This is a genomic window from Variovorax sp. P1_G12 (assembly GCF_056405555.1).
On the sequence record NZ_JBFUBW010000045.1, the window covers coordinates 1 to 47,051 of the forward strand.

Here is a 47,051-nt window from a genome sequence, read left to right on the forward strand (position 1 = left end):
CGACGGTGATCTTCTCGGGTACGCCATGCAGTCCGATGGCCTGTTCTAGGAAACGACGCGCGGCGGCGCGGTCTCTCTTGGCGCGCAGCAGAAAGTCAACTGTGTCACCGTCTCGATCCACGGCTCGGTACAGATACTTCCACTGGCCGGCGACCTTGATATAGGTTTCGTCCATTCGCCAACTCGTGCCCACAGGGCGTTTGCGCCGCCGGAACACCGACGCCAGTACGGGCAGGATCTTGATTGCCCAACGATGGACCGTGGCGTGATCGACAGATACGCCGCGCTCGGCCATCATCTCTTCAATGTGCCGCAGGCTCAGCGGATAGGCCACATACCACCGCACGCACACCAGCATCACCTCCAGCGGGTAATGCATCCGCTTGATCACCTTGCGCAGTGCCTCGATCACGATTTCGTCCAGTCAACAGTTCCGCATCAGCTTACCAACCTCGGCTTAGCGCGACAGAACCATCTGCGCCGACCAGGGCAGTGTTGGCCCAGATGAAGCGGCCTTGATGCAGCCGCGCGCGCTCAGGTAGATCCCAATGCTGTCATGCATGAGGACCTTCATGCGGTTGGCTCGCCGCTTGGCGAATACGAAGCGACTTCCCATTTCGGGCTACGGCATCGGAGTGCCAAGATTGGCGTTTCGGAAAGTCAATCTGCAACCACGTTGGAAGGAGAAGTCCCATGCGGAACATTACACGAGTCGACGTTGACTTGGCCAAGAATGTCATCCAAGTTCACGCCGGGTCGCAAGCTGCGCGAGCGCGGCTGCGACGCCCGCAGTATTTAGCTTGAGTAGAAGAACCAAATGAGACAAGTTACACAAAAGCGGCGTGTTCTCCGACATCGAATTGTTCTCGAAAATCCGACCGAACTCACGATTCAGAAGATCAAGATCTCACCCGCTGCGTTGCGAATCCGGGTTGCAGATTCATGAGCGCGCCGACGAATATCCGCGACGTTGTAGGCAAGGAGGCGGCCGTTTCGCTTCAAGATGCGGCCGTCGACCAACACGGTATCGACATTGGTGGCGCTGCCGCTTTGCACGATTGCGGTCTCGATATTGCCGATCGGCCACATGTTCAGGTCCTTGGTCCGCACCAGAATGATGTCGGCACGCTTGCCTTCGGTGATCGACCCGGTGACGTCGCCCAGGCCCATCGCCTTGGCGCCGTTGATCGTCGCCATCTCGATCACCTCCTGCACGCCGATGGCCTTCGCCTTTTCGCTCGGCGTCCCCGCCCATGGCACGCCAAGGTTCCAGGTGAAGCGCATCATCTCGAACATGTCCGGCGGCGCGATGGATGTGGCGTCGCTGGACAGCGAGAGCGTCAGGCCCGCCTCGCGCATCGCGAACAGTGAGGCGCGTGCATCGCCGGTGCCGCTGAGCCGAAGCTCTGAGTGCGTTGCAAAGGACAGCGGCGTCTTCGTCCGCGCCATCGCCGCCAGGTCGGCCGCGGTGGCGGGAATGTAGTGGGCGATCATGAAATCCGGCCCCAGGTAGCCGCGCCGTTCGTAATCGACGGCATCGACGTTGTTCGGCGCCTCCTGCGGCGCGTGGATCGCGACCGGCAGTCCGATGGCCTTGACGAACTTCATCTCCTCGTGGAAGACCGCGTCGGTGCTCTGCTGCGGGCCGCGCAGGTTCAACCCCAGATGCACCAGGCCCTCGAAGGGCGAACGTTCGCCGAACCACTCGCGCCGCACGCGCGCCAGGTCGTCGTAGCGGTTGACCTCGTCGACGGGCAGTTTGTCGATGTGGCCATAGGCGTAGCGGGCCCGCAGTAGCGCGTGCCGGTGCGCACGCAATTCGGCATCGGCATGGGCCGGGGAGCGCGTGTTGTGCGACCAGTTGTGCACAGTGGTGGTGCCGCCGTTCGCTAGTTCAGCGCAGCCCAGCAGCACGCTGTTGTAGAAGTCGTCGGGCGTATACAGGACCGAGGTCGCGCTCTTGGCGGGGTAGTACGAGAAGCCGCCATCGCGCGCGGTGAAGCTGCGGCCGATGGCGCTCCACATGTGATAGTGGGAATTGACGAAGCCCGGCATGACGATCATGTCGGTGGCATCGATGATCTCGGCACCGCCCGGTGCGCTCAGGCCTCGCCCGACCTTTTCGATCACGCCGTCGCGGACCCACACGTCGGCGCGCGGCAGCACGCCCTTCGCGCGGTCGACCGTGATGACCGCGCCGTTGCGGATCAGGTAGCTGCCGCGGCGAATGCCGGGCGATCCCGGCGCACGCGTCGTCCGGGCCGACACCGACGCCGAGCCGACGAGCGCCGGGGCACCGGTGGCGGCGACCATCAGAGCGCCGACAAAACGGGTGAAGTCTCTCTTGGTTGTTTTCATGTCTCGACCCAGTGATCCCAGTGGTTGAAATGGAAAGAAGAAACGGGTGCCCGGTCAATACGCCTTGAGAAGGAATGCCCCGGTCATCGCCAGCCCCGTCAACACGACGAAGCCGCGCACGACGTCGGGCTTCAGTCGCCGAGCAGCGGTTCCGCCGACATAGCCGCCGACCGTGGCGCCGAGGGCCATCCACAGGGCGTGCGTCCAGACGATCGCGCCGCTGGCCGCATAGATGGCCACGGCAATCAGCGTCAAGATCGCGGAGACAAAGTTCTTGATGCCGTTCATGCGCCCCATGTCCGTGTGCCCCAGTGCGCCGAGGACGGCGAGCAGCAGGATGCCGAGGCCACCGTTGAAATAGCCGCCATAGACGGCGACCGCGACGACGCCCAGGTCGGCAATCCACCGGCCCCGGGGTCTGGCGGCGGCGGGCTTGCGGCGCACCAGGCCGGGTCCGATGGCGAAGAGCAGCGTCGCGGCCAGCAGCAGCCACGGGACGATGCGGGCGAAGGCATGGTTCGAGGTCGACAGTAGCAGGGCCGCGCCGGCCGCGCCACCGAGCACCGACAGTACGCTCAGACGCTGGAGCGAGGGCGACATCGGGTCCGACAATTTCTTGCGCAGAGCCCAGGCGCCAGCCAGGTAACCCGGCAGCAGCGCGGCGGTCCCGGTGGCGTTGGCCGACACCAGCGGCACCCCGACCATCGCCAGTGCCGGCAGGGTCAGGAAGCTGCCACCGCCCGCCACGGCGTTGAGCGCGCCGGCCAGGGCCGCGGCGCCGCCGAGCAGCGCCCAGTCGAGCAGCATCACGGCTTGCGCGCCGGCAGTGACATGCGATCGGTGCGCAGCAGCGCCGCGAACAGCACCCCGACGGCCGCCAGCAGCGTGATCTGCACCAGCCCGGCCATGCTCCAGCCGAAGCGCGCGGCGATGCCGCCAATGATGAAGCCCGCGAACGCGCCCGCGCCGTACAGCGTGGTGACGAACACGCCCGTGGCGCGGTTGGTGAGCGAGGCCCGCACGGCCTTGATGTGGTAGGCGGCCAGGTTCACGTACAGCACGCCGCTCACCACAAAGCCCCAGGCGAAGGACAGCACCGACTGCACCAGCATGCCGGTCGGCCCCGAGAACAGCAGGAAGCCCAGCAGGCCTGTGCCCACGAAGCTCAGCGACAGCACGAGCTTGGGGTGGAAACGGTCGCCGAGCCAGCCGCCGAAGATGGACGCGAACACGCCGAAGCCGAAGATGCTCATGACGCGGCCGGTGTCCGCGGGCGTGTAGTGCAGATGCTCGCGCAGGAAGGTCGGGTACATGCCGAGGTAGCCGTAGATGCAGAGCCCGCCGATGACGCTCATCCCGGTCAACAGGACCGTGTTGCGGTTCCACAGGCTCGTGGCGCCGCGCTGGTCGTTGCGCGCATCAGCGGCCGACACGTTCTCGGTCATGCGCTTGCTCACGGTGAGCGCAATCACCGCCATGGCCGCAAAGCCCGTGACGCCGAACACCAAGAGCGGCAGGCGCCAGTCGCGCTCGGCGCCGATCAGGTGGCCGCCGAGCAGCGGCCCCACGATGGCCCCGATACCGAAGGAGAAGTTGATCGCCCCCACGGCGGTCGCCCGGAAGCGCGCGAAGTAGCTCGCGGCGATCGCGATCACCACCGTCAGCTGCATTGCCTCGCCGACGCCGGTGGCGGCCCGGTAGAGGATCATGTCGGCGAAGCCGTGCGAGTAGGCGGTCAGCAGCGTGCCGAGCGAGAAGATCGCGATGCCGATCTGCAGCACCGTCTTGCGCGACAGCCGCGCCAGCAGGTAGCCGGTCGGCACGCCGGCCACGGCCATGCCCAGCGTGAAGATGGTCGACAGCAGGCCGGTGTCGGCCAGGCCGAAGCCAAACTCCTTGCGCACGTCCGCGGCGATGAGCGGAAAGATCTGCCGGTCCATCGCGTTGAGCGCGTACGAGGCGAGCAGCACCAGGAACATGCCGATCTCCAGCGCGGTGATGGGCGCCTCGCGGCGCGCATCGCCGGCCGGGAAAATGACCGAGGTTGAGGAATGCACGTGTCGTCTCCTTCTCGTCGAGCGAGAAATCTATCTGTTTTTCGTTTTTCTGGAATCGCCGGCGGTGCGCCGGCGGGGATTCACGCCGGGGTGCGTGCGGCGCCGTACCAGTCGAGGATCTGCTCGCCGGTGAAGAAGGCCACGTCGTCGCGTGCCTGGATGTGCGCCAGCGCCTCGCGGAAGTAGCGCAGGCGGTGCGGCGCGCCCATGATGTACGGGTGCACCACCAGCGCCATCACGCGGGCCGAGTCCTTCGCGTCGGCATACAACTGCTCGAACTGGTCGATGGCGCGGTCGCGGTACTCGCTGGCCTTATGGTGCTGGATCAACATCATCGCCACGTCGTTGCACTCCTGCGTGTAGGGCACGTTCACGATCGATCCGCCGTTGCGCGTCTTGAGCTGCACCGGCTGGTCGTCGAGCACCCAGTCGCACACGTACTCGTAGCCCTGCTCGGCCAGGATGTCGGGCGTGTGCCAGGTCTCGGTGAGGCCCGGGCCGAGCCAGCCGCGCGGGCGCTTGCCGGTGTAGGCTCGGATGGCCTCGGTGGTCTTGGCGATGTCCTCGACCTCGTCCGGCACTTTCTGCATGTTGCGCTGTCCGAAGCCGTGGCCGATGAACTCCCACTGGCGTTCCTTCGCCGCCTTGGCGATGGGCTCGTAGGCCGCGATGGCCGAACCGTTGATGGCGAGCGTGGCGCCGATCCCGAGTTCGTCGATCACCTCCAGCATGCGCCAGAAGCCAACGCGGTTGCCGTATTCGTGCCAGGCCCAGTTCGGGATGTCGGGCATCGGCGAGCCGCCGGCCGGCGGCGTGAGCACGGTGCGGGGCATGGTCTCGTCGATGTTCCATTCCTCGACGTTGACGATGACCCAGACGGCCAGGCGCTTGCCGTCCGGCAGCTTGAGCGCGGGGCGTTCGGAGATGGCCGAGTACGAGATGCGTTCGAGTGGTTTCATGGTTTCTCCTGCTTTCGATGCGATGGCGGGCTCAGACGATTTCGACCTGCAAGGGGTCGAGTCCTTCGATGCGGCCGGTGAGTCGGTCGCCGCGCTGCACCGGGCCCACGCCCTCAGGGGTTCCGGTGAAGATCAGGTCGCCGGGCAGCAGACGATACTGCTTCGACAGCTCGCTGACGATCTCGTGCACGTTCCAGATCATCTTCTCGAGCACCGAATTCTGTTGCACGGTGCCGTTCACCGCGAGGCTCATCGCCCCCGAACGGATGTGGCCCACCTGCGCCACGGGATGGATGGGGCCGCAAGGCGCCGAATGGTCGAACGACTTGCCTTGTTCCCACGGCAGGCCGCGCTTGTTGCACTCGCGCTGGCGGTCGCGGCGGGTCATGTCGAGCCCGGCGGCATAGCCGAAGACGTGGTCCAGGGCCGCGTCGGGCGACACGTCCACCGCCTCGCTGCCGATGGCGACCACCAGCTCAAACTCGAACTGGAAGTCGTCGGTCAGCGTCGGGTAGGGTACGCGCCCGTCCGTGACCACGGCATCGGCCGGCTTCTGGAAGAAGAACGGCGGATCTCGCTCGTCGCCCTCCTTCATCTCCCGGATGTGGGCAAGGTAGTTGCGCCCCACGCAATAGACGCGCCGCACGGGAAAGGGCCGGTCGCTGCCGACGATGCCGATGGAGGTGGGTGTGACCTGCAGGGCTTCGGCGGCTTGCGCGGTGCCAGGGTTGGATGACATGAGGTTGTCTCTCTGGAGGGTTTGGAAAGGAGTGGCTAGAGTCTAGGAATGAGACCGCCCGGCCTCAACGCACAGGCTTGCGCAAAGATGTGCAATCCTTGCGGTCTTGTAATCGGCCCCTCCATGCAACCAGCGCCTTCCTCCACCCATCACACGCCCCGTGCCACCCCTGCGGCGCGTGCCGCCATCAGCAACTACACGATGTCGGCGCGGGCGCAGCGCGCCTACTTCGGCATCCACGACCAAAGCAATTGCCTGCCGAACCCAGTGCCGCATCGGCACGAGTACTTCCAGATCTACGTCAACACACGGGGCGAAACCACCCACTACATCGGCGGAGGCCAACGCCCCATCGGCCCCGGTACCGTGAGTTTCGTGCTGCCGTTCCTTGTTCACTACATACCGAACGCCGCCGACGGCGTGTTCCACGTGATCAACATCAGCAAGGACTACCTCCTGCCCTCGCTGGATCTCGACGTCTTTGAGCTGTCAGAAGTGCCGTTGTCGCGAGCGCCCGAACTGGCGCCGTTTCGCTTCCAGCATTGCCTAGACTTCCGATTCGACGCGGCTGAAACCCAGCACTTGCAGGATCTGTGCGAGGGCATGGCGCAGGAGGCACAGCGGCCGGCGGGCGAAGACACGGCCAGCCACTTGCTGATCCGCAGCCATCTGCTCCAGCTGATCGGCATGGTGTGGCGTCGCTACGGCGAGGAGTTCCGGCTCTGCGAAGCCCAGGGGGCGGTGCCGCAGTCGTACAAACAGGCCGTGCTGCGCTGCATCCGCTACATCACCCTGAATCTCGCGCAGGAACTGACCCTGGGCGATGCAGCACAGGCCAGCCATGTGTCGGCAACGCACCTGGCCCACCTCCTGAAGGGCGAAACCGGCAAGACTTTCCTGGAGCTCGTGACCGAACGGCGGATCGAACGGGCGAAGACGCTGTTGGTTTTTACCTCCGTCTCCGCGGCTGACATTGGAGAAAGCACCGGCTTCGGAGAACCGGCGCACTTTGCGCGTCGTTTTCGACAGATCGTGGGCTCGACACCTTCCGCATATCGACGGCAGTTTCAGCGGGCGGGGACCCGAACTTGGGATGAGTGAGCACGAGAGACGTGCAGTTGCTAGATTCGCCTGAGCTGTTCGTCCAGGCTGTCCGTCAGCATCGCCGGCAACCGGGATTTCGCGTCGCACATCGCAGTCTCCAGTTCGATGATGACGACTAGGTCACCACTCTGGCACTGCGCAGGTCGGGGCGGAAGGCACACCGTGAGGAAGGTGCCCATACCATCTGCAAAACGACTCAACGGTGTCCAGGGAACCTGGGGCGATTCAATGCTGACCTTTCGGCGGGCGTTTTTTCAACTCGCGCGAAGAGGAGTCAGTCGGTGCAACAGTTGTGGTTCCCAGATGTTCCGCACTTGCGATCAGTCCGCGTAGAAACACCAGAATCAGCCGTCCCGAGGGATCCGGACGAGTGGTCATCCTCTGCAGTGCCAGCCCATGCGATAGGGCCATGAAGGCAGCGGCCAGTTCGTTCGATGCGGCCGAAGGCCTGCGCCCGAGCTTGTTGAACAGCTGGTCGATCACGCCGCCGATCTCGGACCGGTGTTTGTCCCACACCTTCTGGTACTCCGCAGCGAACGTTTGACTACGGTTGGCATGCAACTGCAGTTCGATGGAAAGCATGCACCAATCGGCATCGTGATTGAGCGTGGAAGCCCAGGCTTCCAGTTCGGCAAGCACCTGCTCGGGCTCTTGTCGGTCGTTGCCCATGACCTTGGAAAGCTGCGTCGCTTCCGCTTCCATATGCCGTCGCAGTAACTCCAGCAGGACGTCTTCCTTGCTCGAGAAGTTCGAATAGAAGGCGCCTTGGGAGTAGCCCGCCTTGTCCGCGATGTCGCGGATTGACGCGCCCCCATACCCGTTCGACACAAACAAGTGCTGCGCGGTTTCGATCAGACGCTCGCGCGTCTGCGCCCGGCTTTGCTCGCGGGTCAGGCGCTGTCTTGCTGTCGTTGGGCTCATGCCCCAGAAGATATCACATGAACTTTGGATATCGACTGGCGGGGCGCGCTTCCGAGAGCACGGCTGAATGCGGCGGCGTTCAAATATCACTTGATATTTCAAAATGGTATGGGTACATTCAAAGCTCATCTGATCTTTGACATTCAATCGATATGGAAAAAACCAAGAGCCTAAGGTCCGCGTTTGTCACCGGCGCCACCGGCCTTCTCGGCAACAACCTTGTGCGCGAGCTTGTCGTGCGAGGCGTCTCTGTCAAGGCCCTCGCCCGCTCGAAGGCCAAGGGTCAGCAACAGTTTGCAGGGGTGAAAGGCGTCGAATTGGTGCCGGGGGACATGGCGGATGTACCCGCTTTCTCCAACGCACTGCAAGGATGCGACGTGGTGTTCCATACCGCCGCGTTCTTCCGGGACAACTTCAAGGGCGGCAGCCACTGGGAAGAGCTCAAGCGCATCAATGTGGACGGCACGCAGCAGCTCATCGAGCAGGCATACGGTGCCGGCATTCGGCGCTTCATCCAGACCTCATCCATCGCGGTGCTGAATGGCGAGCCGGGCATGCCCATCGACGAGACCTGTCTGCGTGACCTGGCGGATGCCGACGACGACTACTACCGCAGCAAGATACTGGCCGATCAAGTCGTGTCGGCCTTTCTTGCGACGCACCCGGACATGCACGCGAGCTTTGTCTTGCCAGGATGGATGTGGGGGCCCGCTGATATCGGCCCTACCTCGTCAGGACAATTTGTCAACGATGTGGTGCTTGGAAGATTGCCCGGGTTGCTGCCTGGCAGCTTTTCCGTTGTCGATGCCCGCGATGTGGCAAGGGCGCAAATTTCGGCCGCGGAGCACGGGCAGCGTGGCGAACGCTATCTGACCGCCGGCCGCCACATGACGATGCAGGAATTGGTGCCCTTGGTGGGGAAGATCGCGGGCATCAAGACGCCGACACGCAATTTGCCCTTTCCACTGTTGTATCTCTTGGCGGCGGTACAGGAACTCTACGCGCGGATCAGCGGTAAGCCTATCTTGCTCAGCTTGGCTACTGTGCGGCTGATGCGCAAGGAGGCGGGGCGCAGTCATTTCAATCACACGAAGAGCGAGCAAGAACTTCAACTGAAGTTTCGCCCGATTGAGCAAACCGTCGCCGATACGGTCGCCTGGTATCGCAGCAATGACTGGCTGCCAAGCGTGTCGAACCAATAGCGTCAAGTCGACGGCTTCGTCGCCCCTTGCAACGGGCGTGAGCCACCAAACCAGACATGTGCGGCGCACCCATTCGAGCACCTCTGCGCTTTGCGACCACCCAAATCGAGTCCTCAACGAGGGAAAGACCGTGACGAACAGATTGATCTTGAAACTCTTGATAGCCTTCGGGGCTGTCTTTTTTGTCGCGGCAGCGCCGCAGAAGTCGGCAGCGCAGGGCATCCCTTCGGTCAAGACCGCAGACAGCATGGCCGAGTTCTGCAGAAAAGGACAGGCGGAGTACCCAGGAGGCATCGCTCGCATGCATCCTTCGTTCAAATTCAACATCTGTTGGTGGCTCGAGGATGCCGGCATCGAAGCAAGCACGTTCGACGAAATCGTTGGAACGTTGCCAGAACACGCCGGGCCGTCGCAGGCGATCTGGCAAGCGACTTTCAGCAAGCCCGCTCAGGTGCATTTGGAACGAGCCCGCGTGGCCGAAGAGCGGGGCGACAACACTGCCGCATCGGCCGAATACAAGAAGGCCGCTTTCTATCTACGGATGAATCGGCTTCCCAAGCGTGTCCCCACCGCGGATCTGCAGGCGACCGAACGAGCCCATGCGATCCTGGGAAAGCCGCTGCAACGGATCACCTTCAAGACCGGAGAGAAAGAATTCATCGGCTACTTCCGAGCACCGTCGACACGACGCAGCAGCAACGAGAAGCTGCCGGTGCTGGTTATTCTCGGCGGTCTTGATAACTTGAAGACGGAGATGATCCGGCATAGCGACTACTTCATGGGGCGCGGGTTCGCAACCATCATTGTGGAAAATCCGGACACCGGGGAGAACCAGCTTGGATTCCGTCCGGAGTCCTCTGTGATGTTTGACGCTGTTGCCGACTACATCAAAACCCGCAGCGACCTGGACTCAAATCGAGTGGCCGTGTACGGCTGGAGCATGGGAGGCTATTTGGGAACGCTGGGGGGACTGAGGAACGACTTCTACAAGGCGATTGTCAATATAGGCGGCCCTAGCGATTCGAGCTTTGGGCAAGCGCATTGCAAGATGGCTCCTGCATGGATCGTCGCGCCCTACACCGTGTTTGCGAACATGAATCCGCAGACGACACCTCGTCAAGCGATGTGCGACTACTACGAAGCCTTCCAACTCTCACGTCAATTGAAGATGCCGACTGCAGTGCAGTTGCGTAAACCCATTCTCATGGTGAACGGCGCCCATGAAGATCTCGTCTCCAGAGAGGAACCTGCATCTCTTAAGGCTCTGGGCTTCAATGTGACGCAACTGGTATTTGGGGATGATGGCCACACGGCGGAGTCGAACATGCGAGAGCACTTCGAGTTCACCGCGAACTGGCTGATGCGGCGGCTGAAAATGGGAAGGTGATCTGACCGCTTCCACTCGCCTTCGCCCAGCATCTTCACGCCGGTGCTGTCGATAAGCAGATGCGGTCTCGCTACTGCGGCGCGCTGCGATGGCCACACTCAGCGTTTTCTGGCGCCGCGATAGGGTGCTGTAGTCGGGCACGCTTCAGTTCGGCCGGGCCAGCTTGACCATGCACTTGGCCAGGGCCGTGGCCTGGCGCAGGCCAAACATGCACTTCAAGGTCAGGCAGAACTGGATCGCAGTATCGTTAAATACAGCGAACCGACTTGCCCGACCACTGGGAGGCGTCCTCTGCGGACCGGCCAGCCACTATGTGGCGATCAGCTCGCTTGTCCTGCGAGCGGCACGTCAACCCCGTCAAGGGGTGACATCTGAAGCGAAAGATCGAACAACCTGGCTTTGCCGGCGTAGTAGCGATCAAGTCGCCACTCTTTCAGGATCTCGACGGCGAGGTCGAACATGTCGAAGTCGAGCTCATACAGGGATGCAAGCTCGAAGCTGCGGTCAGATTCGAGCGCAAGCACCAACTGTGAAAGTACCACTGCGGACTGTCCGTCCGGATTTCGTTCAATGAAGCGACGGGCGCGATAGATCGCATTCATCACTTCCTCCCAGTTTTGAGAGATCGCGATTGTGGCTCGATCCGCACCCCGGTGGGGAAAGACCACGACGCCCCCGCGCTGGCCGACTGTGAATGCTCCCGAAGCCGCATCGCTGATCCTTCTGCTCTTGGTTGCATGGGAGCTTCGTGCGGCGACGCGTTTCGATGCTGCGGTTGCCGCGCCATGTGTCGGAGTTTCCGGTTCCGCGCGAGGAGCGCATCCGGGTCCATCGATTGCTTGGCATCGTGCTTTGGCACGAGGAAATGAGCGTTGCACTTCCCGACACCGCCTGCGAGCACCTCGCGGAGATCGCGCCCCAAGACTTCGATCGTCAATTTCCGATCTGGTTGCGTCTCGCTGGCAGCCCGGGCTGAACTGGCGATCAGCGCGGTCTTCGGGTTCCATCGATCGACCAGGACGGCGCCCGCGAGCTGTCGACGCGCCCACGCGCACCAGATTTAACGCAACTTAACTTGAGTCGGCGCAGCCGGGCGGAGATGATGTGCCCTTCATGTCCACGCTCAACTGGGGTTTACTGCGCTTGGAGCTGGGTCACTTCCCAAAGAGACGGCTACATCATCAGCCGATTGACCGCGTGCCCATGGTCTCGTTCGAGCACTTCGCGCAGGTTGTTCGGGCCGCACAAATGACCCGCGCCGCACAAGACAAGAGTGCGCTCCGGCGATTTCGCCGCCCGAGCGATGATCGCAGCCCACTTCCGATTTCGTGTTTCGAACAGGGCTCGACGCATTGCTTCCGTCGTCCCGACCTTTGTGAGCGCCTCGAGCTTCGCGAGGTCGTGCACCCTCCACGCTCGGGCCTTGGCCTCAAAATCTCTCTGAGCCTCAAATCGCTGCTGGAGTGCGAACCGGATCGAAAAAATGAGGTCGTCCAGCGGAATGTCGTTGGCGGCGTGTACGAAATCCTCCGCTGTTTCAAGTTCCAGGACATCGCCTGACGACCCGAGCCAAGCTCTCACCGTTGGCTCAACGCCTTCGACGCGGGACAGCCCGATCGAGTTCACAACGAGGCATACCCCAAGTAGGCTGCAGCGATCGATGTCGCCAAGCGCGGCATGTGGCCAAACCCGATCGACTTCCTGGCGCAGGTCGGAGGAAAGATGCCCCGGCTTGAACCGAGCAGGCAACCTCACCAGCTCACCGGCCTTTTCCACCTTCGTCTCGATGTAGATCTTCTCCGCCCAATCGAATATGCGGCGGACGGGATCGATCCACCTTTGTTGGCCAGGCGGAAAGAAATGCAGCGTTCCAAGTATCCGCGTGCCAGTGCCCGCAATTTCGTACAGCATGCTGTCTCCAAAGTTCAGCGGCAGCCTATCACCGCTCACCGGTCCACATGCCTTCCGGTCGGATCAACGGGGCTTCTTGGGCGCCGGCTTCTTCGGCACCTTGGCGAGCTTATTGAGGGCCTGCTGCTGCCTGAAGTCGAGCAAGCCGGGAACGCGCGGGGCGCTGGTCTTCGGTACTTCTCTAAACATGGTTGGGGGCTTCAAAGAGCCTGAATGGTCTGCTTGTGGTCGCGCAACATCGTGTTCGTCTCCTTAACGAGTTGCCGCATCGTCTTCCACTGAGCGCCTGTGCCCACCCCGGCCGCGTTGCCCGACACGTTGCCGCCCGTGATAAAAAATAGGCATGCTGCGGTTTCGCCGCCAAGCCAAAGTTGTCCACAGCCAGCGGAATGCCCCAACCACAAACTCTTGCAAGCCTCTCCCCCAGACGATGGGCGACGACCATGAATGCTCGGCTCAGCATTCAATGACAGTGCGCCGCACGGAACTTCGGCCTATTGCACCGATGGCCGCGGGTCGAAGCGAGGTGCGTCAAGGAGACCCCCCATGGCAACAGACATTGATCCGAAGCACGCCCAGACCGGCCCCATCCATTTCTTCGGTGGCGTCCTCGTGGACGGGCCCGGCTACTCCATCCAGTTCGTAGGCGGCAAGATCGTCGTGAAGAAGGTCCCAGGCAACAACCCGATGGCGCGTCTGCTCGGGATCGCGGCAATGGCCGAGGGTCTGGATCCGAAGGTGGTTGAAGGCATTCACGCAGCAATCGCGCCCCACCTTCAGAGTGCCATGAAGGGCGCTTGACGCCCCCGGCTGTACGTGCGGAGCCGTTCAGTTCGGGGCGGTCCCCAACCTGGCTCAAATCATTTGAGTGAGGTTGGGCGACCAGCTCGGCCCTGTGTGCTGGCGCGCAGAGTGCTCGGCGCATACCAATCCTGCGATGCCCGTCCGCAAATACGCCCGACCGCCCACGGATCATGTCGTAAGGCAGCTCACCGACGACCTCTGGTACGCCAGGCATACGGTTGTGGAGTTGATGTCGGAGCCGGCTCAAGAAATCCTGCGGACCTACTACGACTGCGTCACCGTCGAAGAAACGCACATGTGGATGCAGCACATCGCCGATGATTTGATCGATCTGGCGGTGCCGCTGCCGAGGCGAAGCGCGCTCGAGCTTGGAGATCGGGCCATGTGCCCGCTGTGCGGAGCCGGTGCTCAAACGCTGTACGAGCGGGGCCAGCCCGTGATCGTCGACAACGTGCCCGGCGCGGGCGGCAACATCATGGCCGCCCGCCTGGCAGGCGCACCGGCTGACGGCTACACCGTCGGCATCGCCGCGGCCGGTTCGATGGCCATCACCTTCGAACTGAATCCCAAGGGCACCAACTACAAGCCCGGCAGCTTCCAGCCCGTCACCATGCTGGCCTCGCAGCCCAACGTGCTGATCGTCAACAACAGCGTGCCCGCCAGCAACCTGCAGGAATTCAAGGCCTACGTGAGCCGCACCCCATCGGCCAGCTACGGCATCGCCGGCGTCGGCATCTCCAACCACCTGATCGCCGAAGCCATGCTGCATCGCCTGGGCGTGAAGATGGAAGCCGTGCCCTACAAGGGCGCCTCGCCGGTGATCACCGACCTGCTGGGCGGCCACATCGTGATGACGATGGACAACATCACCACCGCCGCGCAGCTCGCCAACGAAGGCAAGGTCAAGGCGCTCGGCGTGACCAGCGCCCAGCGCGCCCCGCAACTGCCCAACGTGCCGACGCTTCAGGAGCAGGGCCTGGCCAACTTCGACATGCCGACCTGGCAGGGCTTCTTCGCGCCGGCGGGCCTGCCGGCACCGATCCTGCATGCCTACTACGAAGCGCTGCAGGAGGTTCTCAAGCAGCCGGGCACCGTCGAAAAGATGGCGCGCCTGGGTTCGCAACCCGTGGTCGGCATGGACTCGACGAAGTTCGCCAGCTTCCTCGAGGCCGATCGCCGCCAGTGGAGCGCCACGATCAAGGCGGCCAATATCAAGGCGGAATGATCGCGCGCGGCACCGTGGAGACGATGGCAGGGGGCAGCGCCCCGATCGCGCCGCGTTCCCGAGCCGCACGCAGTAGCACACCCTCTGCCGGCGCGAGCGCGCCGTAGTCGAAACTGTTGCCGCTGATAACGCCTTATTTGATTTGAAGCGCGCCTTGCGGCTTCTTGCGAAGTGAAGCCCTTGCAACTCACCGCATCCAATCGCTTCATCCGATGGTCACGCCCCCTGCCCTCCGTCCTGCGGCCCCTGCGCGGACGAACGCGACCTCGCCTGGCGCGGCGTCATGCCAAAGCACACTGGACTCAGCGGATCGCCGTGAGTTCGAGTTCCTCGTCGATGTAGAAGGCCGCCCCGCTGGCGCCACCGCGCGTGTTGGCAGTGAACCGCACCACGCGGGAAAGCTCCGGCGACCACCATGCGCTGGCGCGGTAGGCACCGGTTGCATGGCTGCCGCCGCTTGCGACCGTCTTGCGAATCACGTAGCCACGGTAGTCGATGCGCAGCAGGCGCTGCTCAGTGCCGGCGACGAACCGTGATTCCGCGCTCGCCACCTGGGCGTCCAACCGGAGTTCGATGGAGTTGGAACCTGCTGACTTGCCCATGTACTGCACGCGCCACTCGTCCCCTTCCCGCATCCGGCCGGGGCGAATCCAGCCGCCGGGCGGCATTGCCGCATCGAACTCGCCGGCGATCGGCGATGCGATTTCGATCACCTCGCCGTCACGCCTTTCCACCCAGGCGCCGTTGTTGTAGCTGAGCGAGTCCTCGGTGGCCGCATCCGCGCGGTAGACGATCTTGCGCGTGATGCCGGTCAGGCGATCGGTCAGGAGATACTCGATCTGCGACCAGCGCGCGGCGGAGATGGATGGACCGTGATCGCCAGGCGGCGCGATCGGCGAATCGGCCGGCCCCGGGCCTGGCCGGGTTGCGGTTTTTGGCGTCGGCGGGGCCGGGGCCTTGGGCGCGGCTTCGCTACCGACGCCTGGACGTGACTCTTGCGCAATCGAAGCCGGAGCTTTGCGCACGGCGGCCGGCGGCTCCAACGGAGCAATGCGCGCTTGCCATTCGAGGCGACCCGCGCGGCGGCTGAGTGCATCCACCCAGCGCGAAGGAACGGCGAAGTTCAGGTTCTGCGACTCCTTCAGGCCAGAAGTCGTGATGCCGATCAGACGGCCATGCGCATCGAAGAGCCCGCCGCCGCTGGAGCCGGGCGAGATCGGGGCGCTGGTCTGCACCATGGTCAGGCTGCCGTCCTGTGCGCGCCGCAAGCCGGACAGCAAGCCATCGCTGATCGTCTGTTCAAGGCGGCGCGGCGCGCCAACGGCGTAAACGCGCATCCCGGGTCGCAGGCTGGATTCGGGCGCCAGCAGCACGGTGGGGGCCTGAAGTCTTGCGACCCGCAGAAGGCAAAGATCGTGCTCGGGATCGGCCTCTGCCTGCTGCGCGGTCAACTGGGTGTCGCCGCGGCGGATGGCGACGCGGGCCGCATCGCGCACCACGTGGCAGTTGGTGACCAAGGTGTCGGCTGCGATAACGACCGCGCTGCCCGAGGCGAACGGCCGACCCTGCGCATCACTGGCGTACACGACCCAGATGCTTGGCGTGACGCGGTCGAACAGTTCCGCCGCATCGAGCGGCGTGTCCGACATTTCGATCAACTGCTGCGCGGCGCCCAGGCTGCAGCCCAGCGCCAACAGGGCCGCGCCGACCCCACGTTTCCAGTTGCCTCGTGACATTCCCTCTCGCACCCTCGTGATCCTGTCTTGAGGATGTTACGGCTGCTGCGCGCAGGCCCGCAACCGCGGGCCTGGGAAGTGCTTCCGGCGTCAGCGAAATACCACAGTCCTATGCCCGTCGGCAGCATCCGGTCAACCTGCCCAGGCCCTACCGCGGGTGGAATGCAACCCCGTGTGCCAGCACCGGATCGAACTGCAGGCTCTTGTGTGACGCGTCAACGTCCAGCGTGATCGCGCTCGGTCCTTCGCCACGCGCCCTGCCCCGCTCGGCTTGGAGCTCGACCTTGCAGCCTTCCAACCGGACGCCGCCGCCGGCCACCGCATCCGGGCCCAGCAGCATGCGATAGCGCGCCAGGCTGGCCGCAACGTCCTGCACCGCCACGTGCACGACGGCGACGCCCCGTGCACCGTTGGCATGGCGACGAACGTCACCCACTGGCACACGAAGCTCCCTCGGCGTGAGATCCGCACACAGAAACGGCAGGTCATGCCGCAGCTGCCGCGCCGAACTCCAGGCGATGCGCACACCGTCAGGCCGCTGCCGCGCACCCGGAACGGCAATCAGCTCGGCGAGGCCGCGTTCGCGCGCGTCGGCCACCGCGGCATCGATGTCCTGCGGCAACAGCGCAAAGTCGACCAGCCCCTCGCCCGCCGCATCGAGCACGCGCCACCAGCGCTCCTCGGGCGAAGGCGCCGAATAGGCGATCAGCTCCAGGTAGCTGCCGTCCTCGAACACGATCAGCGCATTGACGGTGTTGCGCCCCGGATGCTTGCCGCCGGCGATGACGGTGAAGCCGGCGCGCCGGTAGTCGGCCACCGCCTGGTCCAGGGAGGCCACCGCAATCACCATGTGGTCCAGCACCATGGGCATGGCTTACTCCTCCAGCTTGAGCTGGGTTTCGCGCACGAAGGCGCTCCAGCGCTCGTACTCGGCACGGGCGTGCCGGTCGAGGCCCGGGCCATCGGTGGCAAGGACCTCGAAGCCCGCCTGCGTGAGCTTGCTGTTGACCTCGGGCGTTTGCAGCGTGGCGCGGAAGCCCTCGCCGAGCGCGGCCAGCTTGTCTGCCGGCGTGCCCGCGGGGGCGAAGATTCCGATCCACGAATAGGCCTCGAAGCCCGGGAAGCCGGACTCGGCCACGGTGGGCACGTCGGGCAGCTCGGGCAGGCGCTTGGAGCCGGTCACGGCCAGCGGCTTGATCTTGCCGGCGGCAATTTGCCCCTTGAGCGCGGCGTAGCTCAGGAGCGTGAGCTGCGAGACGTCGCCCAGCACGGCCTGTACCGCCGGTCCTCCGCCGCTGTAGGGCACGTGCAGCACGTAGATGCCGGCACGACGCTTGATGTCTTCCATCACCAAGTGGTTCATGGACCCCACGCCGGTGGAGGCGTAGCTGTAGCGCGCGGGGTCCTTGCGCGCGGCGGCGATGAAGCCCCGCAGGTCTTTGGCCGGCACCGAGCTCGAGGCGCCAATCACCAGCGGGAAGCGTACCGCCAGCGTGATGCCGGCGAAGTCCTTGAAGGTGTCATAGGGCAGCTTGGACTTGGCGATGGGATTGATGGCGTGCGTGTCGAAGCTCACCAGCACCGTGTTGCCATTGGGCGCTGACTTGGCCACGTAGTTGGTGGCCAACTGGCTTGCGGCGCCGGGCTTGTTCTCGACCACCACGGAGCGGCCCAGGCGCTTCTCGAGCTCGGGCTGCATGATGCGCGCCGCGATGTCGGTGCTGCCCCCGGGGGGAAAGGTGATGACCATGTGCAGCGGCGCGTCCGAGGACTGCGCCGCAGCGCCACCGTACAGGCCCAGAGCGGCCGTGGCCACCAGCGCCTGACGTCGATTGAACTGGATCTGCATCTTCTGTGGGCCTTTCAGGGTTCGTGAATTCCGGGTATCGATTGCTGTTGCTCAGCCCATCCACTGGCTGACCGGCACAGCCGTGTCTTGCAACGGTTGCGAGATCACGTCGACCAAGGCGGGGCCGTCGTGTGCCAGCGCCGCCTTCAACGCCGATTCCAGCTCGGCCGGGTCTTCCACGCGCCACGCCTTGACGCCGAAAGCCTCGGCGACGCGCGCGTGGTCGGTGCGGTTGAAATCCACCGAGTAGTAGCGCTCGTCGTAGCCCGTCTTCTGGCTGGCCTTGATCCAGCCGAACACCGAGTTGGAGAACACGATCATCTTCAGCGGCACGCCGCGACGCACGATCGTTTCCATCTCGCCGCAGGTGAAGCCGAAGCTGCCGTCGCCCATGACCGAGACCACCGTGGCGTCGGGCCTGCCGAAAGAGGCACCGACGCCGGCGGCCATGGAGAAGCCCAGCGCGCCCTGGGCGCGGTTGGTGATGAAGTGGCGGCCGGCCTGCGGCGCGTCGAAATAGGCAGCGAAATACGGGCACGGCGTGCCCGGGTCTGCCACCACGATGGCATTGGCGGGCAACAAGCGGTTCAGCGCATCCACCACGCGCTCAGGTTTGATGGGGCGGTCGCCGGACTGCGCCAGGCCGGCGAAGAAGGCCTGCTTCTGCATGCGGCTGCGCGCCACGAGGGCTCGGCCGTCGACGGCATCGGCCGGCCGGTGTGCGATGCGCTGGCGCACCTCGGCGGCCAGCGCCGCCAGGCCCAGGCGCGCATCGCCCACCAGGGCCACGTCGGTGCGGTAATTGGTGGCGATGGTGCCGGGGTCGATGTCCAGATGCACGATGGCGACTTCGCGCGCCGGCATCTTCCAGTGTTCCGTGGTGGTCGACCCCGCCCGCGCGCCGACGAAGAGCACCAGGTCGGCCTCGGCGATGACCTCGCGCGTGGCCGCCACACCGCCGTTGGTGCCGATCACGCCGGCATTGAGCGGGTGCCCGCTGGGCAGGCTGCCGCTGCCACTGATGGTGATGCACACGGGCGCGTTGAGCTGCGTGGCCAGCGCCTCCAGCTCGCCGTGGGCGCCGGAGATGACCACGCCGCCGCCGCACACGATGACCGGGCAGCGCGCGGCCGCCAGCTTGGCGGCCGCACGCTCCACTTCGGCGGGGTCGGGCGCGAACCGATAGGCCGGGTAGCGGTCGTGCCCGGGCTGAGCCCACACGTCGGTCGGGTCGATGGCGTGCTTTTGTACATCGTAGGGCAGGCAGATGTGCGTGGCGCCGGGCCGGCCGGTGACCATGGCTCGGAAGGCGCTGCGCACCGCGTGCGGGATCTGGTCCGCGCGGTCAATGGTGGTGTTCCACTTGGTCAGCGGCTGATAGAGCGCTTGCTGGTCCAGTTCGGTCAGCGGAAACTTGCCGCGCGCACCCACTGACACGTCAGAGGTGATTCCCAGCACCGGAATGGCCGACTCGTTGGCCTCCACCAGACCCGGCAACAGGTAGGTGGCGCCGCCGCCGCTAGGGCCTTCGCAGATGCCTGGCTTGCCCGTGACGCGGGCGTAGGCGTCGGCCATGTAGGCAGCACTGCGCTCGTCGCGCGTGAGTACGTGGTCTATGCCATGGTCAAGGCGTGCCAGCGCGTCGTAGAAAGGCAGGCTGGTGTCGCCGCACAGTCCGAAGATGTGCTTGACGCCATTGAGCTGCAACATGCGCACCATCGCGTCGGCGCCGTTCATGGAAGACATTCGATAAGCTCCAGCGGGTTGGAATCAGTTAAGAACTCAATTTAGTATACTTAAAAGCATGCAGAGCACAAGCAGCCACGGGAGATCCGGGCCGATTTCCAAGACGCGCCGCGAGCGCGGCACGGGCGTTTTCGAGGCGCTGCGGGACATGGCGATCTCCTACCAGCTCAAGCCCGGCGAGCGCCTGAGCGAGATCGAGCTGGCCCAGCGCCTGGGCGTGAGCCGCACCCCCGTGCGCGAGGCCCTCACCCGGCTGGTGAACGATGGCTTTTTGCTTCCGGCAACGCGCGGCTTCGTACGCCGTCCACTCGACGTGCAGGAGACGCTGGACCTCTACGAGGCCCGCGTGGCCGTCGAGAGCGCCTGCCTGTCGCTGGCCATCCAGCGCGCCACCGACGCGGACCTTGCCCAAGCCGTGGCTTACCTGGCCGCCAGCCAGAAGGCGCCGTCGGACGCGCCGGTAGAAATGTTGGTGGAACTGGACGAGGGGTTCCACCTGCGCATCGCCGATATGGCGCGCAACCAGGAACTGCGCCGCATGCTGGGCGTGCTCAACGAGCGCATCCGCTTCATCCGCTGGATCGACATGGAGAACGTGGGCCGCAACGCGACACAGAAGGAGCACCGGCAAATTCTGAAAGCCCTGCAGGCGCGCGACGAGGCGACGGCACAGCAGGTGCTCAAGGAGCACATCGGGCTGCGCAAGGAGCAGATCGTGGACGCGATTGCCAAAGGCTTGGCGAAGATCTACCTGCCGCCGGAGACTGCAGCGTGAGATCCGTTTTCCGCTGCGGGCAAGCGGCCACGCAATGACGTCTGGGAAGTACCGATCGGACGATGGCTCTCGCGCGGGCCTCAAGGTGCAGCGAGCGCGGCCGGCAAGGTGCTGTTTGTGAACGTGCAGTCGCCCGGCATCACGTTCGCGATCTGGGGGCCTTGGGCACGCGGCCCGCTTTGATGTCGCTATCGGCTTGGCGCAGCGCAGGCGTGGTCTCAACCTGCCGACCGGCAACAACCATCTGGGGCGAACGCATGCAGAATTCGATCTGGACAGTGGAGGCGGTCGGATCGATTGGTGCGTGGACGAGATCCGTCGCAACTCACCGCCTGCAGATACCCAGCACCAGTTCCTGCTCCGTGCAAGCCCGCGCTGGCGGCGGCGCCGGGGCGGCGGCCGAAGCAGCGACGGCTGCCCGGCGGGCGATGCAGGTGCGCATGCGCTTTTCCATGGGCGCGTAGTAGCGCCACCCTTGGCTCAGGGCCGGGAGCTCCAGGCGCACTTGCTTCCACTTGGGATGGCCGTTGGCCTGGAGCTTGTCGAAATTGAGGCAGAGGGATTCGGCAAAGCGACCCAGGTTTCCGACCGTCGACTGCAGTCCGTAGTCGTAGGTGACCAGGTAGGCCTTCACGGTCAGGGTGGGCACGTCGGCCTTGAGCCAGGTCGAATAGCTGGCGGCGCGTATCACCGCAGGAAAGTAGGTTTTCTTCGCCCGCGCCGTCTCCGGCGCCGCGTCGTCGAGCTTCAGGATCTTGATGTAGTTGCGCGCCTCGGCCTTCATGTCCGAGAACAGCTTGGCCGGCTGTCCGGCGACGATGATGGCGACGTCGATCGACTTGTCGACCGTGAGTCTGGCCAGCGCCTCCTCGTTGCTCAGGTACTGCGCGTTGGCCGACGGCAGCGGCTCCCCGAACATCAGCTGGTACAGCGTTCTCGACGTCAGCGCCGTGCCGCTGCCCAGCGGGCCGACGCCGATCACCTTGTTCCTGATCTCGTGGATGCTGTTCAGCGGCGAGTCGGCGCGGGCGACGAAGTAGATCTCTTCGTCATAGAGCGGCATGACGAGGCGCAACGGACGAATGATGTTGCCGGCATCGGCGTTGCCCGCCTTCGCCTCGTCCAGAAACGCCTGATAGACGTCGGACTGCACCAGGGCCAGCTTGACGCCGGGCTCGAAGCGCATGCGCTGGACGTTCTCCGCCGAACCCTTCGACTCAAGGACTTCGAGGTCGATGTCGGCGGGCTCGGCGACCCAGGTGGCAAGGTCCCGGCCGATCTGGATGTAGGTGCCGGTTTTCGATGCGGTGACGATCTTGTACTCCGCCCGAGGCGCCGCGGCCGCGCACGCAAGGAAGGCCATCCACAACAGTCCGGTCAACAGGGATCTGATAGGCATGCTGGCTCCATCGAAGGTTGGTGGTCACACCAGGTGATGCCTGGCTCATTCTTGCGGCTCACTGTCTGGTTCGCACTCTCTCTCCCTATTTCTTCGAGCACAAGGCCAGCGCCGCAAGCGCATCGCTGCACACTTGCTCCTGCGATCCCGCCTTGCCGATGGCGGGTGCGGAAACGGCGGGCACGGGCGCTTCGGGAAGCAAGGGGACAGGGGCAGGCGGCGACAACTTCAGGGCGGCGTCCGGAGGCGGTTCACGCCTGGCGGCTTGTTCCTGCACGCGCCGATCGAAGGCCTCCCTCAGCGCCTCAACGCCCGGGTCATCCGCATGCTCGGCATCGAGTGCCGCGAGCCCCTGCTCCGCGGCACCCAGGTCGCCGCGGTCCAAGGCGCCCTGCACTCGCTTGACCTCGGCCCTGAACGCTTGCAGACTGCCGGCCTCGTTCCGATCGTCGAAGAAGGCGCGCTCGAGCCCCAAGGTAGCGAGCGCGATCAAGACCAGGGCGGACGCGATGGCGACCACCATGCGCCGGGGGGTTGCGAACCGCGCCGCCCAACGCGCCTTGCCGCCGCCTCCCGGCACTTCCGTTTGCCACAAGGCGCCAGGTCGGACGAGACCGATTTCGAGATCCGCTTCCTCGTTGGCGGCGCCCGTCGGGCCGGGGATGTGGATGATTTCCTCCGCATCTGCCTGCACGGTGTCCGCGAAGTCGATGACCACGGGGGCCCGCGTCTCATCTTCAGCAGCGACGCCGCGCCCGGGCTTGAGGGGCGGTCTTGCACCGTCGGCCTCGAGCGTAGCCATCTGATCCTCGAAGCAGAACGGGCAAAACCGGTTCCCGGCCTGAAGCATCGCAGCGCATCGCCTGCAGGGGACGGAGAACGATGGGTCCAGGTCTGCCGGGTCGGCCATGGTTCGGCACAAGGTTCATGTTCGCGGCGGGATCGAGCGGTTTTTTGATTCTGGACCTACTTTTGCGCCGAACCAAGCGCGTTTTCATGGGCCGCTGCCCTCCTGGCCTCAGGCGCGTCGCTTGAACATCGCCGATCCGCCGCTCGCGTGTGCGACCTCGTCCGCGGTAGCGACAAGGGCCGGGCCGAGTGCCAGCATGCGCTCTTCCGTCAGTCGAACCAGAGGGCCCGCGATCGTGATCACGCCGATCACGGCGCCGTTGCCGCTTCGCACCGGCGCAGCCATGGCGGTCATGGCCGGTGCGAACACCTCGTTGATCATGCTGAACCCGCGCTTGCGCGCCTGTCGGACGAAAGCCAGCACCGCCTTGACGGTCGTCGGCGCCTTCGGCCCGAATTCGCCCGCCTTGCCGAAGCCCTGCCTGGCGATGAGTTCGAGCGCCTGTTCGTCCGTCATCGTCGACAGCCACGCATGGCCGGCCGAGCTGCACGACAGATTGACCGACAGGCCCATGTCCGGGTCGTAGCGCAGGCCGCGCGTCGCGCCCTGCGCCTTCGCGACGAAGGTGAGCGCGTCGCCGTCGACCACCGCCAGCCGGACCAGTTCGCCCGACTCGGCCGCGAGTCGATCCAGCAAGGGCTGCGCCACATCCACGATGCCGCTGTTGCTGAGAAAACTCAGGCCGAGTGAAACCAGCTTGATGGTCAGCGAGTAGTCGCCGTGACTCTGGTCCTGCCGCACGTAGCCGCAGCGGATCAGTTCGGCCAGCAGGCGGTGCGTCGCGCTCAGCGGCATGCCGAGATCGGTGGCCAATGCAGACAACTGCCGGCCTTCCGGATGCTCGGCGAGGTGCTCCATCAGCTTGAAGCTGCGTTCCAGTATTGCGCTCATTCTCTAGCCCTGAAGGCCCCTCCAAATCCCCGCCGCCCGGCTTGCTGCCGCGGCGCGCGGGAAGCAAAACGTCAATGTACCGCTTTTCCGGAAAGCGTTTCTACTAATGGAAACCTTTTCCACAGATCGCTAAGATCGCGCCGCATCCTGCGTCGGATCGCCTGCAAGAGCGTCTGCCGCGCCCCGAAATCACGTCGTCTGGAGCCCTTCTTGAGAACCCTACTCCCTCGCCTGCTGGCGGCTGCCGGCCTCTCCCTCGCCCTGGCGGCCCCCGCATTCGCGCAGGATGGCCAGGTGCGTGTGATCCGCTTCGGCCACCTGAACAACGCCGACCATCCGGTGAGCTTCGGCGTCAAGCGCTTCGGCGAACTGCTGGCCGCCAAGAGCGGCGGCAGGATGCGGGTGCAGGAATTCCCGGCGTCCCAGTTGGGCAACGAACTGCAGCAGCAGTCCGCGCTGCAAGGCGGCGTGCAGCAGATGTCGGCGCCTGCCACCACGTCGCTGGCGGGCATCGTCAAGGAATTCGGCCTGGTCGACTTTCCCTTCGCGGTCAGCACCTTCGCCCAGGCCGACGCATTGCTCGACGGCCCGATGGGTCAGGCGCTGATCGCCAAGCTGCCGGAGAAGGGCCTGGTGGCGCTGGGCTACTGGGACCTGGGCTTTCGCAACGTCACGAACAGCAAGCGCCCCATCGCGAAGGCCGACGACCTCGAAGGCCTGAAGATCCGCGTGATCCCGAACCCGGTGTTCCTCGACACCTTCAAGGCCTTCAAGGCCAACCCGGTGCCGATGCCGTTCGCGGAGCTCTATGGCGCGCTGGAATCGAAGGCCGTCGACGGCCAGGAAAATCCGTTCTCGGTGATCCTATCGAACAAGTTCTTCGAGGTGCAGAAGTTCCTGAGCGCCACGAACCACGTGTATGCCGCCAACATCGTGCTGGTCAGCAAGAAGTTCTGGGACCAGCTCTCGCCCAGCGAGCAGAAGTGGATGCGCGAATCCGCCGACGAAGCGCGCGGCTACCAGCGCCAGGTGAGCCGCGCCGCGGCGCAGAGATCGGTGGGCGACCTGCAGGCCAAGGGCATGCAATTCAACGAGGTGAGCCCGGCCGAGCAGGCGCGCATGCGCCAGATTGCCAAGCCCGTCATCGACCGCTTCGCCGCCAGCTACGACCCCGCGATCGTCAAGCTCTACAACGACGAGCTTGCCCGCATCCGCAAGTGAATCCGACCCAAGGCATCCCATGAAAATCCTCGTCCTGCACGGACCCAACCTCAACCTCTTCGGGCGCCGCGAGCCGCACATCTACGGCACGACGACGCTGGCCGAAATCAACGACCGGCTCGAAAAGCTCGCGGCCGAACTGGGCGTGACGCTCGACATCATCCAGTCGAACCACGAAGGCGACCTGATCGACTTCCTGCACCGGAACATCGACGAAGCGCAGGGCGCGCTGGTCAACCCCGCAGGCCTGACGCAGCATGGCGTTCCCCTGCATGACGCGATCAAGGCCATGCCGTTCCCGACACTGGAAGTCCACATGTCCAACATCGCGACGCGCGAGACGTGGCGCACGCACTCGATCATCTCGCCGGCGGTCAAGGCCACCATCCAGGGGCTGGGTCCGATCTCGTATCTTGCGGCGCTGCGCGCGCTCGTCGAGACGCTGCGCGAGACGCAGGCCTGACGCCTTTCGTCGATCAATCAGGAGACAGAGACAACATGAATCGATGGATCGATCGAAGCTGCAAGGCCATCGAGGCCGTCATCGCCTTTTTCCTGGCGGTGATGGTGGTGCTGGTGTTCGGCAACGTGGTGCTGCGCTACGGCTTCAACTCGGGCATCACCGTGTCGGAGGAGGTCTCGCGCTGGCTCTTCATCTGGGTCACCTTTCTCGGCGCGCTCGTGGCCTTGAAGGAGCACGGTCACCTGGGCATGGACATGGTCGTCCAGAAACTGCCGGCCGCCGGGAAGAAGTTCTGCGCCGTCGCCGGCCACCTGGTGATGCTCTACATCGTCTGGCTCCTGTTCCAGGGCAGCCTGGCCCAGACCCGGATCAACTGGGACGTGACCGCCCCCGTGACGGGCGCCTCGATGGCCATCGTCTACAGCGTGGGCATCGTGTTCTCGGTGCTGGCGGCAGCCATCCTCGCGCTGGATCTCTATCGGATCCTGAGCGGACAGCTGGCCGATGACGAACTGGTCATGATCCAGGAGTCCGAGGAGGCGGTGCAGCTCCAGCAGATTCTCGGCTCCGGCCCGAACCCCGGAGGCAAGCCATGACCATCCTCGTCTTCGTGGGCTCGCTCCTGCTGGCCATGGCCATGGGCATTCCCATCGCGTTCTCGCTGCTGGCCAGCGGGGTGGCGCTGATGTGGCACCTCGACCTGTTCGATGCGCAGATCCTCGCGCAGAACGTCATCGGCGGCGCCGACAGCTTCCCGCTGCTGGCGGTTCCCTTCTTCATGCTCGCCGGCGAAATCATGAATGTCGGCGGACTCTCGCGACGCATCGTCGATTTCGCCATGGCGCTGGTCGGCCATGTGAAAGGCGGCCTGGGCTACGTGACCATCCTGGCCGGGTGCCTGCTGTCGGCGTTGTCGGGCTCGGCCGTGGCCGATGCGGCGGCCTTGACCGCCCTGCTGCTGCCCATGATGGTCAGCGCCGGGCACGACAAGGCGCGCTCCGGCGGGCTGATCGCCGCCACCGGCGTCATCGGCCCCGTCATTCCGCCGAGCATCGGGCTCGTGATCTTCGGCGTTGCGGCCAATGTCTCCATCTCCAAGCTGTTCCTGGCGGCCATCGTGCCCGGCCTGCTGATCGGTGCCGCCCTGTGGCTGACCTGGGCCTGGCTGGTGCGCAGCGAGAAGATCGTTCCGCCGCCGCGCAAGTCGGGCGTCGACATCTTGCGGGCGTTCCGCCAGGCGCTGTGGGCGCTGTTCCTGCCGGTGATCATCCTGGTCGGTCTGCGCATGGGCGTCTTCACGCCGACGGAAGCGGCCGTGGTCGCCGCGGTGTATGCGCTGTTCGTCTCGACGGTGATCTACCGCGAACTGCGCTGGAAGGACCTGTACGCCATCTTCGTCAATGCCGCCAAGACCAGCGCGATCGTGATGTTCCTCATCGCCGCGGCGATGGTCAGCGCGTGGCTGATCACGGTGGCCGATCTGCCGTCGAAGGTCGTCGGGCTTCTGGAGCCCTTCATGGGCAGCAAGATCCTGCTGATGTTCGCCATCATGGTGCTGGTGATGATCGTCGGCACCGCCATGGACATGACGCCGACCATCCTGATCCTGACGCCGGTCCTCATGCCGATCGTGAAGGCGGCGGGCATCGACCCGGTCTACTTCGGCGTCCTCTTCATCATCAACAACTCCATCGGCCTGGTCACGCCGCCCGTGGGGACCGTGCTCAACGTGGTCGCCGGGGTGGGACGCATCTCGATGGACGACGTCACCAAAGGCGTGGTGCCTTTCATGATCGCGGAGTTCGTGATCATGTTCGTGATGGTGCTGTTCCCGTGGCTGGTCATCTGGCCGGCCAGATGGCTCGGCGCCTGACACCCGCCACGCCCGCTTCACTCAAACCGACAGGAGACACTCACATGAAGATTCGCATCTGGAAGACGTTGATCGCTGCCGCCGCGATGTTGGCAATGGCCAGTGCCGGCGCGCAAATCAAGGAGCGCACATTGAAGTTCGCGTTCCAGAACCAGACGGGCCACCCGCAAGCGCAGGGCGCCCAGAAGTTCGCCGACCTGGTGTCTGCGAAATCGGGCGGGCAGATCACGGTCAAGCTGTTCCCCGGCGGTACGCTCGGCGGTGACCTGCAGACCGTGTCGGCGCTGCAAGGCGGCACGGTCGAGATCACCGTCTTGAACGCCGGCATCCTCGGCGCACAGGTCAAGGAATTCGCTGCCTACGACTTCCCTTTCCTCTTCAACAACGGGCAGGAGGCCGACGCGGTCACTGACGGGCCCTTCGGCCAGAAGCTGTTCGGCAAGCTGGAGGACAAGGGCCTGCATGGCCTCGGCTACTGGGATCTCGGCTTTCGAAACCTCACCAACAGCAAGCGCCCGATCGCCAAGGCGGACGACATCTCGGGCCTGAAGATTCGCGTGATCCAGTCGCCGATCTACGTCGACCTTTTCAGCGCCCTGGGTGCCAATGCCACGCCATTGCCGTTCCCGGAGCTGTATTCCGCGCTGGACCAGAAGGCGGTCGACGGCCAGGAGAATCCCAACACGGTGATCCTGTCGTCCAAGTTCGCGGAGGTTCAGAAATACCTCACGCAGACCCGCCACATCTACAACCCGCAGGCACTGATCGTCAGCAAGAAGACCTGGGACGGCATGAGCGAGCAGGAGAAGAAGATCATCGCCGACTCGGCCACCGAAGCCACCACCTTCCAGCGCCAGGCATCGCGCGGCGCGGCCGACAGCGCGCTCGAGGCGCTCAAGAAGGCGGGCATGACGGTGACCGAACTGCCTCCGGCGGAAATGGCCAAGCTGCGCGAGAAGGTGAAGCCGGTCATCGACAAGTACACCGCGTCGGTCGGCGAAGCGACCGTGAACGAACTCATGGCCGAGATCGCCAAGGCCCGGAAGTAGCAAGACGCCTCAGGCCGCGCCGGCGCGGCCAGCCGAGGCGCCGCGGGTGGCCGTCAGCGGGGCTTGTTCGCCGCGCCTTCGGTCTCGGCGCGCAGCCGTTCTTCCTGGGCCCGCAGTTCGGGTGTGAGTTCGGCGCCGAAATCGGCGGCCTCGAACAGCGGGCGAATCTCGATCTCGGAGTCGCCCGGCATGGGGTTGGGGCAGCGCCTGGCCCATTCGACGGCCTCCTCCATCGACTGGACCTGCCACAGCCAGAACCCGGCGACGAGTTCCTTGGTTTCCGTGAACGGCCCGTCGATCACGGTCCGCTGGCTGCCCGAGAAGCGCACCCGTTTGCCGCGGACGCTCGGGTGCAGGCCTTCGCCCGCGAGCAGCACGCCGGCCTTGACGAGTTCCTCATTGAAGTTGCCCATGGCCGCAAGCAGCTCCGTGCTGGGCATCTCTCCGGCCTCCGACTGGCTCGTGGCCTTCACCATCACCATGACACGCATGATCATTTCTCCTTGAGTGGTTGTTGAACCGCACGGCCCTGAAGTCGATTCAGGATAGACGGCGGCTCTGACACTACGTCGAATCGGGATCGCCGAAATCGACACCACTTTGAAATAATTTGTGCCCGCGCAGGCGCCCTCCCCGGCTCGATGCGAACGGTACGATGCGGGCGGCAGGCCGCGCTCGCGCGATGCCGCAACACCGGAGCAAGAACATGGGAATCCGAATTGCCGTGATGGGCGCAGGCGCCGTAGGCTGCTATTACGGCGGCATGCTGGCCCGCGCCGGCCATGAGGTGGTGCTGATCGGCCGGCCGGCGCATGTCCAGGCCATCGGGCTCGCCGGCCTTCGGCTCGAGACGGGCAGCTTCGACGAGCACGTGCAACTCTCGGCCAGCACCGAAGCCGAGGCCGTGCGCGGCGCGCAGACCGTGCTGTTCTGCGTCAAGTCGACCGACACCGAATCCGCCGCGGCGCAGCTGCGGCCGTACCTGGCGCCCGATGCGATGCTGCTCGCGCTGCAGAATGGCGTCGACAACGCGGACCGCCTGCGCGCGGTGCTTCCCGGCCACATCGTCGCCGCCGCGGTGGTCTATGTCGCCACCGAGATGGCCGGCCCGGGCCACCTGCGGCACCATGGCCGCGGCGAGCTCGTCATCGAGCCGTCGAGCGGCAGCGAGGCGGTGGCGCGCATGTTCATCGCGGCCGGTGTGCCCACCGAGATCTCGGCCAACGTGCGCGCCTCGCTGTGGGTCAAGCTGATCCTCAACTGCGCCTACAACGCCCTGTCGGCCATCGCGCAGTTGCCGTATGGCCGGCTGGTGCAGGGCGAAGGCGTCGACCAGGTGATGCGCGATGTGGTCGCCGAGTGCGTCGAGGTGGCGCGGGCGGACGGTGTCGCGCTGCCCGCCGACATCGAGGCCGTGGTACTCGGACTGGCCGCCACCATGCCCGCGCAGTACTCATCGACGGCGCAGGATCTCGCGCGCGGCAAGCGCAGCGAGATCGATCACCTCAATGGGTACGTGGTCCGGCGCGGCGCAACGCTGGGCGTCCGGACACCTGCCAATCGCGTGCTGCACACGCTCGTGAAGCTGATCGAAACCGCGCGGCCTGCGTACGGCCTCGATCAGGCCTGAAGCGCCGGCTACGGCCGGCTGGCGGCCGAGATGACGATCTCGACGCGGCGGTTCTTGGCTCTGCCCTGCGGCGTGTCGTTGGGGGCCACCGGGCGCGACTCGCCGAAGCCCTGCGCCGAGATCGAGTTCGGCGGCACGCCCTTCGAAGTGAGGAAGCGCACGACATCGTCCGCCCGCGCCGAGGACAGCTCGAGGTTCGACGGGAAGCGCCGCTTCAGGTCCGGACCGATCGGCACGTTGTCGGTGAAGCCTTCGACCACGATCTGCTGACCCGGCAGGTTGGACAGGGTCGGCGCGATCTTGGCCAGCGTCTGCTCGCCCTTGGCGCCGAGGGTCCAGCTGCCTTCAGGGAACAGGATCTCGTTGACCATCGTCACCTTGAGCTGGTTCTGCAGCTGCGTGATCTGCGCCTGGTCGGCGCTGAGTTCGCCCGAGAGCTGCTGGCTGAGGGCCGAATACGCGTTGGCCTTCTGGACCTCGGTGTTGTAGGTCTGCTTGCTGACGCACCCTGCGGCCAGCACGACGGAACACAGGACCAGGATGAACTTGTTTGATTTCATGATTTTTTCTCGCTCGTGGTTGAACAGTGCACCGGACCTCGCAGACGGCATGCCGGCAGGAGCAGCAGCCGCCGCACCCTCGCGCGATGCTAGGACTGCCCTCGGGCGCTGCCTATCCGAGTGCACACGGACGACCACGTACGTGGCGCCGGTCTCGATCTGCCACCAGGTGTCGACAATCGGACAACGCCGTTCACAGACCACTTCGTAGCGCCAGGCCTCGGGATTGATCGGTTCGCCGTTGGCTGGTATAGAAAATGGTGAAGTGGCGTTTGTCGATAATCTGCCAGAAACGCCCGCGTCGGGATATCCGGGAGCGGCAACCGGCAGCAACTCGGCATCGTCGACCTGACGGCAGGCCCGGCGAGGCCGTGCAGCGCTAACTGGCCGACGCTGCGCTCGCGCGCGCCTTCGGGCGCCGGGTCGGCACGCGGCCGGCAACGCGACGAACCCCCATGAACAACTGGTCGATCGACCGACGCACGTCTTCCTGCATCGCGGCGACGGCCTGCGTGTCTCCCGACAGGTGCCTGAGCAGGCCCTGCTGGAAGAGGCCGTCGAACAAGGCGTAGGCCGCTGAAGGCGGCAGGCCGCAGGGTCCGCCCGCGAGTTCGGCGAAGCGGCTCATGACACGCCAGATCATGTGTTCCAGCCCCTTGTCGAGTTCGGCGACGTCGGCGCGAAACGCTTCCTCGAACAGCGCCTGGGCCCGCAGGTCGTACCACAGGCGGTGCAGCGGCGCCTCGTCGCGCAGCGTGGCGCCCAGCGCCTCCACGAAGCCGGTCATCAGCTGGTCGTAGCTGGTCGCCGTGGCCGTGACCTCGTCGTAGCGCGTGACGCAGCGCGCCTTGTAGCGCCGCACGCTGCAGATGATCAGGTCGAACTTGTCCTTGAAGTAGTAGTGCAGCACGCCGTGCGAGAACTCCGAGTTCTGCGCGATCTCGCGCAGGCTGCTGCGGGCGTAGCCCAGCGCGGCCAGCGTGGTCAATGCGGCCTCGCCCAACTCTTCGCGGCGCTCGGCGAACTTGTCGACCCGCGCCCTGGACACCCTCTGCGCGCGCTTTTCCTGTTGTGACGTCATCTTCTGCTCAGTGATTTCAAACCATAGCACGGCACCCATTCGCTCTCTGGCGAACGTCGCGCGCCCAATCATTCTAGAGAATCTTGACAGTCGTCCAATAAAAGCTTGACAGTTGGATAGACGACTTTCTACGATGCCCTTTCCATCTCGACCCACACCTATCAGGAGACAAGCGATGGCCAAGTTCGATCTGAAAGGGCGAAAGGCCCTGGTGACCGGTGGTGCGCGCGGTATCGGCGCCGGCATCGCCGAGGCGCTGGCGGCGGCCGGCGCGGCGGTGATGATTGGCGACGTTCTCGCCGACCTGGGACGGGAGACCGCGGCCCGGCTCTCGGCCTCGGGCGCCCAGGTCGGCTTCACGCCCCTGGACGTGACGCAGGACGAGGACTGGGCCAGCGCCGCCGCGGCCACGGTCAAGGAACTCGGCGGCTTCGACATCCTGGTCAACAACGCCGGCATCGAGATCACCTCGCTGGTGGTCGACGTCGAAGCCGCCGATCTGCGGCGCATGCTGGAAGTCAACGTGGCCGGCAGCCTGCTGGGCATGAAGCACGCATTCCGCGCGATGCGCCCCGGCGGCAGCGCCGGCAAGGGCGGCGCGGTGGTGAACATCTCGTCGGTGGCCGCGACCATCGCCTTCCCGGCCATCGCCGGCTACTCCGCCACCAAATCCGCCGTCGACCGCGCGACCCGCGTGGCGGCGATGGAGTCCGGCAAGCTGGGCTACGGCGTGCGCGTGAACTGCATCTACCCGGGCCTGGTGCCCACCGACATGGGCATGAAGCTGGCCGGCGACATCGTGGCCGCCGGTCTGGCGCCCAGCGTCGAGGCGGCCGTCGGCGACGTGATCGGGCAGACCCCGCTGGGCCGTCTCGGCGAGGTCGGCGAGATGGCCGATGCCGTGGTCTTCCTGTGTTCGGACGCCGCGCGCTTCATCACCGGCGCCGGATTGCCGGTCGACGGCGGCATGGGCATGTGAGCCCCGCCCGCATTCCGCAACCCCAACGAAGGACGAGACATCATGAGCAGCAGCAAGAAACCCGTGGTGGTGTACGGCGCATCGGGCTACACCGGTCGCCTGGTGTGCGAGTACCTGCGCGAGCTGAACATTCCCTTCATTGCCGCCGGCCGCGACAAGGCGCGCGTGCAGGCGGTGATGGACAAGATCCCGGGCATCGAGACGGCCGACTATGAAGTCGTGGGCGTCGAGCACAACGTGGACGCGCTGACCGAACTGTTCCGCGGCGCCAGGACGGTCAGCAACATGGTGGGGCCGTTCATCAAGTACGGCCATGAGGTGGCCGAGGCCTGCCTGGCCGCCGGGTGCCACTACACCGACACCACGGGCGAGCAGGACTGGCTGCTGGAGGCCCAGGAACGCTGGGGCCAGAAGTTCGCCGACAAGGGCCTTCTGCTGTCGCCCGGCGTGGCGCAGATGTACACCACGGGCGAAATCGCGGCCCACATCTGCCTCGAAACCCCGGGGGTCGACACGCTGGACATCCTGGTGCTGTGGAAGGGGCTGCCGACCTACGCCTCCACGCAGACCATCTTCACGATCCTGAAGGCCAAGTGGTACTACCTGGAGCAGAACAAGTTCGTCGAGTGGCCGCAAAGCACGCACTACGAGGTGGTGGTTCCGGGCCAGCACCTGCCGGCGCTGGTGACGCCCTGGGCCGGCACCGCGCACCCGGTCTGGTTCAGGAACGACCCGCGCGTGGCCAACTGCAAGGCCCTCGGCGGCGTGTTCGCGCGCGAGGTGATGCAAGGCTTCGTCGCCACGCAGAAGATGTACGAAGAGCAGATCGCGCCGCTGCCGCCCGAGCAGCGCGAGGCACAGCTCGCCAGCATCGCCGCCTCCATCCAGGCCGGCATGCCGCCGCGCGAGAACCCCCGGGTCAACATTTCGCTCGACTCGGTGTATGGCTCCGGCCCGCTGGCGCGCGTGCATTGCGTGATCCACGGCAACTGCAACTACAAGCAGACCGGATTGCTGCAGGCCCATGCGGCCTATTCGCTGCTGCAGCAGCCGCCCAGGCGCGTCGGCTTTGCGTCCGCCTGCCAGGCCTTCGGGCATCGGGAACTGCTGGGCGTGCTGCAGAGCTTCGGCCTGGTGATGGAACCCGTGCTGACCGTCCATCGATGAAACGCCGGCGCCGGGGCCGCGGCCCGGCGCCACTGCTGGAGGGCGCCCCATGCGTCTGATCGACTATCTGGACAAGGGCGCCTCGCTGGGCCCCTCGGCCGCCTGCCTGCGCATGGGCGACACACGCCTCACGTACGCCGACGTGCAGCGCCTGAGCTGTCGGGTCGCACGCGCGCTGCAGCGCAGCGGCGTCGAGCCGGGGGCCAAGGTGGCGGTGCTCTCGGGCAACGACCCGATCGCGTTCGCCTGCGTGTTCGGGCTGTCGCGCGCCGCGGCCGTGTGGTGTCCGATCAACCCGCGCAACGAGGCGGCGGAGAACCGCTTCGTGCTCGATGCCTTCGACTGCACCTGCCTGATCTTTCACAGCCACTATGCGCCGCTGGTCGAACAGATGCGCGCGGGCCTGCCCCGGATCACCACGCTGGTGTGCATCGACCAGGCGCTGGCATGGGCACCTTCGCTGGACGCGTGGCTGGCGGATGCGAGCGACGCGCCGCTCGAGATACCGGTCGTGGACGACGTCGCGATGATCGCCGGCACCGGCGGCACCACCGGCCAGCCCAAGGGCGTGATGCTGTCCGGCCGCAACCTGGAAAGCATGTCCGCGCTGACCCTGATGGGCTATCCCTTCGAGGGCCGCCCGGCCTACCTCGCACTGGCGCCGCTGACGCATGCGGCCGGCGTCCTCTGCCTGCCGGTGATGGCACTGGGCGGCGAAGTCGTGATCATGCCGAAGCCGGACCTGGGCGAGTTCCTGCGGCTGATCGCGCACTGCGCGATCACGCACACCTTCCTGCCCCCCACGCTGATCTACATGCTGCTGCAGCATCCTGACCTGGCCACGACCCGGCTCGAGTCGCTGCAGTGCTTCTGGTACGGGGCGGCGCCGATGTCGGCGGCCCGGCTGGAAGAGGCGCTGGTCAAGATCGGACCGGTCATGGCGCAATTGTTCGGGCAGACCGAGGCGCCGATGATGATCTCGATGATGGCGCCCAGGGACCACTTCAACGCCGACGGCAGCGTGGCGCGCCAGCGGCTGGCTTCCGCCGGACGCCCGGGCCCCCTGGTGCAGGTCGCCGTGATGGACAAGGACGGCGCGCTGCTGGCGACCGGCGAGACCGGCGAGATCGTGGTGCGCGGCTCGCTGGTCATGCTCGGCTACTACAAGGACCCGCAGGCGACGCAGGAGGCGTCGCGCCACGGCTGGCACCACACGGGCGACATCGGCCATCTGGACGCCGAAGGCTTCCTCTACATCGTGGACCGCGCCAAGGACATGATCATCTCGGGCGGCTTCAACGTCTACTCGGCCGAAGTCGAGCAGATCCTGCTGCAGCACCCCGACGTGCAGGACGCCGCGGTCGTCGGCCTGCCCGACGAGAAGTGGGGCGAGCGCGTCGTCGCCGTGCTCCAGTTGCATCCGGGCCGCACGGTCGACGCCGACGAGGTCAAGGCCTTCGTGAAGGCGCGCATCGGCAGCGTCAAGGCCCCCAAGCAGATCGAGATCTGGCCCGAACTGCCGCGCTCCAAGGTGGGCAAGGTGCTCAAGAAGGAGGTGCGGGCGGCGCTGATGGCGCGCCTGGACGACCCCATCGCACGAGCAGGACGATGACGATTTCGCGCAAGGTGTTCATGGCCGGCGCGTGGCGCGCCGTCAGGGCTTGAACGGTTTGCTGAGATAGCGCGAGCCTTGGACGCCGAAGCGCCAGGGCTGCGCGATCGCCTTCGAGATGCCGATGCGCGGACCCACCGCGATCGGCAACGGCGGCTGGGCCTCGGGCGCCGCCAGCAGCTCGAAGGGCGGCGCGTCGAGCGCCCTGCCATAGAAGCTGGCGTCGATGCCCAGCGCCTGGCCGACCCGGCCGGGTCCGGCGCACAGCAGCCGGGGCGCGTCGAGCCCGCGGCGCTCGCGCATGCGGGCGATCCCGTGCGTCGGCTCGATGGCTCGGATCAGCACGCCGGCGCCGTGCCCGGCTTCGCGGCAGACGAAGTTGAGGCACCAGTGGATGCCGTAGGAGCGATAGACGTAAGCGTGACCGGGCGGCCCGAACATCGCTGCGTTGCGCGGCGTGAGGCCGCCGAAGCAATGCGAGGCGGGATCTTCGCGGTCGTAGGCCTCGGTCTCCACGATGCGGCCGCCGACGCCATCGACCAGCAGCGTGACGCCGATCAGCAGGCGCGCAACCTCGTGTGACGGCGCTCGGAAGTCGATGGGTGTCGGGGCGGTCGGCATGCTGTCGTGAAGCTGTGAGCGGCCATCGTAGCGTCAGGCGCCGGTGACCGCGCATGCTCGGGACTACCCCGGGGCTGCGTCGTACCCAAGGGCGATGCAGGCCATGCCCTCCAGTCGTTTGTATCGAATTGTGCCCGGGTAAAATGACGCCCATGTCCGACACCCAACTCACCCAGGATGGTCTGCGCTACGTCAAGAAGGCGCCAGGCTCCCTCATCACAACGCCGCGAGCCGAATCCATGATGTCATGCTTCAAGTGCGGGAAATTCGTGCTTCGCACCGCGCTGACGTCGCGCCGCTTCCTTGGCAAGAACCATCTGGTCTGCGCGCCGAAGTGCGGATAGGCAGCAGCCCGCCCGCGACGCTTCGCTCGTGCTCCCGAACGGCGGCAACGCATCATCTCGCATGACCTCGGTCCAGGTCTTGAACGACTTCTCGCAGATCCTCAAGACGCAGGGTCTTGCGGGTGGTCTCGCCTATTTGAACGACAGCGTGCCCCATCGCTACACCGCGGTCTACAGGTTCGCTGGCCTCGTTCTGAAGAACGTCTGTCTGCATGACGCGCTGGGCAAGAGGCAGCCGGCATTCTTGTCCGCGCTGCCGCTCGACAAGAGCCTCGGCCAATTCATCAGGCCCGGCACTCCCTTCAGAACCAACAATTCTTCAAATGACCCGCGGCTCGCAGGACACGCGTACGAGGGGACTCCGTTCAATCTGATTTCCTACCACGGCACCGCGCTCGTAGCGCCGAGTGGTCATTTGTGGGGGATCCTTTGCCACTTCGATCTCTCGCCGGTTCCGCTGTCAGACGACGCTTTCGCGTTCCTTGAATCGGTCGCGCCGATCGTTGCTGCCTTTGCCGTCGATCCCCATGGGTAATCGCCAGTCGATCTGATCGAACCGGCCGCTCAGCATCTCAGTCGACTGCCATTCCGGCTTCGAGACGCTTGAATCAGTCCGCGTACACCCCCGCCGCCTTGATGACCGGCGTCCACTTCGCGATTTCGTCGGCCACGAACTTCCTGTGGCCCGCGGGCTCGATGCGGCGGTCCGTCGCAACCACGGCGCCCAGCAGTTCCTCGCGGTGGATGAAGTCCGGGTCCTTCAGCGCGACCCTGAGCGCATCATTGAGCTTCTTGGTGATCGCCGGCGGAGTTCCCTTCGGCGCATAGAGGCCGTGCCAGATCGTCACCTGGAAGTCCTTCAGCCCCGCTTCGTCGAGCGTGGGCAGGTCCTTCAGCAACGGCAGCTCGAGCCGCCTGGGCGTCGTCACCGCGAACGCCTTCACCTTGCCGGCCTGGATCTGCGGCGTGGTGTTGGTGGTCTGGTCGCACAAGAGGTCGATCTGGCCGCCGATCAGGTCAGTGATGGCGGGCGCCGTGCCCTTGTAGGGCACCGGGGTCATCTCGGTCTTGGTCGCGCTCTGGTAGAGCAATCCGCACAGGTGCGAGGCCGAGCCCACGCCCGCGTTGCCAATATCGATCCTGCCCTTGTTGGCCGCGATCCAAGTCGCCAGTTCCTTGTAGTTGGCAGCCGGAATGCCGGGCTTGGAAATCAGCGTCATCGGCACGTCGTTGACGATCCCCAGGTACTCGAAGTCGGTCTCAACCTTGAACGGAACGTTGCGCACCAGGCTGGGCACGGTCGCCATCGCGATGTGGTTCAGCAGCAGCGTGTAGCCATCGGGTGCGGCGCGAGCCACCTTGGCCGCACCAATCGAACTGCCGGCGCCGGGCACGTTGTCGATGATCACCGTGCCGCCGCCGAGCGGCTTGCGCAGCGCCTCGGCCAGGTGGCGCGCCACGCGGTCGGTGGGACCGCCAGCCGCGAAGGGCACGACGAGGGTCACGGGCTTGCCCGCGGGAAAGTCCTGCGCGTGGGCGCCGGTGGCGGCAATGGCGACTGCCGCGAGGGTGAACAGTTTCTTCATCAAGTCTCCGTCAAGGTTGGAACAAGGAATCAGGGGGTGCGGGAAGGCACCCGGGTTTCGAGCGCGGGCGGCTGCCATCCGGGCTTGATGTGGCAGCCGTTTCGGCCGTCGGTGTCGTAGCGCGCCATCAACGCGGCGCAACGCTGCGCGAGGCCTAAGGGCGTGGGCTTCTCGCCCTTGTCGATCCAGTCGAGCAGCGCGGCGAAGAGCGCGGGGTATTCCGAATCGCTCAGGTAGCTGTGCTCGCGCTCGGCGCTGAAGCTCTGCACCAGGAGGTCGCCGGTGCCGGCGGCGTCGCGGATGCGGCGGTAGGTGTTCTCCAGTTCGACGAAAGCCGTCGGGTCGTCGATCGCATGCAGCGCCACGGTCGGCAGCGCGGTGCGGCCGGTGGGCTGGCTGTCTGCCGCCAGCGCGCCCAAGGCCCGTGGATCGGCTGCGTAGCGCGCGACGCGGGCATTGAGCGCCGCGTCATCGGTCGAGCCCTGGTAGACCACGCCGATGTTGCCGAAGGGGTTCCGGCCGTTCAGGCGCTGCTGCACCAGGTCCTGGAAGAGCCAGGTCGCCCAGTTCAGGTGGCCGACCAGCGAACGTTCCTGGATCTTCACGACCGACAGGATGGTCTGGAGCCGCGCCGCCTGCTCGGGTGAGCGCTGCGCCGCGGGAAGGCCGACGCCGGTGCACTCCCTGACGCGCGCGGCGAGCTCGGCGCGCGTGAGCCTGGCGTCCATCGGCAGGCCCAGCCACAACGGGTACTGCGGTTCGTCGGAGCGCGGATGATTGCCGCAGACCTGTTGATAGACCACGCGCAGATCGAGCCGGAAGTCGTAGGCGTTGTTGCCGCCGCCGAGCACGCCGTTGGTCAGCAGCAGGCCGTCGTAAGGGCTCTTCGCGGCGCCCACCGGCGCATAGGTCTCGGCGGCTTTCGCGGCGACGCCCGCGCCGTAGCTCTGGCCGTGCAGCAGCGTGCGGCGCGGCTGGCCGAATTCGCGCACGACGATCCGGCGCAGGCGCTCGGTATCTTCGGCCGCCATGGTCACGCCGTAGCCGCCGCGGCGATAGGTCGACCCCGCCCAGGCGTAGCCGGCCTTCACGGTGACGGCCCAGCGCTTGAGGTCTTCCTCGCTGCGTTCCAGCGTCGGCGGGCCGGTCTCGGGGCCGCCGTGGGCGTGCATCACGAGCACCCGGTTCCAGTCCTTCGGGATCGCGATCCAGTAGAAGGCGCCCGCTCCGTCCTCGCCGGTGTAGCAGCGCGCGGCCTTGGGCACCGGCGCGGGGCAGGCGGTCGGCTTGGGCGCGGCAGGCGCGCCGTGCGCGGACAGCAGCGGTGCGGCGGCCAGCAAGGCGAATGCGCCGAGGCGCAGGCGCTTGTTCATCAATGGCGTACTCCGAGTTCCAGCGCCGCGTTCGCTCCCGCGGCGGACACGAATCCGAGCACGCCGCTGTTGAAGATGAAATGCCCCGGCCGGCCCGCATCGGCCTGCACCACCCCGGGCACCGGCGTGTCGGGGCTCAGCGCCGCGGTGGCGCCGCCGAGGTTCAGGGCGCTGCCGGCCACCGTGGCCTCGTGGTTCTCGCCCTGGACGCTGACCATCGCATAGCTGCCGTCGGCCGAGCCGGCCATCAGGCTTTGCTGCAGCGAGAACATGCGCAGCCCCGCATTGGCGGCCGATTCGCGCACCAGGTGCAGCGGCACCGGGCTGCCGTTCACCAGGCCGATCACCATCGAGCCGCTGAGCGTGCCGCCGCTGGTGGCGGCGCCGCCCGTCGGCGAGGTGGTGAACAGGTCGAAGGCCTTGCGCGTCGCGTTGTAGGTGATGTAGCCCTTCTCGGTCCGGGTGCAGTTGGCGTCGTAGACCATGAAGCCGCCCGAGACCGGGTCGCGGCAGTACTGGAAGGTCCCGGCGTTGCGCAGTCTGACCGATGCGGCCTGGGCAGCGGCGGCGCCCGATCCCTGCTGCACGCCCACCGCGTTGAAGATGTTCGCCACCGGGTTGAACACAGTGGGCGTTCCCGCGTTCTCGAAAGTGGTCTGGAAGGCCAGCAGCGGTGCGAAGCCGCCGCCCACGGGCGCGTTGACGCCGCCGAGCAGCACGCCGCCCGGCGCGAAGGTGAACAGCGCCCCGGCCTCGCTGCTGGCGTAGCTGCACTGCCCTTGCGCCACCAATGAACCGCTGCGCTGCGTGCCAGCGCTTCGCTGGAGGCTCGCCTCGATGGTCACGGCATAGGCCATGGTGGACGGATCGATCGCCACGCTGAGCTCTTCGCCGAAGCTGTTGCCGCCCTTGTAGGTGCTGGCCGTCGCAGGCAGGTGCGGGCAGGCCAGCGGGTCGCCGACCTCGGTCACGCAGCTGTAGTTGACGGCGGCGTCGAGGCTGCCGCTGCCGCGGTACTTGGGCCAGGCCGGGAACTGGCACAGAGGGCGCGTGCGGCCGTAGGTGCCCGCCACGGCATCGACCGCCACCCCGGTGGCGGGTGCCAGACCGCCCTCGACCCAGCCCTCGAGCGCCGCCAGCGAATCCCAGTTGGGAATGAAGCTGCCAGTGCCGTGGCCCATGCCGGGCACGGTGTAGAAGCGCACGTTCCGCGCGACCGAGTCCCGGCCCACGGTGGCGACGAGTTGCTGGTAGTAGTCGATGGTCGAATTGGGGCTGATCACCTCGTCGGCCAGGCCGTGCAACAGGATGAGCTTGCCGCCGCGCGCGAGGAAGGGCGTGAGATTCGGGTCGGTGGCGTCGGTCAGGTTCGACACCTCGGTCACGCGCGCCGTGTAGCTGCCCGGGTCCAGCGGATCGAAAGCCAGGGAGTCGAAGCCCACGCTGCGCGCAACGAAGTACTTCACCCACTGGTCGCCCGTGACGTACATGTTGGCGTCGGCCGAGGTGGCCGGATTGGCCGGCACCTTGCGCGTTCCGAGGTCGCGCGTGGTGTACGGGCCCGCGACCAGCGCGCCTTCGAGGATGTTGTAGCCGCCCGCGCGCTTCACGCCGTTGGCGAGCAAGTAGGTCGTGAAATCGAGCGGAGACTCGATGGTGCGGACGGTGGCGAGCTGCGCGTCCGACAGGCAGGCGTCGCCCGTGTCGAAGCCGCCGCTGCAGCGCAGCGAGGCCAGGATCTGCGTGTTCAGCAGCCGGCAGCTCTCCACGTTGCTCACGATGCTGTCGGCCGCGCCGTCGAGCTTGTCACAGGCCTGCATCGCGGTCTTCTGCACCAGCAGCGTCTTGGCCACGTTCATCCAGCCCGCGCCGCCGTTGCCGTAGAGCGCGCGGCCCACGGCCACGTTCGACAGCCGGGTGCCGGTGTAGTTGAGCGCGGGCTCGTTGGCGATTGCGCCGTCGTAGTCGAGCGGCCAGCGCTGGATGTAGCTGAGCGCGTCGCGGCCACCGGTCGAGGTGCCGAGGAAGTAGGCGTGCTTCGGTGGCAGGCCATAGCGCGCGAGTATCAGCGCCTGCGCGACGTCGCGCGTCTTCTTGAGCGACTGGCTGCCGTAGTTGGCAAGCTCCTCGTCGTTGGCGGCGAAGCGGCCGTCGGTGATGCTGCTCGACTGGTGGCCCGAGTCGTCGCCGTAGGTGGCGTAGCCGAGCGCCAGCGGCGCCGGCTTGTCGGCAGGGCCGAAGCGCACGGTCTCGGTGCCGTCGATCAGCCGGCCGTTGAAGCCGCCGCCGCCGAAGTGGATGGTCTTCCGGTTCCATTGCTCGGGCAAGTTGACCGCGAAGTTGATGACCGAGGCGGCCGCGTCGATCGGCTGGATGGTGCCCCGCACGCGGCAGTAGTCGCCCAGCAGATTGCCGGCCTCGCCCGCGGCCACGGGGGTGGCGCTGGTGACGGTCGCGCCCTGCGTGGGCAGGCCGATCGTCGAGGCCGGCAGGTTCTTGCCGTTGAGCTCTGCGCAAGACACCACCGGCTGCACGGGCGTGGGCGGCGGGTTGTCGGACGGCTCGTTGGCGGAGGGGGTGTTGCTGTTGGCGGCGGGCTGGGTCGTGGATGCGGCCGGGAAGAAGCCGGTGCCGCCGCCTCCACCGCCGCCGCAGGCCGCCAGAAGCAGGGATGCGCCGATCGCGGTGGCGAACGAGCGGCAGGCGCCAAGATCGGCGCGAATCATCGAGGCAGGGCGCGGTGTGCGCATGGACTTGTCTCCGGCATGCGGCCTCGAAGGGCCGCTTTTTGAATGGGCGGCCGGACGATAGATTCACGAGTGACTTCGGGTCAAATAAAATAAAGGGGCACTTCCAATATCAAAAACATATGGACATAAGAGCGCTGCGCTACTTCGTGGCCGTCGCCGAGACCGGCCACATGACGCGTGCGGCCGAGCAGATCGGCATCCAGCAGCCGCCCCTGAGCCTGCAGATCAAGGCGCTCGAGCGCGAGCTCGGCGTACTGCTGTTCAGGCGCCATCCGCGCGGCGTGGCGCTCACCGACGCGGGCCGGCTGTTCCAGGTCGAGGCGCTGCGCCTGCTGCAGGACATGGACGCCATGAAGCAGCGCATGGCGCGCGTGGCGAAAGGCCAGGCCGGCAGGCTCGCGGTCGGCTTCACGAGCTCGGCGGCGGCGCATCAATTCATGCCCGAGGCGCTGCGCGCGTTCCGACGCACGCACCCGGATGTGGAGCTGCAACTCCGCGAGGACAACGCCGCCGAACTGACCGAGGCGCTGGCGCTGGGCCGCCTCCACTGCGGCCTGCTGCGCGTGCCAGTGGCGCGCCCCGACGGGCTGGTGTTCGAGACGCTGCTGCGCGAGCCGGTGCTCGTCGCCATGCCCAGCGACCATCGCTTCGCCCTTGCGCGGCGCAAGGACTCGCGCCCGCTGCCGCTCGCGAAGCTGTGCGAGGAAGGTCTCATCCTCGTGCGGCGCCCGGGTGCGCCGGGCCTCTACGCCGAGCTGCTCGCGCTGTGCCACGCCAAGGGGCTGCGCCCGCGCGTGGTGGCCGAGGTCGACCGCATGATGACCAACCTGAACCTCGTGGCGGCCGGCGTGGGCCTGTCGGTGGTGCCGGCCTCGATGGCCGGCGTGCATGCGGCGGCCGTCGCCTATGCCCGGCTGGCCGACGGCGGCCAGCTCGACGCCCCGCTCACGCTGGTGTCCCGCGCCGAAGAAGACAACCTGCCCGCACAGCATTTCACTGCGCTGCTGCGCAGGCTCGCAAGTGGGAACCCGCGGTCATGAGCGCCGCGCTGGTGCCGCGACGCCGTCTCTTCTTGAGCGGCACGGGTGCGCTGTTCGCGGCCGCCTTTGCCGCGCCGAATTTGCTGCGCGCCGCCCCGCCCGCGTGGCCGGATCGGCCGGTGCGGCTGATCGTGGTCTACCCGCCCGGCGGTGTGAGCGACGGCATGGCACGGGCGCTGGCCGAACCGTTGTCGCAGTCGCTCGGCGTGCCGGTCCTGATCGAGAACCGCTCCGGTGCGGGCGGCAGCCTCGGCATGGGCGTGCTCGCGCGTTCGGCGCCCGACGGCTGCACGCTGGCCTTCTCCGCCATCAGCCCGCTGACGCTGCACCCGCTGCTCGCGCGCGTGTCCTACGACTCGCTGCACGGCTTCACGCCCGTTGCCGGCGTGATGCGCACACCGGTGCTGGTGGTGGGCACCCCGTCCTTCGCGGGCCACGGGTTCGGGGATCTGATCGCACTCGCGCGCAGCCGACCCGGCGCGGTGCGCTGAGCAACCTCGGGCGTAGCGACCATCGGCCACATGGTGCTGGCGCAAGTACGCATGCAGAGCCGCACCGACATCACGCACATTCCTTACCAAGGCGGCGGCCCGCAGCTCAACGATGCGCTAAGCGGGCAGTTCGAAGTGCTCTCGACCAACGTCGCGGCACAGCAGCTTCAGTACATCGAGAACGGCCGCCTCCAGGCGCTGGCCGTGGGCGCGCCAGCGCGTGTCGAGGCGTTGGCGACGGTGCCAACGCTCGCCGAACTGGGCTTCGAGCGGGCCAACCGTGATTCGTTGTTCGGGATCTTCGCGCCCGCGAGCACGCCGCCCGCGGTGGTGCAGCATCTCAATTCCGAGATCAACCGCGTGCTGCGAGGCGAAGCGCTGCGCGCGCGACTGCGCGACTCCCACAACATGCCGGCCGAAGGCAGCAGCGAAGCGTTCGCGCGGGAGATCGCCGCCGACAGGCGGCGCAACCGCGTCCTGGTCATGGGAAACCGCGGACAGTTCGACTGACCGACTCGCCATGGCAGGCCGACCCGTGCGCGGCGCGTCCTTGCGAAGCGCATCGGCGCCGCCGTCCATGAGACGCTGCCGCCGCAGTGCCACCTGGCTGCGATCGAGACCAGCCTCGACAGCGATGTCCTTGTCCTAGTGGACGAACACTCTTCGATGAAGGCGCCGCAGCGACCACCAGATGCTGAACGCAACGAAAGGAATCGCCAGTGCAGCCGAGGTTTCCGGTGACATCGGCCAGCCGATTTTCTGAGCGCCTTTGGCAAGATAGCTCACGAGGCCGACGATGTAGTAGGTAATGGCCGCAACCGAGAGTCCTTCCACGGTGGCCTGCAGCTTCAGTTGAAGGTCCTGCCGGCGGTTCAGGGCTTCCAGCAGCGCCTGGCTGCTTTGCTGCTGTTCGATCTCCACGCGAGTGCGCAAAAGATTGCTCATTCTGGAGACGCGTTGGGACAGAGAATCCTGTCGCCTGACCGCCCATTCGCAAGTTTTTCGCGCCGGGGTCAGGCGTCGGTCCATGAACTCGGCAATGCTCTGAAGACCATCCAGCCTTGCTTCGGAAATCTGCGCGATGCGCTGGTCCAGCAGCTCGAAGTAGGCGCTGCTGGCGGAAAGTCGCGAATGCGTGGCTGCATGCTGGCTCTCGGCTTCCCCGGCGAGTCGCGTGAGCCGGTCCAGCAGGACAGGTTCCGCGTCGCGGTCGGCGCTGCGAATGGCTTGCGCGAGAGCTGCCAACTCGCCTTCGGCGCTGCCCAGCGCCTCGCCTGCCTGCCGCGCCGCTGGCAATCCGAGCAGGGCCGCCATTCGGTATGTCTCGATCTCAAGGATCCGCTGCACCAGTCGCCCGAGTCGACGAGGCTGCAACTCGTTCGCGAAAAGCAAGATGCGGGAAGAGCCGTCGGCGTGGATGGCGAAGTCCGTATACACCTGCGCCTGCTCGCCCGCGACGCTGGACCCTACCAGCGTCTGCTCATTGAGCATCTCCCTGACGTAGATGTCTCCGACGCTTCCATGCTCTGAAAATACCCAGAGATCGAGGCTGCAGAGGCACTGCCCGGGAAGCCCGCTGAGCCAGTCCTGCGGCACGGCATTGATCGCGCTGGCTGGCAGGCGAGGATGGCTTGCTGGAGCTTGTTCATGCATCGTGAACGTCCAGGTGACAAATTCCGTATGCAGTTCCCAGCGCAAGCGAAGCGATCCGACTTCGACCCGCAAATGCGTGGTGTTCTCGTCAGGTGGCGTCAAATGATGGTCGCGCAACAGCCTTGCAAGATGCGCTCGACTCTGCGCGCGTTGCTCAGCGTCGGCCAGCATCACGACGTGCGCAATGCTCAAGGCGCCTGTCAGCGCCTCCGGCGGGCGGGCATGGACTTCGTTGTGCAGTTCCGCGCGCTGCGGATGCTGGGGGACGCGGCTGAGAGATGGCATGAGCGACGAGTGAGAAACCTGGCGATGCGCAGTTCAGCAAGCATACTGCGGCTGTTCGATGTGATCTGGGCGCCGACACGCTGCGCGACAAAGGGACGATGCCGGTGCGTCAACCCGGCAGCTGACTACGAGCTCTTGGCATAGGGAAGCAAGGCCTTTGCGGCTTCGATCCGCAATGCCAGGGGCGCCGTCTCGTCGTTCATGACGCCTCTCAGAAAGCGTACCGCATCGATGTCTCCTTGCTCGCACGTCTGCACTTCTGCCGCACCGGACAGCTTCGAGGTGGGCGGCTCGCGGGACTCCTCGCCTTCGATCGCGCCAAGCCGGTTCAATGCGGCTTCGAAGGCCACTTGTCGAATAGGCTCGAGCGCTCGCAGAAGCGCCGCCTGGCCTTCGACGGTCGGAGGAAAGTCCAGCCACGGTGTATCGGCGAACACTGACGCCAGATCGGGGGCGACGAACGCCGACCAGCGGTCCGGGCTGGTCTCGACGGGCGGCGCAGCCGGACATTCAGCCGTCTCGGTGATCAGACGCACCTGCGTCGCCCCGACGTCCGACAGGTAGCGTGCACGGAGGCCCCGCAAGAAAAGCGCGCCGACACTCGGCGAGATCGGCAACGCAAGGGAGAACCACAGCTGCAGCCCGTCTGTGCCAGAGACCGCAATGGCGGGGGCAGGAAGGTCGAGATCCGATTGGGTCCCCTTCCAGACTGAAGAAAGCTGTCCCCAACCCGCGGGTAGCGCCAGCTCCAGCACCACGGCTCGGATGCCACGCTGGGCCCCTGCTTGTCCGACGCCCGGGGTGGCGCCATCTGCGGCGTTCACGCCCAGTCCGTACAGGCGGTCGAGTTCAAACTGCAATGGGGTCATGCCGAGCATGCTAGTCGATGCGCGGTATGCCTATTCATCCATCGCGTGGCCGCCCCCGGCGGCTTCATCGGCCTGGAAGAATCCCGCCTCCTCGAGGTTGCGCAGAGCGATCTCGAGAATCCGCGCCGTCGTCTCGCTGAAGCAGCTCGATGGGGTCGAGCTAACGATTGTCGAAAGAGCCGATCGCCGATCGCTCGCTCAACGGGCGAAACCGCCGACAAAGGCCGCGCCGCCACCGCCCCACGTGCCCCAATCCACGTTATTCATCTCGTCGATCTGAGCCTCTCGCAGATCCTCGTTGTTCATGCGTTGTTGATATCGCATTTCCTGGTAGACCGAGTACTGGGCCGAGTTGCCGACCAGCGCCATTCCATTTGAGGAATCGCGCATCACGTAGTAGAGGCCTCCCTTGTACTTGACGGGCGTGACGG

46 protein-coding genes and 2 pseudogenes are annotated in these 47,051 nt (G+C 65.9%); 20 read left to right on the top strand and 28 right to left on the bottom strand.

Annotated features, from left to right (window positions below):
* From AC1D2O_RS33365 to AC1D2O_RS33390, 6 genes are all read right to left on the bottom strand, one after another.
* Positions 1-379 (bottom strand): IS6 family transposase (locus tag AC1D2O_RS33365; protein ID WP_478158613.1); only part of this gene is annotated, 379 nt, incomplete at its 3' end.
* Between the two features lie 512 nt (positions 380-891).
* A complete protein-coding gene (locus AC1D2O_RS33370; RefSeq protein WP_478158602.1) occupies positions 892-2,358 on the bottom strand; it encodes an amidohydrolase family protein in 1,467 nt (488 codons plus the stop codon).
* A gap of 54 nt (positions 2,359-2,412) precedes the next feature.
* The gene (locus tag AC1D2O_RS33375; RefSeq protein WP_478093271.1) at positions 2,413-3,162 is read right to left on the bottom strand and encodes a sulfite exporter TauE/SafE family protein; all 750 of its coding nucleotides are present in this window, start codon (positions 3,160-3,162) and stop codon (positions 2,413-2,415) included.
* Positions 3,163-3,164: 2 nt separating this feature from the next.
* On the bottom strand, positions 3,165-4,415 hold the full coding sequence (locus AC1D2O_RS33380) for an MFS transporter (RefSeq protein ID WP_478093267.1): 1,251 nt from the start codon (positions 4,413-4,415) through the stop codon (positions 3,165-3,167).
* 80 nt (positions 4,416-4,495) lie between these two features.
* Positions 4,496-5,374, bottom strand: a complete 879-nt coding sequence (locus AC1D2O_RS33385; protein ID WP_478093265.1) for a polysaccharide deacetylase family protein — start codon at positions 5,372-5,374, stop codon at positions 4,496-4,498.
* 31 nt (positions 5,375-5,405) lie between these two features.
* Complete coding sequence (locus AC1D2O_RS33390) at positions 5,406-6,113, bottom strand: fumarylacetoacetate hydrolase family protein (RefSeq protein WP_478158603.1); 708 nt, start codon at positions 6,111-6,113, stop codon at positions 5,406-5,408.
* Between the two features lie 123 nt (positions 6,114-6,236).
* Between AC1D2O_RS33390 and AC1D2O_RS33395 the strand changes: the two genes are divergently transcribed.
* Positions 6,237-7,214, top strand: a complete 978-nt coding sequence (locus tag AC1D2O_RS33395; protein WP_477650293.1) for an AraC family transcriptional regulator — start codon at positions 6,237-6,239, stop codon at positions 7,212-7,214.
* A gap of 228 nt (positions 7,215-7,442) precedes the next feature.
* Here AC1D2O_RS33395 and AC1D2O_RS33400 read toward each other — a convergent pair whose 3' ends face one another.
* On the bottom strand, positions 7,443-8,285 hold the full coding sequence (locus AC1D2O_RS33400; protein ID WP_478158604.1) for a TetR/AcrR family transcriptional regulator: 843 nt from the start codon (positions 8,283-8,285) through the stop codon (positions 7,443-7,445).
* Positions 8,286-8,290: 5 nt separating this feature from the next.
* On the opposite strand from AC1D2O_RS33400, the gene AC1D2O_RS33405 reads away from it, so the two are divergent.
* The gene (locus AC1D2O_RS33405; RefSeq protein ID WP_477650295.1) at positions 8,291-9,340 is read left to right on the top strand and encodes an SDR family oxidoreductase; all 1,050 of its coding nucleotides are present in this window, start codon (positions 8,291-8,293) and stop codon (positions 9,338-9,340) included.
* 130 nt (positions 9,341-9,470) lie between these two features.
* A complete protein-coding gene (locus tag AC1D2O_RS33410) occupies positions 9,471-10,727 on the top strand; it encodes an alpha/beta hydrolase family protein (RefSeq protein ID WP_477650296.1) in 1,257 nt (418 codons plus the stop codon).
* Here AC1D2O_RS33410 and AC1D2O_RS33415 read toward each other — a convergent pair.
* Both AC1D2O_RS33415 and AC1D2O_RS33420 read right to left on the bottom strand, forming a co-directional pair.
* Positions 10,724-10,871 (bottom strand): annotated as a pseudogene (locus tag AC1D2O_RS33415) (transposase); the annotation flags it as partial. The gene AC1D2O_RS33410 and the pseudogene AC1D2O_RS33415 overlap by 4 nt on opposite strands.
* 176 nt (positions 10,872-11,047) lie before the next feature.
* Complete coding sequence (locus tag AC1D2O_RS33420) at positions 11,048-11,329, bottom strand: hypothetical protein (protein ID WP_478158605.1); 282 nt, start codon at positions 11,327-11,329, stop codon at positions 11,048-11,050.
* Positions 11,330-11,493: 164 nt separating this feature from the next.
* On the opposite strand from AC1D2O_RS33420, the gene AC1D2O_RS33425 reads away from it, so the two are divergent.
* Entirely contained in the window at positions 11,494-11,703 is a 210-nt protein-coding gene (locus AC1D2O_RS33425; protein ID WP_478089528.1) for a hypothetical protein, read from the top strand.
* Between the two features lie 197 nt (positions 11,704-11,900).
* Here the strand turns inward: AC1D2O_RS33425 and AC1D2O_RS33430 are convergent, their stop codons facing one another.
* Entirely contained in the window at positions 11,901-12,638 is a 738-nt protein-coding gene (locus AC1D2O_RS33430) for a TraB/GumN family protein (protein WP_478089527.1), read from the bottom strand.
* Between the two features lie 63 nt (positions 12,639-12,701).
* Entirely contained in the window at positions 12,702-12,827 is a 126-nt protein-coding gene (locus tag AC1D2O_RS33435) for a hypothetical protein (RefSeq protein WP_478089526.1), read from the bottom strand.
* A 357-nt stretch (positions 12,828-13,184) separates the two neighbouring features.
* Between AC1D2O_RS33435 and AC1D2O_RS33440 the strand changes: the two genes are divergently transcribed.
* The gene (locus AC1D2O_RS33440; protein WP_478089525.1) at positions 13,185-13,439 is read left to right on the top strand and encodes a hypothetical protein; all 255 of its coding nucleotides are present in this window, start codon (positions 13,185-13,187) and stop codon (positions 13,437-13,439) included.
* A 136-nt stretch (positions 13,440-13,575) separates the two neighbouring features.
* Positions 13,576-14,667, top strand: coding sequence for a Bug family tripartite tricarboxylate transporter substrate binding protein (locus AC1D2O_RS33445; RefSeq protein ID WP_478089524.1), 1,092 nt, complete (start codon positions 13,576-13,578; stop codon positions 14,665-14,667).
* Positions 14,668-14,969: 302 nt separating this feature from the next.
* Here AC1D2O_RS33445 and AC1D2O_RS33450 read toward each other — a convergent pair whose 3' ends face one another.
* From AC1D2O_RS33450 to AC1D2O_RS33465, 4 genes are all read right to left on the bottom strand, one after another.
* On the bottom strand, positions 14,970-16,403 hold the full coding sequence (locus tag AC1D2O_RS33450) for a S1C family serine protease (RefSeq protein ID WP_478158606.1): 1,434 nt from the start codon (positions 16,401-16,403) through the stop codon (positions 14,970-14,972).
* 148 nt (positions 16,404-16,551) lie between these two features.
* Complete coding sequence (locus AC1D2O_RS33455) at positions 16,552-17,274, bottom strand: VOC family protein (RefSeq protein WP_478089522.1); 723 nt, start codon at positions 17,272-17,274, stop codon at positions 16,552-16,554.
* 3 nt (positions 17,275-17,277) lie between these two features.
* Positions 17,278-18,252, bottom strand: coding sequence for a Bug family tripartite tricarboxylate transporter substrate binding protein (locus AC1D2O_RS33460; protein WP_478089521.1), 975 nt, complete (start codon positions 18,250-18,252; stop codon positions 17,278-17,280).
* A 51-nt stretch (positions 18,253-18,303) separates the two neighbouring features.
* Positions 18,304-19,998, bottom strand: coding sequence for a thiamine pyrophosphate-binding protein (locus AC1D2O_RS33465; RefSeq protein WP_478089520.1), 1,695 nt, complete (start codon positions 19,996-19,998; stop codon positions 18,304-18,306).
* A gap of 58 nt (positions 19,999-20,056) precedes the next feature.
* Between AC1D2O_RS33465 and AC1D2O_RS33470 the strand changes: the two genes are divergently transcribed.
* Positions 20,057-20,773, top strand: coding sequence for a GntR family transcriptional regulator (locus tag AC1D2O_RS33470; RefSeq protein WP_478089519.1), 717 nt, complete (start codon positions 20,057-20,059; stop codon positions 20,771-20,773).
* A 325-nt stretch (positions 20,774-21,098) separates the two neighbouring features.
* On the opposite strand, the gene AC1D2O_RS33475 is transcribed toward AC1D2O_RS33470, so the two are convergent.
* The 3 genes from AC1D2O_RS33475 to AC1D2O_RS33485 form a co-directional block, all read right to left on the bottom strand.
* Complete coding sequence (locus tag AC1D2O_RS33475) at positions 21,099-22,172, bottom strand: TAXI family TRAP transporter solute-binding subunit (RefSeq protein WP_478089518.1); 1,074 nt, start codon at positions 22,170-22,172, stop codon at positions 21,099-21,101.
* Between the two features lie 85 nt (positions 22,173-22,257).
* Positions 22,258-23,082 (bottom strand): hypothetical protein, encoded by an 825-nt coding sequence (locus tag AC1D2O_RS33480; RefSeq protein ID WP_478089517.1) that lies wholly within the window; start codon positions 23,080-23,082, stop codon positions 22,258-22,260.
* Between the two features lie 108 nt (positions 23,083-23,190).
* Positions 23,191-23,973: an IclR family transcriptional regulator gene (locus AC1D2O_RS33485; protein ID WP_478089516.1), complete on the bottom strand. Its 783-nt coding sequence runs from the start codon at positions 23,971-23,973 to the stop codon at positions 23,191-23,193.
* A 210-nt stretch (positions 23,974-24,183) separates the two neighbouring features.
* Here AC1D2O_RS33485 and AC1D2O_RS33490 point away from each other — a divergent pair, with 210 nt between their 5' ends.
* The 5 genes from AC1D2O_RS33490 to AC1D2O_RS33510 are packed head-to-tail and all read left to right on the top strand — an operon-like array spanning position 24,184 to position 28,579.
* Positions 24,184-25,194, top strand: coding sequence for a TRAP transporter substrate-binding protein (locus AC1D2O_RS33490; RefSeq protein WP_478089515.1), 1,011 nt, complete (start codon positions 24,184-24,186; stop codon positions 25,192-25,194).
* A 19-nt stretch (positions 25,195-25,213) separates the two neighbouring features.
* On the top strand, positions 25,214-25,657 hold the full coding sequence (locus AC1D2O_RS33495; protein ID WP_478089514.1) for a type II 3-dehydroquinate dehydratase: 444 nt from the start codon (positions 25,214-25,216) through the stop codon (positions 25,655-25,657).
* A gap of 35 nt (positions 25,658-25,692) precedes the next feature.
* Positions 25,693-26,253, top strand: a complete 561-nt coding sequence (locus AC1D2O_RS33500) for a TRAP transporter small permease (RefSeq protein ID WP_478158607.1) — start codon at positions 25,693-25,695, stop codon at positions 26,251-26,253.
* Complete coding sequence (locus tag AC1D2O_RS33505) at positions 26,250-27,530, top strand: TRAP transporter large permease (RefSeq protein WP_478158608.1); 1,281 nt, start codon at positions 26,250-26,252, stop codon at positions 27,528-27,530. The genes AC1D2O_RS33500 and AC1D2O_RS33505 overlap by 4 nt, the downstream gene beginning before the upstream one ends.
* A gap of 44 nt (positions 27,531-27,574) precedes the next feature.
* Entirely contained in the window at positions 27,575-28,579 is a 1,005-nt protein-coding gene (locus tag AC1D2O_RS33510) for a TRAP transporter substrate-binding protein (protein ID WP_478088298.1), read from the top strand.
* A 53-nt stretch (positions 28,580-28,632) separates the two neighbouring features.
* Here AC1D2O_RS33510 and AC1D2O_RS33515 read toward each other — a convergent pair whose 3' ends face one another.
* Positions 28,633-29,070 carry a YciI family protein gene (locus AC1D2O_RS33515; RefSeq protein WP_478088296.1) on the bottom strand — a complete coding sequence of 146 codons (438 nt, stop codon included), beginning with the start codon at positions 29,068-29,070 and terminating at the stop codon, positions 28,633-28,635.
* A gap of 221 nt (positions 29,071-29,291) precedes the next feature.
* On the opposite strand from AC1D2O_RS33515, the gene AC1D2O_RS33520 reads away from it, so the two are divergent.
* Positions 29,292-30,209, top strand: a complete 918-nt coding sequence (locus AC1D2O_RS33520; protein ID WP_478088302.1) for a ketopantoate reductase family protein — start codon at positions 29,292-29,294, stop codon at positions 30,207-30,209.
* Between the two features lie 8 nt (positions 30,210-30,217).
* Here the strand turns inward: AC1D2O_RS33520 and AC1D2O_RS33525 are convergent, their stop codons facing one another.
* Entirely contained in the window at positions 30,218-30,769 is a 552-nt protein-coding gene (locus tag AC1D2O_RS33525; RefSeq protein WP_478088295.1) for an OmpA/MotB family protein, read from the bottom strand.
* 379 nt (positions 30,770-31,148) lie between these two features.
* On the bottom strand, positions 31,149-31,850 hold the full coding sequence (locus tag AC1D2O_RS33530) for a TetR/AcrR family transcriptional regulator (protein ID WP_478088293.1): 702 nt from the start codon (positions 31,848-31,850) through the stop codon (positions 31,149-31,151).
* 175 nt (positions 31,851-32,025) lie between these two features.
* On the opposite strand from AC1D2O_RS33530, the gene AC1D2O_RS33535 reads away from it, so the two are divergent.
* Genes AC1D2O_RS33535 through AC1D2O_RS33545 form a run of 3 tightly spaced genes read left to right on the top strand, consistent with a single transcriptional unit; the run spans position 32,026 to position 35,608 of the window.
* A complete protein-coding gene (locus AC1D2O_RS33535) occupies positions 32,026-32,829 on the top strand; it encodes an SDR family NAD(P)-dependent oxidoreductase (RefSeq protein WP_478088291.1) in 804 nt (267 codons plus the stop codon).
* Between the two features lie 42 nt (positions 32,830-32,871).
* Positions 32,872-33,996 carry a DUF5938 domain-containing protein gene (locus tag AC1D2O_RS33540; protein ID WP_478088290.1) on the top strand — a complete coding sequence of 375 codons (1,125 nt, stop codon included), beginning with the start codon at positions 32,872-32,874 and terminating at the stop codon, positions 33,994-33,996.
* A 49-nt stretch (positions 33,997-34,045) separates the two neighbouring features.
* Complete coding sequence (locus AC1D2O_RS33545; protein WP_478158609.1) at positions 34,046-35,608, top strand: acyl-CoA synthetase; 1,563 nt, start codon at positions 34,046-34,048, stop codon at positions 35,606-35,608.
* A 42-nt stretch (positions 35,609-35,650) separates the two neighbouring features.
* On the opposite strand, the gene AC1D2O_RS33550 is transcribed toward AC1D2O_RS33545, so the two are convergent.
* On the bottom strand, positions 35,651-36,229 hold the full coding sequence (locus tag AC1D2O_RS33550) for a DNA-3-methyladenine glycosylase (RefSeq protein ID WP_478158610.1): 579 nt from the start codon (positions 36,227-36,229) through the stop codon (positions 35,651-35,653).
* Between the two features lie 152 nt (positions 36,230-36,381).
* Here AC1D2O_RS33550 and AC1D2O_RS33555 point away from each other — a divergent pair, with 152 nt between their 5' ends.
* Positions 36,382-36,573: a hypothetical protein gene (locus AC1D2O_RS33555; RefSeq protein ID WP_478088282.1), complete on the top strand. Its 192-nt coding sequence runs from the start codon at positions 36,382-36,384 to the stop codon at positions 36,571-36,573.
* 61 nt (positions 36,574-36,634) lie between these two features.
* A complete protein-coding gene (locus AC1D2O_RS33560; RefSeq protein WP_478088280.1) occupies positions 36,635-37,108 on the top strand; it encodes a GAF domain-containing protein in 474 nt (157 codons plus the stop codon).
* A 73-nt stretch (positions 37,109-37,181) separates the two neighbouring features.
* Here the strand turns inward: AC1D2O_RS33560 and AC1D2O_RS33565 are convergent, their stop codons facing one another.
* Genes AC1D2O_RS33565 through AC1D2O_RS33575 form a run of 3 tightly spaced genes read right to left on the bottom strand, consistent with a single transcriptional unit; the run spans position 37,182 to position 42,282 of the window.
* On the bottom strand, positions 37,182-38,159 hold the full coding sequence (locus AC1D2O_RS33565; protein ID WP_478088278.1) for a tripartite tricarboxylate transporter substrate-binding protein: 978 nt from the start codon (positions 38,157-38,159) through the stop codon (positions 37,182-37,184).
* Positions 38,160-38,188: 29 nt separating this feature from the next.
* The gene (locus AC1D2O_RS33570; RefSeq protein WP_478158611.1) at positions 38,189-39,532 is read right to left on the bottom strand and encodes an alpha/beta hydrolase family protein; all 1,344 of its coding nucleotides are present in this window, start codon (positions 39,530-39,532) and stop codon (positions 38,189-38,191) included.
* Complete coding sequence (locus AC1D2O_RS33575) at positions 39,532-42,282, bottom strand: tannase/feruloyl esterase family alpha/beta hydrolase (RefSeq protein ID WP_478088274.1); 2,751 nt, start codon at positions 42,280-42,282, stop codon at positions 39,532-39,534. Before AC1D2O_RS33575 ends, AC1D2O_RS33570 begins: the two co-directional genes overlap by 1 nt.
* A gap of 119 nt (positions 42,283-42,401) precedes the next feature.
* On the opposite strand from AC1D2O_RS33575, the gene AC1D2O_RS33580 reads away from it, so the two are divergent.
* Together AC1D2O_RS33580 and AC1D2O_RS33585 are read left to right on the top strand one after the other, a co-directional pair.
* Positions 42,402-43,322, top strand: a complete 921-nt coding sequence (locus tag AC1D2O_RS33580) for a LysR family transcriptional regulator (protein ID WP_478088272.1) — start codon at positions 42,402-42,404, stop codon at positions 43,320-43,322.
* Positions 43,319-44,323: pseudogene (locus tag AC1D2O_RS33585) on the top strand (Bug family tripartite tricarboxylate transporter substrate binding protein). The gene AC1D2O_RS33580 and the pseudogene AC1D2O_RS33585 overlap by 4 nt, the downstream one beginning before the upstream one ends.
* A gap of 135 nt (positions 44,324-44,458) precedes the next feature.
* Here AC1D2O_RS33585 and AC1D2O_RS33590 read toward each other — a convergent pair.
* The 3 genes from AC1D2O_RS33590 to AC1D2O_RS33600 form a co-directional block, all read right to left on the bottom strand.
* On the bottom strand, positions 44,459-45,751 hold the full coding sequence (locus AC1D2O_RS33590; protein ID WP_478088270.1) for a DUF3422 family protein: 1,293 nt from the start codon (positions 45,749-45,751) through the stop codon (positions 44,459-44,461).
* 125 nt (positions 45,752-45,876) lie between these two features.
* Positions 45,877-46,629 (bottom strand): hypothetical protein, encoded by a 753-nt coding sequence (locus AC1D2O_RS33595; protein ID WP_478088267.1) that lies wholly within the window; start codon positions 46,627-46,629, stop codon positions 45,877-45,879.
* A gap of 189 nt (positions 46,630-46,818) precedes the next feature.
* The coding region (locus AC1D2O_RS33600; protein ID WP_478158612.1) for a hypothetical protein at positions 46,819-47,051 on the bottom strand (233 nt) is incomplete at its 5' end.

Bases quoted from the DNA above. Each gene is read 5' to 3' on its own strand.
- AC1D2O_RS33370 (WP_478158602.1), bottom strand. From the start codon at position 2,358: ATGAAAACAACCAAGAGAGACTTCACCCGTTTTGTCGGCGCTCTGATG.
- AC1D2O_RS33385 (WP_478093265.1), bottom strand. From the start codon at position 5,374: ATGAAACCACTCGAACGCATCTCGTACTCGGCCATCTCCGAACGCCCC.
- AC1D2O_RS33390 (WP_478158603.1), bottom strand. From the start codon at position 6,113: ATGTCATCCAACCCTGGCACCGCGCAAGCCGCCGAAGCCCTGCAGGTC.
- AC1D2O_RS33395 (WP_477650293.1), top strand. From the start codon at position 6,237: ATGCAACCAGCGCCTTCCTCCACCCATCACACGCCCCGTGCCACCCCT.
- AC1D2O_RS33405 (WP_477650295.1), top strand. From the start codon at position 8,291: ATGGAAAAAACCAAGAGCCTAAGGTCCGCGTTTGTCACCGGCGCCACC.
- AC1D2O_RS33420 (WP_478158605.1), bottom strand. From the start codon at position 11,329: ATGAATGCGATCTATCGCGCCCGTCGCTTCATTGAACGAAATCCGGAC.
- AC1D2O_RS33425 (WP_478089528.1), top strand. From the start codon at position 11,494: ATGCTGCGGTTGCCGCGCCATGTGTCGGAGTTTCCGGTTCCGCGCGAG.
- AC1D2O_RS33430 (WP_478089527.1), bottom strand. From the start codon at position 12,638: ATGCTGTACGAAATTGCGGGCACTGGCACGCGGATACTTGGAACGCTG.
- AC1D2O_RS33435 (WP_478089526.1), bottom strand. From the start codon at position 12,827: ATGTTTAGAGAAGTACCGAAGACCAGCGCCCCGCGCGTTCCCGGCTTG.
- AC1D2O_RS33440 (WP_478089525.1), top strand. From the start codon at position 13,185: ATGGCAACAGACATTGATCCGAAGCACGCCCAGACCGGCCCCATCCAT.
- AC1D2O_RS33445 (WP_478089524.1), top strand. From the start codon at position 13,576: ATGCCCGTCCGCAAATACGCCCGACCGCCCACGGATCATGTCGTAAGG.
- AC1D2O_RS33450 (WP_478158606.1), bottom strand. From the start codon at position 16,403: ATGTCACGAGGCAACTGGAAACGTGGGGTCGGCGCGGCCCTGTTGGCG.
- AC1D2O_RS33455 (WP_478089522.1), bottom strand. From the start codon at position 17,274: ATGCCCATGGTGCTGGACCACATGGTGATTGCGGTGGCCTCCCTGGAC.
- AC1D2O_RS33460 (WP_478089521.1), bottom strand. From the start codon at position 18,252: ATGCAGATCCAGTTCAATCGACGTCAGGCGCTGGTGGCCACGGCCGCT.
- AC1D2O_RS33465 (WP_478089520.1), bottom strand. From the start codon at position 19,998: ATGTCTTCCATGAACGGCGCCGACGCGATGGTGCGCATGTTGCAGCTC.
- AC1D2O_RS33470 (WP_478089519.1), top strand. From the start codon at position 20,057: ATGCAGAGCACAAGCAGCCACGGGAGATCCGGGCCGATTTCCAAGACG.
- AC1D2O_RS33475 (WP_478089518.1), bottom strand. From the start codon at position 22,172: ATGCCTATCAGATCCCTGTTGACCGGACTGTTGTGGATGGCCTTCCTT.
- AC1D2O_RS33480 (WP_478089517.1), bottom strand. From the start codon at position 23,082: ATGGCCGACCCGGCAGACCTGGACCCATCGTTCTCCGTCCCCTGCAGG.
- AC1D2O_RS33485 (WP_478089516.1), bottom strand. From the start codon at position 23,973: ATGAGCGCAATACTGGAACGCAGCTTCAAGCTGATGGAGCACCTCGCC.
- AC1D2O_RS33495 (WP_478089514.1), top strand. From the start codon at position 25,214: ATGAAAATCCTCGTCCTGCACGGACCCAACCTCAACCTCTTCGGGCGC.
- AC1D2O_RS33500 (WP_478158607.1), top strand. From the start codon at position 25,693: ATGAATCGATGGATCGATCGAAGCTGCAAGGCCATCGAGGCCGTCATC.
- AC1D2O_RS33505 (WP_478158608.1), top strand. From the start codon at position 26,250: ATGACCATCCTCGTCTTCGTGGGCTCGCTCCTGCTGGCCATGGCCATG.
- AC1D2O_RS33510 (WP_478088298.1), top strand. From the start codon at position 27,575: ATGAAGATTCGCATCTGGAAGACGTTGATCGCTGCCGCCGCGATGTTG.
- AC1D2O_RS33515 (WP_478088296.1), bottom strand. From the start codon at position 29,070: ATGCGTGTCATGGTGATGGTGAAGGCCACGAGCCAGTCGGAGGCCGGA.
- AC1D2O_RS33525 (WP_478088295.1), bottom strand. From the start codon at position 30,769: ATGAAATCAAACAAGTTCATCCTGGTCCTGTGTTCCGTCGTGCTGGCC.
- AC1D2O_RS33530 (WP_478088293.1), bottom strand. From the start codon at position 31,850: ATGACGTCACAACAGGAAAAGCGCGCGCAGAGGGTGTCCAGGGCGCGG.
- AC1D2O_RS33535 (WP_478088291.1), top strand. From the start codon at position 32,026: ATGGCCAAGTTCGATCTGAAAGGGCGAAAGGCCCTGGTGACCGGTGGT.
- AC1D2O_RS33540 (WP_478088290.1), top strand. From the start codon at position 32,872: ATGAGCAGCAGCAAGAAACCCGTGGTGGTGTACGGCGCATCGGGCTAC.
- AC1D2O_RS33545 (WP_478158609.1), top strand. From the start codon at position 34,046: ATGCGTCTGATCGACTATCTGGACAAGGGCGCCTCGCTGGGCCCCTCG.
- AC1D2O_RS33550 (WP_478158610.1), bottom strand. From the start codon at position 36,229: ATGCCGACCGCCCCGACACCCATCGACTTCCGAGCGCCGTCACACGAG.
- AC1D2O_RS33555 (WP_478088282.1), top strand. From the start codon at position 36,382: ATGTCCGACACCCAACTCACCCAGGATGGTCTGCGCTACGTCAAGAAG.
- AC1D2O_RS33560 (WP_478088280.1), top strand. From the start codon at position 36,635: ATGACCTCGGTCCAGGTCTTGAACGACTTCTCGCAGATCCTCAAGACG.
- AC1D2O_RS33565 (WP_478088278.1), bottom strand. From the start codon at position 38,159: ATGAAGAAACTGTTCACCCTCGCGGCAGTCGCCATTGCCGCCACCGGC.
- AC1D2O_RS33570 (WP_478158611.1), bottom strand. From the start codon at position 39,532: ATGAACAAGCGCCTGCGCCTCGGCGCATTCGCCTTGCTGGCCGCCGCA.
- AC1D2O_RS33575 (WP_478088274.1), bottom strand. From the start codon at position 42,282: ATGCGCACACCGCGCCCTGCCTCGATGATTCGCGCCGATCTTGGCGCC.
- AC1D2O_RS33580 (WP_478088272.1), top strand. From the start codon at position 42,402: ATGGACATAAGAGCGCTGCGCTACTTCGTGGCCGTCGCCGAGACCGGC.
- AC1D2O_RS33590 (WP_478088270.1), bottom strand. From the start codon at position 45,751: ATGCCATCTCTCAGCCGCGTCCCCCAGCATCCGCAGCGCGCGGAACTG.
- AC1D2O_RS33595 (WP_478088267.1), bottom strand. From the start codon at position 46,629: ATGCTCGGCATGACCCCATTGCAGTTTGAACTCGACCGCCTGTACGGA.